Source organism: Streptomyces sp. NPDC056224 (genome assembly GCF_042267665.1).
In the GTDB taxonomy this organism is placed as follows: Bacteria; Actinomycetota; Actinomycetes; order Streptomycetales; family Streptomycetaceae; genus Streptomyces.
The window spans coordinates 55,526-109,970 of record NZ_JBHJTK010000024.1; the positions used below are offsets into that span (position 1 = coordinate 55,526).

General features: G+C 72.7%; 59 protein-coding genes and 1 riboswitch (2 of these 60 cut by a window edge). Of the genes, 21 read left to right on the top strand and 38 right to left on the bottom strand.

What is annotated here, in order from left to right; translation table 11 throughout:
* The 3 genes from ACFCZ1_RS24970 to ACFCZ1_RS24980 form a co-directional block, all read right to left on the bottom strand.
* Positions 1-203 carry the beginning of an AAA family ATPase gene (locus ACFCZ1_RS24970; RefSeq protein ID WP_376680482.1) on the bottom strand. Its footprint begins 2,809 nt before the window's first position, so 203 of the gene's 3,012 nt are visible here — the first part of the coding sequence; it begins with the start codon at positions 201-203; the stop codon falls past the left edge of the window.
* Entirely contained in the window at positions 200-1,369 is a 1,170-nt protein-coding gene (locus ACFCZ1_RS24975) for an exonuclease SbcCD subunit D (RefSeq protein ID WP_376680483.1), read from the bottom strand. The genes ACFCZ1_RS24970 and ACFCZ1_RS24975 overlap by 4 nt, the downstream gene beginning before the upstream one ends.
* A gap of 312 nt (positions 1,370-1,681) precedes the next feature.
* Positions 1,682-2,311, bottom strand: coding sequence for a YigZ family protein (locus tag ACFCZ1_RS24980; RefSeq protein ID WP_376680484.1), 630 nt, complete (start codon positions 2,309-2,311; stop codon positions 1,682-1,684).
* Positions 2,312-2,408: 97 nt separating this feature from the next.
* Here ACFCZ1_RS24980 and ACFCZ1_RS24985 point away from each other — a divergent pair, with 97 nt between their 5' ends.
* Both ACFCZ1_RS24985 and ACFCZ1_RS24990 read left to right on the top strand, forming a co-directional pair.
* Positions 2,409-2,813, top strand: coding sequence for a CoA-binding protein (locus ACFCZ1_RS24985; protein WP_376680485.1), 405 nt, complete (start codon positions 2,409-2,411; stop codon positions 2,811-2,813).
* Between the two features lie 95 nt (positions 2,814-2,908).
* Entirely contained in the window at positions 2,909-3,775 is an 867-nt protein-coding gene (locus tag ACFCZ1_RS24990; RefSeq protein ID WP_376680534.1) for an EamA family transporter, read from the top strand.
* A 13-nt stretch (positions 3,776-3,788) separates the two neighbouring features.
* Here the strand turns inward: ACFCZ1_RS24990 and ACFCZ1_RS24995 are convergent, their stop codons facing one another.
* A complete protein-coding gene (locus tag ACFCZ1_RS24995; RefSeq protein WP_376680486.1) occupies positions 3,789-4,535 on the bottom strand; it encodes an acyltransferase in 747 nt (248 codons plus the stop codon).
* A gap of 130 nt (positions 4,536-4,665) precedes the next feature.
* On the opposite strand from ACFCZ1_RS24995, the gene ACFCZ1_RS25000 reads away from it, so the two are divergent.
* A complete protein-coding gene (locus ACFCZ1_RS25000) occupies positions 4,666-5,217 on the top strand; it encodes a gamma carbonic anhydrase family protein (protein ID WP_376680487.1) in 552 nt (183 codons plus the stop codon).
* Positions 5,218-5,274: 57 nt separating this feature from the next.
* On the opposite strand, the gene ACFCZ1_RS25005 is transcribed toward ACFCZ1_RS25000, so the two are convergent.
* The 4 genes from ACFCZ1_RS25005 to ACFCZ1_RS25020 all read right to left on the bottom strand — a co-directional run bounded on the left by ACFCZ1_RS25005 (position 5,275) and on the right by ACFCZ1_RS25020 (position 9,502).
* Positions 5,275-5,937 carry a DedA family protein gene (locus ACFCZ1_RS25005; RefSeq protein WP_376680488.1) on the bottom strand — a complete coding sequence of 221 codons (663 nt, stop codon included), beginning with the start codon at positions 5,935-5,937 and terminating at the stop codon, positions 5,275-5,277.
* Between the two features lie 58 nt (positions 5,938-5,995).
* Positions 5,996-8,497, bottom strand: a complete 2,502-nt coding sequence (locus ACFCZ1_RS25010; RefSeq protein WP_376680489.1) for a beta-glucosidase — start codon at positions 8,495-8,497, stop codon at positions 5,996-5,998.
* A 127-nt stretch (positions 8,498-8,624) separates the two neighbouring features.
* On the bottom strand, positions 8,625-8,825 hold the full coding sequence (locus tag ACFCZ1_RS25015; protein ID WP_376680490.1) for a type II toxin-antitoxin system VapB family antitoxin: 201 nt from the start codon (positions 8,823-8,825) through the stop codon (positions 8,625-8,627).
* A gap of 224 nt (positions 8,826-9,049) precedes the next feature.
* Positions 9,050-9,502: a DUF4442 domain-containing protein gene (locus ACFCZ1_RS25020; protein WP_376680491.1), complete on the bottom strand. Its 453-nt coding sequence runs from the start codon at positions 9,500-9,502 to the stop codon at positions 9,050-9,052.
* Positions 9,503-9,598: 96 nt separating this feature from the next.
* Between ACFCZ1_RS25020 and ACFCZ1_RS25025 the strand changes: the two genes are divergently transcribed.
* Positions 9,599-10,618, top strand: coding sequence for a hypothetical protein (locus tag ACFCZ1_RS25025; RefSeq protein ID WP_376680492.1), 1,020 nt, complete (start codon positions 9,599-9,601; stop codon positions 10,616-10,618).
* 70 nt (positions 10,619-10,688) lie between these two features.
* Positions 10,689-12,020, top strand: coding sequence for an MFS transporter (locus tag ACFCZ1_RS25030; protein ID WP_376680493.1), 1,332 nt, complete (start codon positions 10,689-10,691; stop codon positions 12,018-12,020).
* Here the strand turns inward: ACFCZ1_RS25030 and ACFCZ1_RS25035 are convergent.
* From ACFCZ1_RS25035 to ACFCZ1_RS25050, 4 genes are all read right to left on the bottom strand, one after another.
* Positions 12,007-12,798 carry a spermidine synthase gene (locus ACFCZ1_RS25035; protein WP_376680535.1) on the bottom strand — a complete coding sequence of 264 codons (792 nt, stop codon included), beginning with the start codon at positions 12,796-12,798 and terminating at the stop codon, positions 12,007-12,009. The genes ACFCZ1_RS25030 and ACFCZ1_RS25035 overlap by 14 nt on opposite strands.
* An 83-nt stretch (positions 12,799-12,881) precedes the next feature.
* Positions 12,882-13,733 (bottom strand): patatin-like phospholipase family protein, encoded by an 852-nt coding sequence (locus ACFCZ1_RS25040; RefSeq protein WP_376680536.1) that lies wholly within the window; start codon positions 13,731-13,733, stop codon positions 12,882-12,884.
* A 134-nt stretch (positions 13,734-13,867) separates the two neighbouring features.
* Positions 13,868-15,049 carry an elongation factor Tu gene (gene tuf / locus ACFCZ1_RS25045; protein WP_376680494.1) on the bottom strand — a complete coding sequence of 394 codons (1,182 nt, stop codon included), beginning with the start codon at positions 15,047-15,049 and terminating at the stop codon, positions 13,868-13,870.
* A 267-nt stretch (positions 15,050-15,316) separates the two neighbouring features.
* Complete coding sequence (locus tag ACFCZ1_RS25050) at positions 15,317-16,033, bottom strand: DNA alkylation repair protein (protein ID WP_376680495.1); 717 nt, start codon at positions 16,031-16,033, stop codon at positions 15,317-15,319.
* A gap of 49 nt (positions 16,034-16,082) precedes the next feature.
* Here ACFCZ1_RS25050 and ACFCZ1_RS25055 point away from each other — a divergent pair, with 49 nt between their 5' ends.
* The 5 genes from ACFCZ1_RS25055 to lnt all read left to right on the top strand — a co-directional run bounded on the left by ACFCZ1_RS25055 (position 16,083) and on the right by lnt (position 20,168).
* Positions 16,083-16,811, top strand: a complete 729-nt coding sequence (locus tag ACFCZ1_RS25055; protein ID WP_376680496.1) for a TVP38/TMEM64 family protein — start codon at positions 16,083-16,085, stop codon at positions 16,809-16,811.
* Positions 16,812-16,859: 48 nt separating this feature from the next.
* Positions 16,860-17,738 (top strand): undecaprenyl-diphosphate phosphatase, encoded by an 879-nt coding sequence (locus ACFCZ1_RS25060; protein ID WP_376680497.1) that lies wholly within the window; start codon positions 16,860-16,862, stop codon positions 17,736-17,738.
* 113 nt (positions 17,739-17,851) lie between these two features.
* The gene (locus ACFCZ1_RS25065; RefSeq protein ID WP_328924545.1) at positions 17,852-18,016 is read left to right on the top strand and encodes a hypothetical protein; all 165 of its coding nucleotides are present in this window, start codon (positions 17,852-17,854) and stop codon (positions 18,014-18,016) included.
* A gap of 82 nt (positions 18,017-18,098) precedes the next feature.
* The gene (locus tag ACFCZ1_RS25070; RefSeq protein ID WP_376680498.1) at positions 18,099-18,575 is read left to right on the top strand and encodes a nuclear transport factor 2 family protein; all 477 of its coding nucleotides are present in this window, start codon (positions 18,099-18,101) and stop codon (positions 18,573-18,575) included.
* A gap of 27 nt (positions 18,576-18,602) precedes the next feature.
* Positions 18,603-20,168, top strand: a complete 1,566-nt coding sequence (gene lnt, locus ACFCZ1_RS25075) for an apolipoprotein N-acyltransferase (protein WP_376680499.1) — start codon at positions 18,603-18,605, stop codon at positions 20,166-20,168.
* On the opposite strand, the gene ACFCZ1_RS25080 is transcribed toward lnt, so the two are convergent.
* On the bottom strand, positions 20,113-21,018 hold the full coding sequence (locus tag ACFCZ1_RS25080; protein ID WP_376680500.1) for a Gfo/Idh/MocA family protein: 906 nt from the start codon (positions 21,016-21,018) through the stop codon (positions 20,113-20,115). The genes lnt and ACFCZ1_RS25080 overlap by 56 nt on opposite strands.
* 107 nt (positions 21,019-21,125) lie before the next feature.
* Between ACFCZ1_RS25080 and ACFCZ1_RS25085 the strand changes: the two genes are divergently transcribed.
* Together ACFCZ1_RS25085 and ACFCZ1_RS25090 are read left to right on the top strand one after the other, a co-directional pair.
* On the top strand, positions 21,126-21,650 hold the full coding sequence (locus tag ACFCZ1_RS25085) for a DinB family protein (protein WP_376680501.1): 525 nt from the start codon (positions 21,126-21,128) through the stop codon (positions 21,648-21,650).
* Positions 21,651-21,892: 242 nt separating this feature from the next.
* Positions 21,893-22,426 (top strand): hypothetical protein, encoded by a 534-nt coding sequence (locus ACFCZ1_RS25090; protein WP_376680502.1) that lies wholly within the window; start codon positions 21,893-21,895, stop codon positions 22,424-22,426.
* A gap of 30 nt (positions 22,427-22,456) precedes the next feature.
* Here ACFCZ1_RS25090 and ACFCZ1_RS25095 read toward each other — a convergent pair whose 3' ends face one another.
* The 8 genes from ACFCZ1_RS25095 to ACFCZ1_RS25130 form a co-directional block, all read right to left on the bottom strand.
* On the bottom strand, positions 22,457-22,933 hold the full coding sequence (locus tag ACFCZ1_RS25095; RefSeq protein ID WP_376680537.1) for a hypothetical protein: 477 nt from the start codon (positions 22,931-22,933) through the stop codon (positions 22,457-22,459).
* Positions 22,934-23,069: 136 nt separating this feature from the next.
* Entirely contained in the window at positions 23,070-23,738 is a 669-nt protein-coding gene (locus ACFCZ1_RS25100; protein ID WP_376680538.1) for a uracil-DNA glycosylase, read from the bottom strand.
* Between the two features lie 98 nt (positions 23,739-23,836).
* Complete coding sequence (locus ACFCZ1_RS25105) at positions 23,837-25,420, bottom strand: ABC transporter substrate-binding protein (protein WP_376680503.1); 1,584 nt, start codon at positions 25,418-25,420, stop codon at positions 23,837-23,839.
* Positions 25,421-25,572: 152 nt separating this feature from the next.
* Positions 25,573-26,343: an SDR family oxidoreductase gene (locus ACFCZ1_RS25110; protein ID WP_376680504.1), complete on the bottom strand. Its 771-nt coding sequence runs from the start codon at positions 26,341-26,343 to the stop codon at positions 25,573-25,575.
* A 29-nt stretch (positions 26,344-26,372) separates the two neighbouring features.
* On the bottom strand, positions 26,373-27,134 hold the full coding sequence (gene fabG, locus ACFCZ1_RS25115) for a 3-oxoacyl-ACP reductase FabG (protein WP_376680505.1): 762 nt from the start codon (positions 27,132-27,134) through the stop codon (positions 26,373-26,375).
* Between the two features lie 151 nt (positions 27,135-27,285).
* Positions 27,286-27,669 carry a DUF3037 domain-containing protein gene (locus ACFCZ1_RS25120; protein WP_376680506.1) on the bottom strand — a complete coding sequence of 128 codons (384 nt, stop codon included), beginning with the start codon at positions 27,667-27,669 and terminating at the stop codon, positions 27,286-27,288.
* Complete coding sequence (locus ACFCZ1_RS25125) at positions 27,666-28,511, bottom strand: HipA family kinase (RefSeq protein ID WP_376680507.1); 846 nt, start codon at positions 28,509-28,511, stop codon at positions 27,666-27,668. Before ACFCZ1_RS25125 ends, ACFCZ1_RS25120 begins: the two co-directional genes overlap by 4 nt.
* A gap of 18 nt (positions 28,512-28,529) precedes the next feature.
* A complete protein-coding gene (locus ACFCZ1_RS25130; RefSeq protein WP_376680508.1) occupies positions 28,530-29,144 on the bottom strand; it encodes a cysteine hydrolase in 615 nt (204 codons plus the stop codon).
* 76 nt (positions 29,145-29,220) lie between these two features.
* Here ACFCZ1_RS25130 and ACFCZ1_RS25135 point away from each other — a divergent pair, with 76 nt between their 5' ends.
* Positions 29,221-29,694 (top strand): pyridoxamine 5'-phosphate oxidase family protein, encoded by a 474-nt coding sequence (locus ACFCZ1_RS25135; RefSeq protein WP_376680509.1) that lies wholly within the window; start codon positions 29,221-29,223, stop codon positions 29,692-29,694.
* Positions 29,695-29,713: 19 nt separating this feature from the next.
* On the opposite strand, the gene ACFCZ1_RS25140 is transcribed toward ACFCZ1_RS25135, so the two are convergent.
* Positions 29,714-30,613 carry a LysR substrate-binding domain-containing protein gene (locus ACFCZ1_RS25140; protein ID WP_376680510.1) on the bottom strand — a complete coding sequence of 300 codons (900 nt, stop codon included), beginning with the start codon at positions 30,611-30,613 and terminating at the stop codon, positions 29,714-29,716.
* Between the two features lie 74 nt (positions 30,614-30,687).
* Between ACFCZ1_RS25140 and ACFCZ1_RS25145 the strand changes: the two genes are divergently transcribed.
* Positions 30,688-31,650, top strand: a complete 963-nt coding sequence (locus ACFCZ1_RS25145; protein WP_376680511.1) for a DMT family transporter — start codon at positions 30,688-30,690, stop codon at positions 31,648-31,650.
* A 47-nt stretch (positions 31,651-31,697) separates the two neighbouring features.
* Complete coding sequence (locus ACFCZ1_RS25150; protein WP_376680512.1) at positions 31,698-31,955, top strand: hypothetical protein; 258 nt, start codon at positions 31,698-31,700, stop codon at positions 31,953-31,955.
* A gap of 43 nt (positions 31,956-31,998) precedes the next feature.
* Here the strand turns inward: ACFCZ1_RS25150 and ACFCZ1_RS25155 are convergent, their stop codons facing one another.
* Positions 31,999-33,333 carry an aminotransferase class I/II-fold pyridoxal phosphate-dependent enzyme gene (locus ACFCZ1_RS25155; protein ID WP_376680513.1) on the bottom strand — a complete coding sequence of 445 codons (1,335 nt, stop codon included), beginning with the start codon at positions 33,331-33,333 and terminating at the stop codon, positions 31,999-32,001.
* Between the two features lie 37 nt (positions 33,334-33,370).
* Here ACFCZ1_RS25155 and ACFCZ1_RS25160 point away from each other — a divergent pair, with 37 nt between their 5' ends.
* Entirely contained in the window at positions 33,371-34,069 is a 699-nt protein-coding gene (locus ACFCZ1_RS25160; protein WP_376680514.1) for a pyridoxamine 5'-phosphate oxidase family protein, read from the top strand.
* Here ACFCZ1_RS25160 and ACFCZ1_RS25165 read toward each other — a convergent pair.
* Both ACFCZ1_RS25165 and ACFCZ1_RS25170 read right to left on the bottom strand, forming a co-directional pair.
* Positions 34,051-35,097: a DMT family transporter gene (locus tag ACFCZ1_RS25165; protein ID WP_376680515.1), complete on the bottom strand. Its 1,047-nt coding sequence runs from the start codon at positions 35,095-35,097 to the stop codon at positions 34,051-34,053. The genes ACFCZ1_RS25160 and ACFCZ1_RS25165 overlap by 19 nt on opposite strands.
* Positions 35,098-35,259: 162 nt before the next feature.
* On the bottom strand, positions 35,260-36,228 hold the full coding sequence (locus tag ACFCZ1_RS25170) for a DMT family transporter (RefSeq protein ID WP_376680516.1): 969 nt from the start codon (positions 36,226-36,228) through the stop codon (positions 35,260-35,262).
* Between the two features lie 172 nt (positions 36,229-36,400).
* Here ACFCZ1_RS25170 and ACFCZ1_RS25175 point away from each other — a divergent pair, with 172 nt between their 5' ends.
* Entirely contained in the window at positions 36,401-36,829 is a 429-nt protein-coding gene (locus ACFCZ1_RS25175) for an SRPBCC family protein (protein ID WP_376680517.1), read from the top strand.
* 141 nt (positions 36,830-36,970) lie between these two features.
* Here the strand turns inward: ACFCZ1_RS25175 and ACFCZ1_RS25180 are convergent, their stop codons facing one another.
* Positions 36,971-37,591, bottom strand: coding sequence for a PadR family transcriptional regulator (locus tag ACFCZ1_RS25180; RefSeq protein ID WP_376680518.1), 621 nt, complete (start codon positions 37,589-37,591; stop codon positions 36,971-36,973).
* A gap of 181 nt (positions 37,592-37,772) precedes the next feature.
* On the opposite strand from ACFCZ1_RS25180, the gene ACFCZ1_RS25185 reads away from it, so the two are divergent.
* Positions 37,773-38,594, top strand: coding sequence for a PhzF family phenazine biosynthesis protein (locus tag ACFCZ1_RS25185; RefSeq protein WP_376680519.1), 822 nt, complete (start codon positions 37,773-37,775; stop codon positions 38,592-38,594).
* Positions 38,595-38,645: 51 nt separating this feature from the next.
* Here ACFCZ1_RS25185 and ACFCZ1_RS25190 read toward each other — a convergent pair whose 3' ends face one another.
* On the bottom strand, positions 38,646-39,446 hold the full coding sequence (locus ACFCZ1_RS25190; RefSeq protein WP_376680520.1) for a CPBP family intramembrane glutamic endopeptidase: 801 nt from the start codon (positions 39,444-39,446) through the stop codon (positions 38,646-38,648).
* A gap of 75 nt (positions 39,447-39,521) precedes the next feature.
* Positions 39,522-41,057: a glutamate-cysteine ligase family protein gene (locus ACFCZ1_RS25195; protein WP_376680521.1), complete on the bottom strand. Its 1,536-nt coding sequence runs from the start codon at positions 41,055-41,057 to the stop codon at positions 39,522-39,524.
* 492 nt (positions 41,058-41,549) lie between these two features.
* On the opposite strand from ACFCZ1_RS25195, the gene ACFCZ1_RS25200 reads away from it, so the two are divergent.
* Both ACFCZ1_RS25200 and ACFCZ1_RS25205 read left to right on the top strand, forming a co-directional pair.
* Positions 41,550-42,170 (top strand): hypothetical protein, encoded by a 621-nt coding sequence (locus ACFCZ1_RS25200; RefSeq protein ID WP_376680522.1) that lies wholly within the window; start codon positions 41,550-41,552, stop codon positions 42,168-42,170.
* Between the two features lie 260 nt (positions 42,171-42,430).
* Positions 42,431-42,628 (top strand): DUF5999 family protein, encoded by a 198-nt coding sequence (locus tag ACFCZ1_RS25205; RefSeq protein WP_328924569.1) that lies wholly within the window; start codon positions 42,431-42,433, stop codon positions 42,626-42,628.
* Between the two features lie 75 nt (positions 42,629-42,703).
* Here ACFCZ1_RS25205 and gcvP read toward each other — a convergent pair whose 3' ends face one another.
* Complete coding sequence (gene gcvP / locus ACFCZ1_RS25210) at positions 42,704-45,589, bottom strand: aminomethyl-transferring glycine dehydrogenase (protein WP_376680523.1); 2,886 nt, start codon at positions 45,587-45,589, stop codon at positions 42,704-42,706.
* A 195-nt stretch (positions 45,590-45,784) separates the two neighbouring features.
* Positions 45,785-45,883: riboswitch (glycine riboswitch) on the bottom strand.
* Between the two features lie 112 nt (positions 45,884-45,995).
* Here gcvP and ACFCZ1_RS25215 point away from each other — a divergent pair.
* The gene (locus tag ACFCZ1_RS25215; RefSeq protein ID WP_362402649.1) at positions 45,996-46,361 is read left to right on the top strand and encodes a PRC-barrel domain-containing protein; all 366 of its coding nucleotides are present in this window, start codon (positions 45,996-45,998) and stop codon (positions 46,359-46,361) included.
* A gap of 73 nt (positions 46,362-46,434) precedes the next feature.
* Here ACFCZ1_RS25215 and ACFCZ1_RS25220 read toward each other — a convergent pair whose 3' ends face one another.
* From ACFCZ1_RS25220 to ACFCZ1_RS25260, 9 genes are all read right to left on the bottom strand, one after another.
* The gene (locus ACFCZ1_RS25220; protein WP_376680524.1) at positions 46,435-47,832 is read right to left on the bottom strand and encodes a DNA polymerase IV; all 1,398 of its coding nucleotides are present in this window, start codon (positions 47,830-47,832) and stop codon (positions 46,435-46,437) included.
* Positions 47,833-47,882: 50 nt separating this feature from the next.
* The gene (locus ACFCZ1_RS25225) at positions 47,883-48,521 is read right to left on the bottom strand and encodes a MerR family transcriptional regulator (RefSeq protein WP_376680525.1); all 639 of its coding nucleotides are present in this window, start codon (positions 48,519-48,521) and stop codon (positions 47,883-47,885) included.
* Positions 48,522-48,701: 180 nt separating this feature from the next.
* Complete coding sequence (locus tag ACFCZ1_RS25230) at positions 48,702-49,175, bottom strand: bifunctional nuclease family protein (protein WP_030009777.1); 474 nt, start codon at positions 49,173-49,175, stop codon at positions 48,702-48,704.
* 52 nt (positions 49,176-49,227) lie between these two features.
* Positions 49,228-50,001, bottom strand: a complete 774-nt coding sequence (locus ACFCZ1_RS25235) for a MerR family transcriptional regulator (protein ID WP_376680526.1) — start codon at positions 49,999-50,001, stop codon at positions 49,228-49,230.
* Positions 50,002-50,068: 67 nt separating this feature from the next.
* Positions 50,069-50,611, bottom strand: coding sequence for an FHA domain-containing protein (locus ACFCZ1_RS25240; protein WP_376680527.1), 543 nt, complete (start codon positions 50,609-50,611; stop codon positions 50,069-50,071).
* Positions 50,612-51,097: 486 nt separating this feature from the next.
* The gene (locus tag ACFCZ1_RS25245; protein ID WP_376680528.1) at positions 51,098-52,036 is read right to left on the bottom strand and encodes a DUF881 domain-containing protein; all 939 of its coding nucleotides are present in this window, start codon (positions 52,034-52,036) and stop codon (positions 51,098-51,100) included.
* A gap of 5 nt (positions 52,037-52,041) precedes the next feature.
* The gene (locus ACFCZ1_RS25250) at positions 52,042-52,374 is read right to left on the bottom strand and encodes a small basic family protein (RefSeq protein WP_007262894.1); all 333 of its coding nucleotides are present in this window, start codon (positions 52,372-52,374) and stop codon (positions 52,042-52,044) included.
* Complete coding sequence (locus ACFCZ1_RS25255; protein ID WP_376680539.1) at positions 52,371-53,276, bottom strand: DUF881 domain-containing protein; 906 nt, start codon at positions 53,274-53,276, stop codon at positions 52,371-52,373. Before ACFCZ1_RS25255 ends, ACFCZ1_RS25250 begins: the two co-directional genes overlap by 4 nt.
* Before the next feature lie 113 nt (positions 53,277-53,389).
* Positions 53,390-54,445: the 3' portion of a sugar phosphate nucleotidyltransferase gene (locus tag ACFCZ1_RS25260; RefSeq protein WP_376680529.1), read on the bottom strand. 1,440 nt of this gene lie beyond the right edge of the window; 1,056 of the gene's 2,496 nt are visible here — the last part of the coding sequence; its start codon lies beyond the right edge, outside the window; it ends in the stop codon at positions 53,390-53,392.

Genomic DNA, 54,445 nt, shown 5'->3' on the forward strand with positions numbered 1-54,445 from the left:
CGCAGGCTGGTGCCGGGGGCCTGGCGCGGCCCGGGCACGGAGCCGTACAGGGCGTAGCAGACGGCGTCGAGGACGGAGGTCTTGCCCGCGCCGGTGGGTCCGTGGAGCAGGAAGATCCCCGCGGCGGACAGCGCGTCGAAGTCGATCTCCTGGGGTTCGGCGAAGGGGCCGAAGGCGGTGACCTGGAGCCGGTGCAGCCTCATCGGTGGGTCTCCTGGCGGCTGTCGTCGGCCCGTACGTCGTCGAAGGCGCTCCGCAGGACGGCGCGCTCGGCCTCGTCCGCGTGGCCGCCGCCGCGTACGTGGGCGACGAAGTCCTCGGCGATCTCCTGGTCGCTGCGGCCCTGGAGCCGCTGGGCGTAGGAGGCGCCGGTCTCCTCCTCGCGGCCCTCGGGGTCGAAGGCGAGGCTGAGGGTGTGCGGGAAGCGGGCGGCGAGCCTGGCCATGGGGTCGTCGGGGCGGACCGGGTCGGTGAGGGTGGCCTCGACCCAGGCGTCCTCGTGCGCGGCATACGCCGGGTCCGCGAGCAGGCCGTCGAGGGTGCCGCGCAGCCGGGCGAGGGACCGCGGCACGGGGGTGTCGACGCGCTCGGCGCCGGTGATCTCCCCGTCGGCGCCCAGCTCGATCAGCCACATGCTCTTGCGGTGGTCGGCCTCGGAGAAGGAGTAGGCGAGCGGGGAACCGGAGTAGCGGACCCGTTCGTTGATCGTCTGGCAGCCGTGGAGGTGGCCGAGGGCGGCGTAGTCCACTCCGTCGAAGACGGAGGCGGGCACGGCCTCGACGCCGCCGACGGTGATGTCGCGTTCGCTGTCGCTGGCCTGCCCGCCGGTGACGAAGGCGTGCGCGAGAACGACGGAGCGGGTGCCGGGCGCGCGGGCGGCGAGGTCGGCCCGGATCCGGTCCATGGCCGCGCCGAGCACTGCCTCGTGGCTCACCTTCTCGACACTGAACTCGTCCTTGACCAGGGCGGGTTCCAGGTAGGGCAGCCCGTACAGCGCCACCTCGCCGTGCGCGTCGGCCAGGACCACCGGGTCGGCGCAGCCGGCCGGGTCGGTCCTGAGGTGGATCCCGGCCCGGCCGATCAGGCCGGCCCCGACCCCGAGCCGGCGGGCGGAGTCGTGGTTGCCGGAGATCATCACGGTGGGTACGCCGAGCTCGGCGAGCCGGTGCAGGGCACGGTCGTACAGCTCGACGGCTGGCAGCGGAGGCACGGCCCGGTCGTAGACGTCCCCGGCGACGAGGACGGCGTCGACCTGGCGCTCGCGGACGGTTTCGACGAGGTGGTCGACGAAGTCGGACTGCGCGCCGAGCAGGTTCACGCGGTGGAAGGACCGGCCGAGGTGCCAGTCGGAGGTGTGCAGGAACTTCACTCGACTGCTCCGACCCGCACGCCTGATCTCCTTCGTGGCTCCGCACCGACCCTCCAGGCTAACCCGTCCCCCGGGGGGTGTACTGCCGTCCCGCGGTTCCCGTCCGGCCCGTCGGGCCCGTGCGTTACGGGTTCGCGGGCGCCGGCGCGGAACCTCCGCGGCCGGATTCCGCCGGCGGCTCGGAGCGCTCGTACGGGTCCCGGCCGCCGGCCGGCTCCGCCCGCATGCCGCCCGCATGCCGCCGGTGACGCGGCCGGGCGCTGCGCGCTGCGCGACGGCGACCGGCTGTTCGGCGCGCTCCGCGCGTCCGGCTCAGGCTTCGCCGTAGGCCTCGCCGCCGAGCTCGAAGCCCGCCGTCCCCGCGCTGATGTCGGCGAGCCAGGCCCGGAAGGCCGGGGTGTCCGCCTCGGGGAGGCCGATCTCGATCGCGACGGCCTCGCCGTAGCGCACGTCCAGTACCACGCGGCCGGTGGAGCGCAGGTCGTTCTGCATCTTGCCGGCGCGCTGGTGGTCGACGGTGACGGTGGCCAGCCGGTACCGGCGCCGGGTGACGGTGCCGAGTTCGTCGAGGGCCTCGCCGACGACTCCCCCGTAGGCCCGGATCAGGCCGCCGGCTCCGAGTTTCACGCCGCCGTAGTAGCGGGTGACGACGGCGACGGCGTACCGGACGTCCCGGCGCATGAGCATCTGCAGCATCGGCACCCCGGCGGTGCCGCCGGGCTCGCCGTCGTCGCTGGCCTTCTGGACGGAGGCGTCGGCGCCGATGACGTACGCGAAGCAGTTGTGCGTGGCGGTGGGGTGCTCCTTGCGGATCCGCGCGACGAACTCCTGCGCCTCCTGTTCGGTCGCCGCGGGCGCGAGCGAGCAGAGGAAGCGCGAGCGGTTGATCTCGGATTCGTGCACACCCTCGCGGGACACCGTCACGTACTGGTCTGCCTTCACCGCTCCACCCTAAGGGGAATCGGACAGGTGTCCTCGTCGTTGATCCGGGAGCGGTACGACGACAAGAGCGGTTCCAGAGCAGCAGGAGGCGGCACACGTGTACGGCGACCCGGCGACCATCCGCAAGATCCTCACCGAACTGGGCGACACCTGGGCCGTGGTGGGCCTCTCGAACAACCAGGACCGGGCGGCCTACGGGGTGGCCCGCGTCCTGCAGCGGTTCGGCAAGCGCGTGATCCCCGTACACCCCAAGGCGGAGACGGTGCACGGCGAGGCCGGGTACCCCTCGCTGGAGGCGATCCCCTTCAAGGTGGACGTGGTGGACGTCTTCGTGAACAGCGCGCTGGCGGGGCCGGTCGCCGACCAGGCGGCGGCCGTCGGCGCCGAGGCCGTCTGGTTCCAGCTCGGCGTGGTCGACGAGGCCGCCTTCCACCGCACCCGCGAGGCCGGGCTGGCCATGGTGATGGACCGCTGCCCGGCGATCGAGATCCCCGCGCTGTAGGACGTCTCCCGCGGCAGCCGGTTTGACCTCGGCGGGGGTGCTGGGGTTCCTTGGTCCGCACCCCCTCCACCGCTCCGTACAGCGAGGTCCTGCCCATGACCGCCCTCTTCGCCCTGGCCACGGCCGTGCTGTGGGGCCTCGCCGATTTCGGGGGCGGACTGGTGACCCGCCGGATACCGGCGCTGACGGTGGTCGTCGTCTCGCAGGTCGTCGCCGTCGTCGTGCTCGGCGCGGTCGTACTCGGCACCGGCGCGTGGCGGGAGGCCGGGCCGCAGCTGTGGTTCGCCGTCGGAGCGGGCCTGGTCGGGCCGGTCGCCATGCTCAGCTTCTACAAGGCGCTGGCCCTCGGCCCGATGGGCGTGGTCTCACCGCTCGGCTCCCTGGGGGTGGTCGTGCCGGTCGCCGCCGGGCTGATCCTGGGCGAGCGGCCCGGGCCCGGCCAGTTCGCGGGCATCGCGGTGGCCGTCGTCGGCATCGTCCTCGCGGGCGGCCCGGAGCTGCGCGGTGCTCCCGTCCAGCGCCGGGCCGTCGTCCTCACCCTGGTCGCCGCCTTCGGGTTCGGCGCGGTGATGGCCCTGATCGCGCAGGCCTCCACCACCGTGACCGGGCTGTTCCTGGCCCTGTTCGTGCAGCGGGTCACCAATGTCGCGGTGGGCGGCGGCGCGCTGTGGGTCCAGACCCGGCGCGGCGCCCCGGCGCTGCCGGCGGGCACCGGCCCGCGGCTCCTGTGGGGGCTGCTTCCCGCGCTGGCCTTCGTCGGCCTCGCGGACGTCGCGGCGAACGGCACCTACTCCGTGGCCGCCCAGAACGGTCCGGTCACCCTGGCCGCCGTCCTGTCCTCGCTGTACCCCGTGATCACCGCGCTCGCGGCCTTCGCCGTACTGAAGGAGCGCCTGCGCCCCGTCCAGGCGGCGGGCGCGGGCCTGGCCCTGGCGGGCACGGTGCTGCTGGCGGCGGGCTGAGGGCCCGGAAGGCTCAGGACTGCTCCGCCCGCGCCAGCTCGGCCAGCCCGCGCAGCTGCTCCGGGGTCATCCCGTCGGGGATCGGTACCGGCGCCGGCGTGCGCAGGGGCGGCTGCCACCCGGTCTCCGGCTCCCAGCGCCGCACGACGCGCGCCGGCGCCCCGGCCACCACGGCGTGGTCCGGCACCTCGCCCCGTACGACGGCGCCCGCGGCCACCACGACGTTGCGGCCCAGCCGCGCGCCCGGCAGGACGACCGCGCCCGTGCCGAGCCAGCAGCCGGGGCCGATCTCGACCGGCGCGCTGCGCGGCCACTGTTTGCCGACGGGCTGGTGCGGGTCGTCGTAACTGTGGTTCGTGGACGTGATGTACACGCCGGGGCCGCAGAAGGTGTCGTCCCCGATGGTGATCCGGGCGTCGGCGATGACGTGGCTGTCCCGGCCGATGACCACCCCGTTGCCGAGGACCAGCATCGGCTCCGTTCCGAGGTCGAGGTCCGGCATCATCCCGGCGGTGAGGGTGACCTGCTCGCCGATGATGCAGTAGTCGCCGAGGCGGATCCAGGGTTCGCCGAAGACCGTGCCCTGCGGGAAGGCGAGCCGGGTGCCGTGGCCGATCGCGCCGAACCGCAGCCGTCCCGGGGTCTGCGCGGTGACCGCACCGGCCCGCTGCATCCAGCGCCAGCCGGCGTGGACCGCGCGGCTCGCCAGCCGGCGGCGCAGGACCGCCAGGGATGAGAACGTGTTCTGGTTCTTCGGCACCCGGCCACGGTAGTGCGCCGGGCGCCGGCAGGCCCGGCCCCGATCCTGTGATCTTCACCCCATCCCGGGGCGGGCCGGGCGCGTGCCCTACGGTGCCGGTAGCGCGGCATCCGGAACAGAGGGAATGATCATGACGCATCAGTCGACGCAGGGGCAGGCACTCATCGCGGGCGTGGGCGGCAGGAAGCCGTCCGTCGATCCGACGGCCTTCGCCGCACCCACCTCCGTCGTGGTCGGCGACGTCACCCTGGCCGCAGGGGCGAGCGTCTGGTATTCGGCGGTGCTGCGCGCCGACTTCGGCCCGATCACGCTCGGCGCCGACAGCAACGTCCAGGACAACTGCACGGTCCACGTGGACCCGGGCTTCCCGGTCTCGATCGGCGAGCGCGTCTCCATCGGCCACAACGCCGTCGTGCACGGCTGCACCGTCGAGGACGACTGCCTGATCGGCATGGGCGCGACCGTCCTGAACGGCGCGGTGATCGGCGCCGGCTCGCTGGTGGCCGCCCAGGCACTGGTCCCGCAGGGCATGGTCGTCCCGCCCGGCTCGCTGGTCGCGGGCGTCCCCGCCAAGGTGCGGCGCGCGCTGACCGACGAGGAGCGCGAGGGCATCAAGCTCAACGCCGCCATGTACCTGGAACTGGCGGAGCAGCACCGCGCCTCGGTGACCCCGCAGGCCTGAGGGCCGTTCCCGGGCGGGCGGCCCACTCGGGGACGGTGACGTTCCCGGGCGGGCGACCTACTCGGGGACGGTGACCGGGGCGGCCGGCTCCGCCGGGGCGGCCGCCCCGCCTGCCGCGGCCGCCTTCTTCATACGGCTGCGCACCACCAGCGTGACCGCGATCCCGAAGAGCACGGCGAGCCCCAGCGCCAGCCAGGAGAACCGCTTCAGCCACGGCTCCGCGACGATCCCGACCGAGTAGATGACGGCCGTGGTGCCGCCGGCCCACAGGATCCCGCCGAGGATGTTCGCGATCAGGAACCGCCAGTACGGCATGTGCAGCACGCCCGCGAGGGGCCCCGCGAAGATCCGCAGCAGGGCCACGAACCGCCCGAAGAAGACGGCCCACATGCCCCAGCGTTCGAAGGAGCGTTCCGCCACCACCACGTGCTCCGGCCCGAAGTGCTTGGGGAAGCGCCGGCCCAGCTTCTCCAGAAGCGGTTTGCCGCCCCTGCGCCCGATCGCGTAGCCGATCGAGTCGCCCACGATCGCCCCGGTGGTCGCGCAGATCCCCAGCACGACGGGGTCGATCTCGCCGTGCTGCGAGGCCAGCAGCGCCGAGCTGACCAGGATGATCTCGCCCGGCAGCGGGATGCCGAGGCTTTCCAGCCCGATGACCAGACCCACCAGGAGATAGATGCTGACCGCCGGAATCGTCTCCAGCCATTCCTGGATGTGCACCGGTACGTCCTCCCGTGTCGTCCCCGGCGCGCCCCCTGTGACACGCCGAACGGGCAGCCTATCGGCTCCTCACGACCGCCTTCGACCTCAGTGGGAGTTCCCGCGAGGAACGGCCCGCGAACACGTCCCGGCGGCCGGAACCCAGCGCCCAGGCGTGCCGCTCGGGGTCCCAGGACGACAGCGCCCGGGCGTCGATGTCGACGGTGACCCGCTGCGCCTCGCCCGGCGCGAGGGTGAGCCGCCGGTAGCCGGCCAGCGCGCGCACCGGCTGGTCGAGCGTGATCTCCGCGGACGGGCCGAGGTACACCTGGGCCACCTCGGTGCCCTTGCGGCGGCCCGTGTTGCGGACGGTGAACTCCACCCGCAGGCCACCGCGCTCCGGCCGGACCGTCAGTCTCTCGTACTGCCAGGTCGTGTACGAGAGCCCGTGCCCGAACGGGAACAGCGGGGCCACGCGCTGCGCGTCGTACCACCGGTGCCCCACGTGGACGCCCTCGGTGTACTCCTGGCGGCCGCCGACGCCCGGGTAGCGCAGCGGGTCCCCGGCCACCGGGGTCGCCCGCTCGTCCGCCGGGAAGGTCTGGGTGAGCCGGCCGCCCGGGTCCACGTCCCCGAAGAGGATGTCGGCGGTGGCCCCCGCACCCTCCTGCCCGGGGTAGTACATCTGCAGGACCGCTCCGGTACGGGGGAGCCAGGGCATGGTCGTGCCGGCGGGGGTGTTCAGCACGACCGTGGTGCGGGGATTGGCGGCGGCGACCGCCTCGATCAGCGCGTCCTGTCCGCCGGGCAGCGCCAGGGTGGTGCGGTCGCCGCCCCCGGTGGCGTCCTCGTAGGCGAACAGCACCACGCTGCGGGCCGCCTTCGCGGTGTTCACCGCCTCGGCGACGTCGGCGGCCCGGCCGGCCGACGTGACGTGCCGCAGCCGGAAGCGCCGGCCCTTGTCTCCGCCCCGAGCGGTCACGGCGAGCCGGTGGGTGCCCGCCTTGAGGGAGAGCGTGCGGCGGCGGACGGTCATCCCGTCGGGTGCGGAGCCGAGCAGTCCGCCCGCATGGTGCTCGGCGGCGCCCTGCCGTACGGGGAACAGCTCCTCCCCGTCCAGGCGCACGCCCGGCCGCTGCCCGGTGTAGTGGACGACCAGGGTCCACTCGTCGTCCGCGGCGAGCCGGAACTCCCCCTCGTGGCTCCAGTCGTGCCCGGCGTCCACGGCCCGGTCGTCCAGGTCGGCGGGGGGCGTCAGCAGGGTCGGCGGCAGGGGACGTCCGTACAGGTCCTCGCCGAGGGCGTAGCGCACGGTGGAGCCGTTCCCGGCGCGCCTGCGGATGGCGGTGAGCGGGGCGGCCGCCCCGTCGGGCACGACATGGGCGCTGCCGCCGCCACCGGTGAAGGGCACCCGGCCGGTGGGGCCGATGACCGCGATCGAGCGCGCCGCGGCGCCGGTCAGCGGCAGCGTGCCGTGCTCGTTGCGCAGCAGCACCGCCCCGGCCGTGGCCACCTTGCGGGCGACCCGGGCCCCGGCGGCGGCATCCCGCGAGGGCCGGGCGGCGGGCCGGACCGCGAGCAGCCCGAAGCGGTCCATCGTGGTCAGGATCCGGCGCACGGCGAGGTCGACCGCGCCCTCGGGGACGGAGCCGCCGCGCACCGCCTCGCGCAGCGGGCCGCCGAAGTGGGTGCCGCCGGGCATCTCCATGTCGAGTCCGGCGCCGATGGCGGCGACGGTGCTGTGGGTGGCGTCCGCGTCGGACATCACCCAGCCGTCGAAGCCCCAGCCCCCGCGCAGCACTTCGTCGAGCAGCGGCCTGCTCTCGCTGGCGTAGACGCCGTTGACCTTGTTGCAGGCGGCCATCACCGCGCCCGCGCCGGCCGCCACGGCGGCCTCAAAGCCCCGTAGCTCGGTCTCGTGCAGGGTCTGCTCGGCGGCGACCACGTCGACGGTGTCGCGGCCGTGCTCCTGGTTGCCGAGGGCGAAGTGCCTGACGGCGGCGATGAGCCCCTCGTCCTGGATGCCACGGACCAGCTCACCGACGAGGTCGGCGGTGAGGCGCGGGTCCTCGGCGAAGGTCTCGAAGTTCCGGCCCCCGTACGGGGTGCGGATGAGGCCGGCCATGGGCGACAGGAGGACGTCCTGGCCGAGCGCGCGGCCCTCGCGGCCGAGGACGCGGCCGTACTCCCGGGCCAGCGCCGGGTCGAAGGCGGAGGCCAGCAGGACCGGCGCGGGCAGCGCGGTGGCGGGCCGCGTGACCCGGACGCCGGCGGGCCCGTCGGCGAGGCGGAGCGCGGGGATGCCGAGGCGCGGGACGCCCGGCACGTAGCCGGACTGGCCGAGGGAGGCCGGGTCGCGGTCGCCGTGGAGCAGGGCGGTCTTCTCGTCGAGGGTGAGCCGTTCGATCAGGCTGTCGATCCGGGCGGCGCTCGCGGGCCCGGCGGGGGCCGCGGGGGCGGGGGAGGCGGGGGAGGCCGCCGCGCGGAGTTCCGCGCCCGGGCGCAGGGTCGGTGCGCAGGCGCCCGCCCCGAGGGCCGTGCCCGCCGCTCCGAGCAGCCGGATCGCGGAACGTCTGGTCACGGCCTCGCTCATGGCGCTCCCCTGCGGCGTGGGTAGGCGGGAGCGGTCCGCGCCGACCGCTCCCCCGCCCACTGTGCGCCCCGCCCCCGGCGGGGCCGCCCCGGACGCGCCACCGCGGCGCCGAGGTTCAGCCCTGCGGCGGCCGGGACACGCCGTCGGCGTCCCGCCCGGGCTGATCCTGGAGCTGCACCCGGGCCTCGGTGCGGTGCCCGCGCGCGATGTAGTCCCGTACGACGGCCTCCACCGCGTCCTGGGGCGATCCGACCCCGGCGAGCGCCATGGCCTCCACCACGAGCTCGGCGTCGAGGCTGATGTCGACCTTTGCCACGGGGACCCCTTCCCTCGTCGTGCGAGGGACTCCAGCGCTGTGACCGCCGGCACGGTTCACCGGGTCACGGACTCCGGGGTTCCCGCCACGCCCGTCACCGGTGGCAGCGGCCCGGGCTCCGGCGGACGCGACCGCGACCGCGGGAAGCAGGACCGACCTGCACGGCGAGAGGCCCCCGCCCCTCCGGCGGTTTCCAGGGGGCGGGGGCCTCGTCGCCGGGACGCCTAGGCGTTGGGGCGCAGGGTCCAGACGACCGTCATCTCGCCCGTCACGGCCTCGTCCTCGCGCTGGATGGTGATGGTGACCGGGAACTCGGGGCGGCCGCCCGCGTCGAGTTCGGCCACGACCTCGGCCGCCGGACGGCCCAGGGTGGCGGTGGCGGTCACGACGCCCTTGGCGAGCTTCTTGTAGCCGATCTCGGCGCTCACCGCGAGGGGCACGGCTCGCGAGAGCTGGTCGCCGAAGGCGGCCAGGACGATCGCTCCGCTCGCGGACTCGGCGAGGGTGAACATGGCGCCGGCGTGCGGGCCGCCGACGTGGTTGTGGTAGTCGGGCTGGTCCGGGAGGCGGACGACCGCGCGCTCCGGGGTGGTCTCCAGGAACTGGAGGTTCAGCGTCCGGGCCATCGGCACCGTCGCGGCGAGCAGTTCGCCCACGTTCATCTGATCTGCGCTCATGGAACTCGATGTTACCCGCGAGTAGAAGCGCTTGACCAGAGCCGTTCCGGGGGCGGCCGTGGCTCCGCCCGTCCGCTCCCACTATCGTTACCGGCCATGTGGCCAGGACAGCAGCAGCAGCCCGGGGGCGAGCAGAACCCCCAGGACGCGCAACAGAATCCGTACCAGCAGCAGCCGGGACAGCCGGGGCAACCGAACCCGTACCAGCAGCAGCCGGGTTACGGGTACCCGCAGCCGGGCTACCAGACGCCCCCCACCCAGCCGTGGGGCCAGCCCCAACAGCCCCAGCAGCTCCCGCAGCCGGGCGGCGGCGGGAGCCCGTACCAGACCAGGACCGTGGCCATCGTCGCGGCGGCCGCGGTCGTCGTGGCGGCCGCCGCGACCGGCGCCTTCGTCCTGACCCGGGACGACAAGAAGACGAACGAGGCCAACGACAAGCCGCCGGCCGCCTCCTCGGCTCCGGCGTCCTCCGCGCCCGCCCCCGCCGGAAGCAGCGCGAACCCGCGGGCCGGCGGCGACGCCAAGCCCGTGATCCCCGGCTGGAAGGTCGTCCTCAACCCCAAGCACGGCACCGCCTTCGACGTCCCGCCGGAATGGAACGTGCTGGGCTCCGGCATGGCCATCGGCTTCGAGGACGAGGTCAAGAACGACGGCTCCGCGGCCGTGATGATGTCGGGGCCCGCCTACCTCAAGGAGGACTGGTGCAAGGTCGACGCCGACAAGAACGGCAGTGAGGAGTCGACCGCGCTGGGCGGCACCGGCACCAAGGGCGGTCAGGGCGCCAAGGACACCGCCGAGGCCGTGCGCAACGAGGCCGGCAACTGGGCGTGGGCCGGATACGCGCAGAAGGCGCCGAAGGGCACCACCAAGGTCTCCGAGCCGAAGGAGTACACCACCTCCTCGGGCCTCAAGGGCCACATGGCGACCGCGAGCGTGACGGGTGTGCCGAAGGAGAACAAGTGCTCCTCCGACGGCAAGTCCATCGCCTTCAGCTTCAAGAACGCCAACGGTGACTTCGCCAGCTGGATCCTCTACAGCGCCGCGGGCGTCCCGGACGAGGTCAGCAAGGAGACGATGGAGAAGATCCTCAGCACGGTCCGCCTGTCCGCCGGCTGATCTCCTCCTCCCTCCGCCCCGGGCCGCCGATCCGTTTGGATTCCCGGCCCGGGGCGGGGATAGTCCGGGGGTGAGCTCTCCACCCGACGTTTCCTCCCGTACGCCCGCACGCCGCCGTCGGCCCGCCTGGGCAGGCCGCAACTACACCCTGCTGACGGGCGCGGCGGTCGTCACCAACCTCGGCAGCCACGGAGCGCTCATCGCAGCCGCGTTCGCGGTACTGGAAGCCGGCGGATCCGGCGCCGACGTCGGTCTGGTCGCGGCCGCCCGTACGCTGCCGCTCGTCCTCTTCCTGCTCATCGGCGGCGCGCTCGCCGACCGGCTGCCGCGCCACCACGTGATGGTCGCGGCCAACGCCCTCAACTGCCTCTCGCAGACCGCCTTCGCCGTGCTCGTCCTCGCCGGTGAGCCCCAGCTGTGGCAGATGATGCTGCTGACCGCGCTGTGCGGCACCGGTACGGCCTTCTTCAACCCGGCGGCCGAGGGCATGCTGCTGTCCACCGTCTCCGGTGAGCACTCCAATCGCGCCTTCGCGCTCTTCCGCATGGCGATGAACGGCGCGGGCATCGGCGGCGCGGCCCTCGGCGGCGCGATGATCGCCGCGATCGGCCCGGGCTGGGTGCTGGCCGTGGACGCGGCGGCGTTCGCGGTCGCGGGAGCCCTACGGGCGTTCCTCGACGTCGGCCACACCACCGAACGGGCTCCCGGCGGCGGCCTCCTGGCCGACCTGCGCGAAGGCTGGGTGGAGGTCAGGACCCGGCCCTGGCTGTGGAGCATCGTGCTCCAGTTCTCCGTCGTGGTCGCCGTCGTCGGAGCCGCGGAGGCGGTCTACGGTCCGCTGGTCGCCCGTGACCGGCTGGGCGGCCCGGCGCCCTGGGGCCTGGCCCTGGCCTGCTTCGGCGCGGGCACCATCGCGGGCGCCGTCCTGATGGTGGTCTGGAAGCCGCGCCGGCTGCTGCTGGTCGGCACCCTGTGCGTGTTCCCGCTGGCGCTGCCGTCCGCAGGCCTGGCCGTACCCCTGCCGGTGTGGGCCCTGTGCACGGTGATGTTCGTGAGCGGCACGGCCATCGAGGTGTTCGGTGTGAACTGGATGACCACGATGCACCAGGAGATCCCCGAGGAGAAGTTCTCCCGGGTCTCCGCCTACGACTGGTTCGGCTCGGTGTCGATGCTCCCCCTGGCCACCGCCCTCGCCGGCCCGGCCGAATCGGTCTTCGGTCGCACCGGGGCCCTGTGGGGCTGCGCGGCCCTGGTCGTCCTGGCCACGGCCCTGGTGCTGCTGATCCCGGACGTCCGCCGCCTGACCCGCAGGCCCCCGGCCGGACCGGTCGCCTCCGCCGCCACCCCGCTGCCCTCCGGCCCCGTGGAGCAGCACGGAAGCCGACCCCTCACCCCAGGCTGAAGGCGCCCTCCGGCGGAGCCGGGGACGGCGCGGCGTCCGCGTCGGCCACCGGCACGGCCCCCCGCATGAACCGTGCCAGCGAATCCCCGAACTCCACCCTCGCGGGAAACGCGTCGGCGGCGCACCGCCGGGCCAGCGCGGCCACCTCCAGCGGAGCGTCGGACGCGAGCAGCACCGCGTTCCCGAACCGCCGCCCCCGCAGCACCGCCGGCTCGGCGATCAGCGCGAGCTCCCCGAACACCGCCGCGAAGTTCGCCAGCTGCGACCGCAGGAAGCCGAACGGCGCCCCGTCGGCGAGGTTCGCCGCGTACAGCCCGCCGGGCCTCAGCACCCGCGCCGCCTCGCGCGCGTACTCCACGGACGTCAGCTGCGCGGGCACCCGGGAACCGCCGAAGACGTCGGCCACCACCACGTCCGCACTCGCCGCGGGCGCGGCCTCCAGCCAGGCCCGGGCGTCGGCGGCGTGCACCGTGACCCCGGCCCCCGCGGGCAGCGGCAGGTGGTCGGCGACCAGTTCCACCAGCGCCGCGTCGAACTCGACGACCGCCTGGCGGGATCCCGCCCGGGTCGCCGCGGCGTAGCGCGGCAGGGTGAGGGCGCCGCCGCCCAGGTGCAGGAGGTCCAGCGCGAGCCCCGGCTGCGCCGCGCAGTCCAGGACGTGCGCGAGGCGGCGTACGTACTCGAACTCCAGGTGCCGCGGATCGTCCAGGTCCACGTACGACTGCGGCGCACCGTCGACGGTCAGCAGCCACGCCCGCTGCCGGTCCACGTCCGGCATCAGCTTGGCGGTGCCCTGGCCCACGTCCCGGATCACCGGGATCTGTTCGTCGCTCACCCGTCCATTGTCGGTCCGGTCCGGGCTCAGCCCGACCAGACGGCCGCCGCCTCGGCGGCGTGCTCCTCGGCCTGCGACAGACCCGCCCGCGCGGCCGGATCCCGCCGCGCCGGATCGAGCACGTTGCGCCCGAAGGCCTTGCGGGCCGCCGCCGACGGGGTGATCAGCAGCACCCGGGCGCCCGCCTCGCGCAGCCGCGCGGCCTGCGCGGCGGGCGAGGGGACGAGACCGGAGCCGAGCGCGATCGGGGCGATGACCACCACGCGCCCGTAGCCGGCGGCGAGGTCGGCGTTGGTGGCGGAACGGACGCCCCCGTCGATGAAGCGGCGCCCGCCGACGGTCACCGGCGGCCACACCCCGGGCACGGCGCAGCTCGCCGAGACCGCGTCGACCAGCCCGGCCCCGCTCTCCCGGTCGAAGTCGGCGGGCTCACCGCTCAGCGCGTCCACCGCGGTGACGACGAGCCGTCGGCCGGCGGGCCACTCGTGCGAGACCAGCCGCGCCGCGAGCACCTCGCGCCGCTCGGCCTCCGCCCCGGTGTCGGCGGCCAGTGCCATGGCACCGACCCGCTGCCGGTAGGCCGTCGCGTCGCGACGCGAGCGCGCCATCGCGACGGCGTGCCGCGCGATCAGCCCGGCCCCCAGCTTCGCCGCGATCTCGCCGGAGGCGTCGCCGAGCTGGCGCTCGTACAGCTCCCGAACGGTGAGCCGCCCGGAGGTGAGCTGGGCGCCGACCACCGAACCGGCCGAGGTGCCGACGACGAGGTCGGCGGCGGTGAGGTCCACTCCCGCCCGGGCGAGCCCGTACAGGATCCCGCACTCCCAGCCGATGCCCGTCAGTCCCCCGCCGCCGAGCACCAGTGCCGTGTCGCCGCCCATCTCCGCCCGCCCTCCGCGCATGCCTGTGGTGACGGCAGTCTGACGCACCCTGCCCGCCGTCACCACAGAGGGGCCGGGCCCGGCCCGCCCGGCGCAGCGCCCGGGCCCGGCCCGCCCGGCTCAGCCCGCCCGGGTCACCCCAGTACGGCCGTCACCGTGCCCGCGCCGACGGTCCTGCCGCCTTCACGGATCGCGAAGCCGAGCCCCGACTCCAGCGGGACGTCCCGCCCGAGCTCGACGGTCATGGTGACCGTCTCGCCCGGCCGCGCCACGCCGGCCTCCCCCAGGTCCACGTCCCCCACCACGTCGGCGGTGCGGATGTAGAACTGCGGCCGGTATCCGGTGGCGACCGGAGTCCTGCGCCCGCCCTCGCTCGTGGAGAGCACGTACACCCGCGCCGTGAAGCGCCGCTTGGGCGCCACCCTGCCGGGAGCGGCAACCACGTCGCCGCGGCGCACCTGGTGCCGCTGGACCCCGCGCAGCAGCAGCGCGACGTTGTCCCCCGCCTCGGCGGACTCCATCGGCTTGCCGAAGGTCTCCAGCCCGGTGACCACGACCGGCTCGGACGCGCCGTCCCCGCCGAGCATGCTCACGCGGTCGCCGAGCCGGATGCCGCCCCGCTCGACGGCGCCGGTCACGACGGTCCCGCGTCCGGTGATGGTCAGCACGTTCTCCACCGGCAGCAGGAACGGCGCGTCGGTGTAGCGCACCGGGGTGGGCACGTACGTGTCCACCGCGTCGAGCAGCGCCTCGATCGCCCCCGTCCACCGCGGGTCGCCCTCCAGTGCCCGGAGCCCGGAGACCCGTACGACGGGCGCGCCGTCACCTCCGTAGCCGTGCGAGGTGAGCAGCTCGCGGACCTCCAGCTCGACCAGGTCGGTCAGCTCGGGGTCCCCCGCGTCCGCCTTGTTGAGGGCCACCACGACGTGGTCGACGCCGACCTGCCGGGCGAGGAGCACGTGCTCGGCGGTCTGGGGCATGACCCCGTCGAGCGCGGAGACGACGAGGATCGCCCCGTCGAGCTGCGCGGCGCCGGTGACCATGTTCTTCACGTAGTCGGCGTGGCCCGGCATGTCCACGTGGGCGTAGTGGCGGGTGTCGGTCTCGTACTCGACGTGCGTGAGGTTGATGGTGATGCCGCGCCGGGCCTCCTCGGGGGCCCGGTCGATGCGGTCGAAGGGCACGAAGGAGGCGCCGCCGCGCTCGGCGAGGACCTTGGTGATGGCGGCGGTGAGGGTGGTCTTGCCGTGGTCGACGTGACCCATGGTGCCGATGTTGAGGTGCGGCTTGGTCCGCACGAAAGCCGTCTTGGCCATGATTTTTTCCCGTGGCTCGAAGCTGGAACGGGACCCCTGAGCCGGGCCGACCCTCCCCCTGCGGGGTCCGCCGGACGATCCGGGAAGGGTCAGCTTCGTGCGCCGTCGAATGCGGCGAAGGGGAATGCCTCCGCGGGAGCGGAGACGGCCCGCGCGGCAGCCTTCGGCGCGTCCGCGACTGCGGACGGTGCGACGGGGAAGGCGTACCGGGACATGCCCCCGATCCTGCCGGACCGCCCCGGGCCCGTCGAATGGATTTCCGCGCGCTCAGAGGTTCTTGAGCGCCTCGCGCACGGACAGCGGGGACAGGGAGCCGCGTTCGGCCTCGACGAAGGCGCGCACGGCGTCGGGGTCCGTCTTCGCGTACTCCCGCAGGCACCAGCCGATGGCCTTGCGGACGAAGAAGTCCGGGTGGTCCGCCCGGCGGCGGCAGTAGCCGAAGAGCCGGCCCGTGTCGGTGGCGGACGTGAAGCGGAGCTGGTGGAGCAGGGCGGTGCGGGCGAGCCAGAGGTCCTCGTCGCCGATCCACTCGTCCATCACCTCCGACAGCGCGGGGTCGGCGGCCACCAGCGGACCCACCGTGTGCACGGCCAGCAGGTCGACCGTGTCCCACCACGCAACGGTGGTGATCAGGTGCCGGGCCACCGGCAGCAGGCCGGAGGAGCACCGGGAGACGTGCCGCCGCAGGTAGTCGACCGCGAAGTAGTGGTACTCGCGCTCCGGAAGCCGCCAGCAGCGCAGCGCGAGCGCCGCACAGTCCGCTTCCGACGGCCGCGGCGTGTCCTTGGTCACGGCCCGGGACAGCTCGCGGCGCAGCGGCGTGGGGATGCCGAGGAAGGGGGCGACGTCCTTCATGTACGCGGTCATGGCCCGGGCCCGCGCGGGATCGGCCGCCGCCGCGTACACCTCGGTCAGCCGCTCCAGGAGGGTGTCGGCGAGGGTGCTGCGCGGCACCTTCGGAGGGCGCCGGTCGTTCGACGGCATGAGGCCCAGATTACGGCGCGGCGCCGCACTGGTCGGCTAGTCTCCCGGGATGTCCCTCCTCCTCGCGCCGTGGACCCGGCTGTCGCTGCTCGTCGTGCTGCTCGTGGCGGCCGGCGTGTGCGTGCTGCTGTACGAGCCCCAGCGCGTCCTGTCGGAGGGCTGGCCCCCCGGGTTCCCGGTGGGCGCGGCGGTCCTGCTGTTCGCCGCCGGGTACGGGGTGTGTGCGGCGGCCTTCGTCCCGCGCCCCCTGCTCAACCTGGCCGCGGGGGCGGTCTTCGGCACCCAGTTCGGCCTCCTCGCGGCGGTCGGCGGCACGGTGCTCGGGGCCGCGATCGCCTTCGGCCTGGGGCGGATCATGGGCCAGGAGGCCCTGCGTCCGTACCTGCGCGGCCGCTGGCTCCGGGCGGCCGACGGGCAGCTCAGCCGGCACGGCTTCCGTTCGATGCTCGCCGTGCGGCTCTTTCCCGGGATGCCCTTCGTGGTGGCCAACTACTGCGCGGCGGTGTCCCGCTGCGGCTGGGCGCCCTTCCTCGGCGCCACGGCGCTCGGGGTCGTCCCGAACACCACGGCGTACGTGATCGCGGGGGCCAGTGCCGCGTCCCCCGGCTCGCCCGCGTTCCTCGTCTCCTCCGGCTTCATCGTGGTCTCGGTGGCGGCCGCCGGGGTGCTCGCCTGGCGCAAGCGGCACCGCCTGGCACCGGCCCGGAAATCCGTGGCCGCGTACGGACCGGGGCCTCAACACCCCCCTGTGGTCACCGGCGCTTCGCACGGGCCCTAGCATCGGACCCGAACTGCCCGACGATCACAAGGACGAGCGCACCCCGACATGAGCTGGTTCGAATCCCTAATCCTCGGTCTCGTCCAGGGGCTTACGGAGTTCCTCCCGATCTCCTCCAGCGCCCACCTGCGGCTGACCGCGGCGTTCGCCGGCTGGCACGACCCGGGAGCGGCCTTCACCGCCATCACGCAGATCGGCACCGAGGCCGCCGTACTGATCTACTTCCGCAAGGACATCGCGCGGATCGTCTCCACCTGGTTCCGCTCGCTGTACACGTCTGCGCTGCGCTCCGAGCAGGACGCCAAGATGGGCTGGCTGGTGATCGTCGGCTCGATCCCGATCGGTGTCCTCGGCCTCACCTTCAAGGACCAGATCGAGGGCCCCTTCCGCGACCTGCGGCTGACGGCCACCACCCTCATCGTCATGGGCATCGTGCTGGGCGTCGCCGACCGACTGGCCGCCCGCGACGAGGAAGGCGGACGCCACCGCGCGGTCCGCGAGCGCAAGACGCTGAAGGAACTGGGCGTCAAGGACGGCCTGATCTTCGGTGTCTGCCAGGCGATGGCCCTGATCCCGGGCGTGTCCCGGTCCGGCGCGACGATCTCCGGCGGTCTGCTGCTGGGCTTCACGCGTGAGGCGGCGGCCCGCTATTCCTTCCTCCTCGCCATTCCGGCCGTGCTGGCCTCGGGCGTGTTCGAGATCAAGGACGTGATCGAGAGCCCGGGCCACATCTCCTGGGGGCCGACCGTCTTCGCGACGGTCATCGCCTTCTTCGTCGGCTACGTGGTCATCGCGTGGTTCATGAAGTTCATCTCCACCAAGAGCTTCATGCCCTTCGTGATCTACCGGATCGTGCTGGGCGTCGCCCTGTTCATCCTGGTCGGGACGGACGTGCTGAGTCCGCACGCGGGTGAGTCCGGCTCCTAGCAGGACCCCGCTTCACCGCTTCGCGTGAACCGCAGGCCGTTCGGGAACGTTCCCGGGCGGCCTGTGCGTCGTTGTCCCCGGAGAGACCTGAAGGCAGAAGCAGGGGGTGTCCCATGGGTCGCGTGGTTCTGGAGCGTTTTCCGGCCGGAAGTCCGAGGGGTAGCTGGCCCGCCGAGGAGTACGCCGCGCAGCGGATGCGCGAGGGCGTGCCGGCCGAGGTGGTGATGGATCTGGACAGCGACGCGTTCCTCGTCGTGGTCCGGCAGCGGGAGGCGTAATCCGGTCACCGAGGGCCCGCGCGGAGGTCCGGCGGGCGCACGCCCCCTTGGCCTCCGGACCCGCCAGCCCCACACTGACCCGATGACGCAGCGTGTGGACCTCGCCACGGTCATGGACCGGCTGGCGATCGACGAGGTGGTGACGGGGTACGCGGTGGCCGTCGACGACGGCGACTGGGCGGCGTACCGCGCCCTGTTCACCCCCTCCGGGCGGGCCGACTACAGCTCGGCGGGCGGGATCGAGGGCCCGGCCGGGGAGGTCGCCGACTGGCTCGCGCAGACCATGAAGCTGTTCCCCGTCCGTCAGCACCTGATCGTGAACCGGCTGGTCCGGCTGGAGGACGTGGGCGGTTCACCCGGAGACAGCGCCGAGGTGCGGGCCGACTTCCTCAATCCGATGCGCCTTGAAGGAACGGACGGCGCCGCAGCGGACGGCACCGTGACGGCGCCCAACTTCGTCGCCGCCGGGCGCTACTCCTTCGCGCTGGCCCGCACCCACGACGGCTGGCGCCTCACCCGCGTCACCGTGCACGAGAAGTGGCGGCACGTCTCCGCCTGACTGCCACACTGGAAGCGGAGGCGCGCCATGGTCCCGATCCGTGCCCGTTGGTCCCCGCGGTGGCGTGCACCGGCCGCCGTCGCCGCCGGGGCGCTGCCCGCGCTCGCCTTCCCCGCACCCGCGCTCTGGTGGTTCGCCTACGCCGCCCTCGTGCCCTGGATGCTGTTGCTCCGGTCGGCTCCCACCGGGCGGCGGGCCGCGCTGGAGGGCTGGCTCGGCGGTGCGGGCTTCATCGTCGCCGTCCACCACTGGCTGCTGCCCAGCCTGCACGTGTTCCTGGTGCCGGTGGCCGCTCTGCTGGGCCTGCTCTGGATCCCCTGGGCCCTGCTGGTGCGCGCGCTGCTCGGCGGCGTCCCGTCGGCGGGCCGTGCGTGCGCCGCGCTGGTCCTCGTACCGGCCGGGTGGCTGCTGTCGGAGCTGGTGCGGTCCTGGCAGGGACTGGGCGGGCCGTGGGGGCTGCTGGGAGCGAGCCAGTGGCAGGTGCCGCCCGCGCTGCGACTGGCCTCGGCGGGCGGGGTGTGGCTGGTGAGCCTGCTGGTGGTGGCGGTGAACTGTGCGCTGGTGCTGCTCGTCGCGGTGCCCGGGGCTCGGATCCCGGCGGTGGCCGGGGTGACGGGCTGTGCGGTACTGACGGGAGTGGTGTGGCTGTGGGTACCGCGCCCCGAGGTGTCGGGCGGGCTGCGCGTGGCCGTCGTGCAGCCGGGTCTGGTGGCCGACGGTCCGGACAGCGCGGAGCGGCGGTTCGCCGCCGGGGAGCGGCTCACCCGGGACCTGTCCGGGCAGCCGGTCGACCTGGTGGTGTGGGGCGAGAGCAGCGTCGGCGGGGACCTGGCGGCCCGGCCGGACCTGGCCGGGCGGCTGGCTTCGCTGTCCGCGCAGGTCGGGGCTCCGCTGCTGGTCAACGTGGACGCGCGGGGGGCCGACAGCCCCGGGATCCGCAAGAGCGCGGTACTCATGGGCCCCGAGGGACCCACCGGCGACCGGTACGACAAGATGCGGCTGGTCCCCTTCGGTGAGTACGTACCGGCCCGGGCCCTGCTCGGCTGGGCCACGTCGGTCGGCAAGGCGGCCGGCGAGGACCGGGTGGCGGGTGACACGCCGGTGGTGATGAACCTGCCCGGCCGGCCGGACGGCCGGCCCGGCGTCCGCGTCGGCCCGCTGGTCTGCTTCGAGTCGGCTTTCCCGGACATGAGCCGCCACCTGGCGCGCGACGGGGCCGCGCTGCTCGTCGCCCAGTCGGCGACCTCCAGCTTCCAGGGCAGTTGGGCCCCGGCCCAGCACGCCTCACTGGCCGCGCTGCGGGCGGCCGAGACCGGCCGCCCCGTGGTGCACGCCACCCTCACCGGCGTCAGCGCGGTGCACGGCCCCTCCGGGGAGCGGATCGGCCCCGCCCTGCCCACTTCCGCGAGCACGGCGCAGGTGTACGAGGTCCCGCTGGCCCGGGGCGTGACCCCCTACGTCCGCTTCGGGGACTGGCCGGTGGCCGCGGCCCTGGCCTCGCTGGCGGCCTATTGCGCGGTGGAAGGCGCCCGTACGCTCAGGAGGCCTGCGCCAGAGCCGAGCCCACCACGCGCTCGCACAGCTCGTGGGTGAGCAGCGCGTCCCGCGCGCTGAGCGTCCTACCCGCCTCGACGGCCACCAGGAAGGCGTCCACGACCTGCTCGATGCCGCGCTGGCGGGCGACCGGCACCCAGTCCCCGCGGCGCCGCACGGTCGGCTGGCCCTTGTGGTCGATGACCTCCGCGAGGTTGACGACCTGCCGCTTGGTGTCCTGTCCGGACACCTCCAGGATCTCCTCGGTGGAACCGGACATCCGGTTCATGATGCCGAGCGCGGTGAAGCCGTGACCGGACAGCTGGAGCACCACCTGGTACATCAGGCCCTCGCGCACCACGGCCCGTACGTCGACGTGGTCGGCCTCGCCGGGCAGCAGGAAACGCAGGGTGTCGACGACGTGGATGAAGTCGTCCAGCACGAGCGTGCGCGGGTCCTCGGGCAGCCCGACGCGGTTCTTCTGCATGACGATCAGTTCGCGCGGGTGGTCGGCGCACTGCGCGTAGCCGGGCGCGTAGCGGCGGTTGAAGCCGACGGCGAGCGAGACGCCGCGCTCCTCGGCCAGTTCCACGAGCCGTGCCGAGTCCGCGAGTTCGTACGCGAGCGGCTTGTCCACGTACGTCGGCACGCCGGCCTCCAGCAGCCGTCCGACGATCTCGGGGTGCGCGGCGGTCGAGGCGTGCACGAAGGCCGCGTCGAGCCCTTCGGCGAGCAGCGCGTCGAGATCGGTGTGCAGGCGCCCGGCCGGAACGTGGTGGACCGCTCCGACCCGTTCCAGCGTGGCGGGGGTACGGGTCTGCAGGTGCAGCTCGACGCCCGGGCGGGTGGTCAGGACGGGCAGGTACGCCTTCTGCGCGATGTCGCCGAGTCCGATGCAGCCGACCTTCACCGGGAGCCTCCAGTTTCGTTCCTTGTGGGACTCAGGCAGCTTAGGTCCTGCGGGCGATCCGGGCTTAATCCCTGGTGGCGGGGGCCGTGTTCACCGAGGATGTCCCCATGACCACCAGTTCTGGATCACATCGCATCGAGCCCTCCCCCACCGCCGACGAGCGCGGGATGCTGGACGGCTGGCTCGACTACCACCGCGCCACCCTCGCCTGGAAGTGCGAGGGGCTCCAGGACGAGCAGCTGCGCCACAGCGCGCTCCCGCCCTCGGAACTGAGCCTGCTGGGCCTCGTACGGCACATGGCCGAGGTGGAGCGGTACTGGTTCCGGGAGATCATGCTCGGCGAGGACCTTCCCGAGCTGTACTGCACGAACGAGGACCCGGACGGAGACTTCCACTTCACCGACAAGGACACCTGGGCCGAGGTGGAGCAGGTGTGGCAGACCGAGGTCGAGCTGGCGCGCCAGGCCGCCGCCGGCCGGTCGCTGGACCAACTGTCGGACGCCGAGAGCCACCACCGGGGCGAGGTGTTCAGCCTGCGCTGGGTGTACACCCACATGATCGAGGAGTACGCGCGCCACAACGGCCACGCGGACCTGTTGCGCGAGCAGATAGACGGAGCCACCGGCGACTGAAGGCGCCCCGCGATCCCGGGCGGGCGCACGGCGCCGGCCACGGCACGCGTCGCGTCGCCGGAGCGCCCGGTCGCGCGCGGTACGGGGGCGCCCCTCCGCCGTGCGACGCACCGCGTCCGGCTCCGTGCGCCGACCCGCCGGGGATGACGGGACCGCCCTTGGCGGGTGTTCCGTCACCCGTGCGGGGTGAATTTGGGCCGCGGGTTTTCGCAACGTGGTCCTGGCAGAGCAGAGTTGCGCGGGTGCATCGAACCCGAACCACGACGAAGCTGCTGCTCGGAGTCGCCTGTGCCGTCTCGGCGGTCTCCGGCTGTGTGCATGTGAGCCCCGCCCCCGGGCAGCCGGGGGCGGCGGCTCCCTCGGCGGGGCTGCCGCCACGCCACCAACCGCGCGGTGGTCCGGGAGCCGCGCCGGTGATCGTCCGGGCACCTGCCCTGGAGGCACTGGAGGCGGCCCCGGAGGAGCCGGCGCGGCCCGCGGGCCCCGCCCCCGCCGCACGGTCCGCCGAGCGCACCGCCCAGGGCGCCCCCGGTGGGCCCCTGGAGGCCGCGCCGCCGGTGCCGGACATCCCGGAGCCGCACAGGCCCGCCGAACCCGCCGCCGGCCGTCAGGGCGGCCGCCCGCACGGCGCGCGGCCCGGCGCCGCGGTGGAACGTGAGCTGGTGCGGGAGTTGCCGGTACGGCCCGCCGACGTGTGCGCGCTGGGCCGCCGGCACGGGCGCTGGCACCCGGACAGCCCCGAGGCCCGCATCTGCGCGGGCCTCCACGGGGACTGATCCGCTCAAGGGGGAACGGGCCTTCCCCGATCAGGGGGACTGTTCCGGGAACGGCCTGGGGTCCCCGCCCGGTTCCGCCGCGAGCCGCCGCTCCAGCCGGGCGATGGCGTCCCGTACGCCGTTCCCGTAGCCGTCGTCGGGCAGCGCGCCCGTGGCGGCGCGGGCCCGCGTCAGGTGGACCCGGGCCGCCTCCGGCCGCTGGAGCTTCACGTAGTCGGCGGCCAGACTGAGGTGCAGGGACGGGTAGAACACGCGCATCGCCTGATGCGGCTCCCGGTGGGCGGGCGGCACCGCCCGGAGCTCCTCGGCCGCGCCGAGGGCCCTCAGGTCCCAGGCCAGTTCGTCGGCGGGGTCGTCCTGGGCGTCGGCCATGTAGTGGGCGAGCGTGCACCGGTGGAGGGAGTGGCCCTCCTCGCCGATCTCGGACCAGATCGCGCCGAGCCGGTTGCGGGCCTCCTCGCGGTCCCCGGCGTGCAGCAGGATGACCGCCTGGCCGATCCTGGTCATGACGGCGTCCTCCGACGCCTCCTGCTGCTGCTCCGTCACCGCGGCCTCCGGCTTGTTCTGCGCCAGACCTGCTCCGGTCTGATCGTCAAGAAGCTAGCCGGAGGCACCGGCATTGGGGCCGAGGCGCGGTGGGCCGTCAGCCCAGGTCCGGGATCCGCCAGTCGATCGGCTCATGGCCCTGGGCGGCGATGGCCTCGTTGATCTGCGTGAAGGGCCGGGAGCCGAAGAACTTCTTGGCCGACAGGGGGGAGGGGTGCGCGCCCTTGACGATCACGTGCCGCTCCTCGTCGATCAGCGGGATCTTCTTCTGCGCGTAGGCCCCCCACAGCACGAAGACGGCCGGGTCGGGGCGCTCGGACACGGAGCGGATCACCGCGTCGGTGAACTTCTCCCACCCCTGGCCCTTGTGCGAGTTGGGCTCGGCCTCACGGACGGTGAGCACCGCGTTGAGCAGCAGGACGCCCTGGCGCGCCCACGGCATCAGGTACCCGTTGTCCGGGACGGGCAGGCCCAGCTCCTCCTTCATCTCCTTGTAGATGTTGCGGAGCGAGGGCGGGGTCTTGACCCCGGGCTGGACGGAGAAGCACAGGCCGTGGCCCTGCCCGGCGCCGTGGTACGGGTCCTGGCCGAGGACCAGCACCTTGACCTGCTCGAAGGGAGTGGCCTCCAGGGCCGCGAAGACCTGCTCGCGGGGCGGGTAGACCGGCCCGTTCGCCCGCTCCTTCTCGACGAACTCCGCGAGTTCCCTGAAGTAGGGCTGGTCCAGCTCCCCGCCGAGGACGGGGAGCCAGGACTCGGGCAGCATCTGGGTCACGGCGACAACCTCCGGTACAAGTTCGGTTCAACTGCTCAGAACCTACCGGGGACCACTGACAACGCCTCAGCCGCCCGAGTCGGGGGCGGCTACCAGCTGGTCTTGCGGTAGAACTCCCACATCTGCATGACGGTCTGCGGGTCCAGCGCCCGCTCGGCGCCCGCGATGTCGTCGCGCGAGACGACGTACAGCTTGCCCTGCCACAGGGGCAGCAGCCTGACGTCCTCGGCGAAGATCTGCTGCGCCCGCTCGAACTCGTGGACGCCGGCCGAGCGGTCGCCCTCGCGGCGGGTCTTCGGCAGCAGGTCGGTCAGGATCTCGGTGGGCTCGTACGGGGTGCCGACCGCGTTCTCCTTGCCGATGAACGGCGCGATGAAGTTGTCCGGGTCCGGGAAGTCGGGGAACCAGCCGCGGCCGAAGATCGGGTACTCCTGGCCCTTGTAGCCCTCCTGGAAGGCCTTCCAGGGCTGGCTGCGCAGGGTGACCTTGAAGAGCAGGCTCTCGTCCAGCTGGCGCTTGAGCTCGGTGAACTCGTCGGCGGTGGAGGAGCCGTACCGGTCCGTGGTGTACCAGAGGGTCAGCTCGACCGGCTGGGTGATGCCGGCGTCCTTGAGGATCTTCTTGGCCTTGGCGACGTCCGCGTGGCCGTACTTGTCGTAGAACGGCGTCTTGTGGCCGACGACCCCCTTGGGAACCATCGAGTACAGGGGCTCGGCGGTGCCCTGGTAGACCTTGGAGACGAGCACCCCGCGGTCGACGATCTGGGCGATGGCCTGGCGGACCGGGAGCTTGGCGACCACCGGGTCCTTCGGGTTGAAGACGAGGTAGCGGATCTCGGCGCCGACGTTCTCGACGACCTGGACGCCCGCCGCGTGCGACTCGGGGGTCTGCAGGTCCCGGATCTCCGCGGCCGACAGGCCTCGGTAGGTGGCGTCGATCTCCTTGGCCTTGAGGGAGGCGAGCATCGTCGTGGAGTCCGCGAAGTAGCGGATGGTCACGCCGTTGTTGCGGCGGTTGGCGAAGCCCGCGTAGCTCGCGTTGTTGCCGAGGACGGCCTCGGAGCCCTCCTTGTACGAGTCGAGCACGTACGGGCCGGAACCGGTGACCTTGCCGTCCTCGCGGACCTTGTCGGCCGGGTACTCCTTGGGCGCGACCAGCGAGGCGGCCGGCGAGCCGAGGACGAGGGGGAAGGTGGCGTCCGGGGTGTTCAGGTGGAAGACGACGGTCAGGGCGTCCGGGGTCTCGATCTTGTCGAGGCTGCCGAAGAGGTCCTTGGGGCCGACCTTGGAGCCGATGGTCCGGATCCGGTCCAGGGAGTGCTTGACCGCCTTGGCGTCGAGCGGCTCCCCGTTGGAGAATTTCAGGCCCTTGCGCAGGGTGCACCGGTACGACTCGTTCGCGGCATCCGTGAACTCGCAGCTCTGGGCGGCGTCCGGCTGGGGCTTGGTGGCGCCCGTGGGGAAGGCCAGCAGAGTCTGGTAGACGTTCCGGTACAGCTCCCAGGAGCCGTCCCACGCCGCTGCGGGATCGAGGGTGCTCGGTGCGCTCGTCGTACCGACGACGATCCGCTTCGCTTCGTCGGCGCCCTCATCCGAGAGCAGGCCGCAACCGGCGAGCAGGGATATGGACGCAAGGGCCGCAGTGATCTGCAGGCATCTGGTCCGGTTGAACACGTGCACGCTCCTCGATCAGCCAGGGGTGCGGCAGACCCTACCGCAGTGCCCCACAAATCCAATGGGTTGGTTTCGTGGGGCACTTGACCGGTTCCGTGCCTATTCGGTACACATTTGCCTCCCCTTCAGGGGCAAATTCGTCCGATTATCGGTCAGTGCACACCGGCATTGAGGAACATTCCCCCGTCGACGACGAGAGTTTGCCCCGTGATCCATTCCGCTTGTGCAGATGTAAGAAACGCGGCGGCCCCTCCGATGTCCTCCGGGGCCCCGAGCCGGCCGAGCGGATAGGCGGCCGAGGCCTCCTGCTCCCGGCCCTCGTAGAGCGCCTGCGCGAACTTCGTCTTGACCACCGCGGGGGCGATCGCGTTGACCCGGACCCCGGGCGCCATCTCGTGGGCGAGCTGGAGCGTGAGGTTGATCATGGCCGCCTTGCTCATCCCGTAGGCGCCGATGAAGGGCGAGGCGGAGACGCCCGCGATGGAGGCGATGTTCACGATCGCCCCGCCGTTGTCCTTCTGCCAGGCGTGCCAGGTCTGCTGGGCGAAGCCGAGCGCCGAGATCACATTGGTCTCGAAGACCTTGCGCGCGACCCCGAGGTCCAGGTCCGCGATCGGACCGAAGACCGGATTGGTGCCCGCGTTGTTCACCAGGAAGTCCACGCGGCCGAAGGCCTCCATGGTGCGCTCGACGGCGACGGCCTGGTGGGCCTCGTCGTGCGCCTTTCCGGCCACCCCGATCACCCGGTCGGCCCCGAGCCGCTCGACGGCCTCCTTGAGGGCGTCCTCGTTGCGCCCGGTGATGCAGAGCCGGTCGCCGCGCGCGAGCAGCGCCTCGGCGACGCCGTAGCCGATGCCCCGGCTCGCCCCAGTGATCAGTGCGACCTTGCCGCTGTCGATGCCGTGTTCCTTGCTGTCCGTCATGGCCGTACGCCCTGCCTCTCGTGGACTCGTCAGTTGAGCGGGCCGCCGGCCACGTACATGACCTGGCCGGAAACGAAGCCGGCGGCCTCGCCCGTGAAGAAGGCGATGGCGTTGGCGATGTCGTCCGGGCGCCCGACGCGCTGGACGGGGATCTGGGTGGCGGCGGCCGCCTGGAAGTCCTCGAAGCCCATGCCGACGCGGGCGGCCGTCTGGGCGGTCATCTCGGTGACGATGAAGCCGGGGGCGACGGCGTTGGCGGTGACGCCGAACTTGCCGAGCTCGATGGCCAGGGTCTTGGTGAAGCCCTGCAGACCCGCCTTGGCGGCGGAGTAGTTGACCTGGCCGCGGTTGCCGAGCGCCGAGCTGCTGGACAGGTTCACGATGCGGCCGAACTTGGCCTCCACCATGTACTTCTGACAGGCCTTCGACATCAGGAACGCACCGCGCAGGTGGACGTTCATGACCGTGTCCCAGTCGGTCTCACTCATCTTGAAGAGCAGGTTGTCGCGCAGCACTCCCGCGTTGTTGACCAGGATGGTGGGGGCGCCGAGCTCGTCGGCGACGCGTGCGACGGCCGCTTCCACCTGCGCGCCGTCGGAAACGTCGCAGCCGACCGCCACGGCCTTGCCGCCGGCCGCCGTGATCGCCTCCACGGTGTCCTTGCAGGCCGCCTCGTCGAGGTCGAGTACGGCGACGGCCCGGCCCTCGGCGGCCAGCCGTAGGGCGGTGGCCGCGCCGATGCCCCGGGCCGCCCCGGTCACGATCGCTACGCGCTGCTCGGTGGTGGACATGCTGGATCTCCTCGCCCTTGAGAGGCGGTCGCCCAGAGGTGAGCAACCGCTTAGTAGCTTCAGCTGAGGAGACGCTAGGAGCCATGACACTCCGTGTCAACGGTGGCGGATCCGGGCCCGTCGGCGCCACGGACGCCGACGGGGAACCCGGTCAGCGGACCAGCAGGTCCAGCAGCCGCTCCACCTCGGCGGCGGGATCGGCCGTCAGGCCGGTGTGCACCGGCCCCGGCTGCACCACCGTGCTGCGCGGCGCGATCAGCCACCGGAACCGCCGCCCCGCGTCGTCACCCGCCGCCTGACCGGCGGACTCGCCGCCCGTACACACGCCCTGCACCCCGTGCAGCGCGGCCCGCACCCCGGCCACGTCGGCCCCGGGATCCAGCGCCAGCAGCTTCGCCTCGTCCAGATGGGTGCGCGCCGCCACGTACGACCGCGCCCGGCAGTAGACGATCACGCCGGCGTTGAAGCACTCGCCGCGCTCCATCCGGGGCACCACGCGCACCAGCGCGTACTCGAACACGTCCCGCTTGGTCACTCGCCGTCGCTCTTCTTCTTGGTCTTGTGGGGCCATTCCGTCAGGTGCTCGGTGAGCCAGCCCGGCGGCTTCTGCGGAGCCTTCACCTCCGCCTCCATCGAGATCCTCTCGTGGATCGTGGCCGCGCGCGGCAGCAGTGCCTCCACATAGGCGCGGCGCAGCGCGTCGGTGGAGTCGAAGCCGGGCTCGTCGACCAGCCATTCGTCCGGGACGTCCGCGGCGACCTCGGTGAGCAGTTCCTCGGTGACCAGCGGCGCGAGGGCGGCGGCGGCCGCCGCGATGTCCGGCCCGACGGGGGCCAGTACGTGGTCGGAGGCGTTGTACGGCTTCGCGGCGGCGTCCTCGGCGGTGGGCCAGTTGTGGTGCCAGATCATGGTGGCGCCGTGGTCGATGAGCCACAGGTCCCCGTGCCAGACGAGCATGTTGGGGTTGCGCCAGGACCGGTCGACGTTGTTGATCAGGGCGTCGAACCAGACCACGCGTCCCGCCTCGGCCGGGTCCACCTGGTAGGCGAGCGGATCGAAGCCGATCGACCCGGGCAGGTAGTCCATACCGAGGTTGAGCCCGCCGCTGGCCTTGAGCAGTTCCTGGACCTCCTGGTCGGGCTCGCCGAGCCCGATCACGGGGTCGAGCTGCATCTGCACCAGCCGCGGGACCCGCAGGCCCAGCCGCTGGGCGAGGCGCCCGCAGATGACTTCGGCGACCAGGGTCTTGCGGCCCTGGCCGGCTCCGGTGAATTTCATGACGTAGGTACCGAGGTCGTCGGCCTCGACGATCCCCGGGAGCGAGCCGCCCTCACGCAGCGGCGTGACGTAACGGGTCGCGATCACTTCGGACAGCATCCGCCCAGGTTACGGCGGTCAGGGCGCGGGAGCCCACTGCATGAGCAGCGCTTCGGTGGTGGTGATGGCGGCCACCAGCGAGAGGGAGTTGCGGATCACCTCGCCGGTGCAGGAGGCGGGCACCCCGGCGATGGCGTCGGCCGGGACCACGACCCGGTAGCCGTGGTTCACGGCGTCGAAGACGGTGTTCGGAATGGCGATGTTGGAGGACACCCCGGTGACGACGAGGGTGCGGATGCCGAGGTTGCGCAGCAGGGCGTCGAGGTCGGTGCCGGCCATCGGGGAGAGCCCGTGCAGCCGCCGGACCACCAGGTCCTGTTCGGCCACGACGATGGGGGCCGCGACCTCCACCGCCGGGCTTCCGGAGAGCTGGCGCACGGGCAGCTTCCCGGCGGCGCGGAACAGGCGTGCGTTGGTGTTCGCCCCGCGGCCGTCCGGCCGCCGCTCCGCGACCGCGTGCAGCACTTGCACCCCGGCCCCCCGCGCGGCGTCGGCGAGCGCCGCCACCCGCCCGAGCATCCCGGAGTCACGGGCCTCCTTCGCGAGCTCGGGCAGGGCGCTCTCCCCGCCGACGACGCCGTTCTGGCATTCGACGGTGAGCAGCGCCGTGGTGGCGTTGTCGAGATCCGGCATGACTCCCCCTGGCGTGACGGCCATCGACCCCGCATGATTCCTGACACACAGTCAGATGTGAAGGGGCGCGGGACGGATGGACGGGACACGCGGGGACAGGGCCCAGCGGCGGGGCCGCCGCATCATGATGAGCGACGAGGAGGTGGACGCCTTCCTGCGCGAGCAGCGCACCTGCCGGGTGGCCACGGTCTCCCCGGACGGGCGCCCGCACGTGGGCGCCCTGTGGTTCGCCTGGGACGGCACCTCGCTGTGGCTGTACTCGATCACGCGCAGCCGGCGCTGGTCCGACCTGCACGGGGATCCTCGGATCTCGGTGGTCGTGGACTCCGGCGAGTCCTACGACGAGCTGCGCGGGGTCGAGCTGTCCGGCAGCGCCGTCTTCGTCGGCGAGGCCCCGCGCACCGGCGAACCGTGCCCGGAGCTGGCCGAGGCCGAACGGATCTTCCCGGCCAAGAACTTCGGCGTCGAGCAGATGCCGCACGACGGACGGCACGCCTGGATCCGCCTGACCCCCGAGTCGGTCGTCTCGTGGGACTTCCGCAAGCTTTAGGCAGGGCCCGGGGGTGGGCTCAGAGCGCGGCGGCGGCCTGCCGCAGCGCGTCGACGGCGGCGCGGATGGAGGGCCGGCGGTCGGCGTCCGCACGCCAGACCGCGTACACGTGACGGCGTACCGAGTCGCAGACGGGCAGCAGCCGGACCCCGGGCGGCACCGGGCCGCGGCCCAGCTTCGGCGCCACGCACACCCCGAGCCCGGCCTCCACGAAAGCCAGCTGGGTGTGGTGCTCCTCGGCGATGTGGGTGATGCGCGGCTCGATTCCCGTACCGCGGAGGGTGAAGACCAGCCACTCGTGGCAGAACTGTCCCTCGTTCCAGGAGATCCAGTCGTCGTCGGCGAACTCGGCGAGGGAGATCCCGGTCCGGTCGGCCAGCCGGTGGCCGGCCGGGACCGCGATGTCGACGGAGTCGTCCAGCAGGTGCGTCCGGGTGAGTTCGGCGGGCACCGGCATGCGCTTGTTGTACCAGTCGATGGCCAGCGCCAGGTCGAGGTCCCCGCGCACCACCGCGGCCATGCTCTCCTCGGGCTCCTGCTCGCGCACCAGCGCCCGCAGGTCCGGATGACCGTCGCGCAGGGCGGACAGGGCCTGCGGCAGCAGTCCGCGCATCGCCGTCGGGAATGCCCCGATGCGGAGCTCTCCGACGGCGCAGCCCCGCTGGGCCTCGACATCTGCCTGGGCGAGCTCCACCTGGGAGATGATCCGGGCCGCGTGATCGGCGAGCAGCCGCCCGGCGTCGGTGAGCCGGACCCCGCGCCCGTTCTTGGCCAGCAGGGGCTGGCCGACCTCGCGCTCCAGCTTGGCCATCTGCTGGGACACGGCGGAGGTGGTGACGTGGAGACCGTCGGCAGCGCCGCTGACCGAGCCGTGGCGGGCGAGGGCGTCGAGGGTACGCAGCCGCTCCAGGTTCAACATGTAAGTGATGCTACGTCGTCACTCTGAGAAAGTCTCGCTTGTCCTACGAGATCGGCGGGAGCAGAGTAAGGGCCATGAGCGCACCCACGGCCCCCCGACCCACCCTCACGGCCCCTTCGCCGACCCCCACCACGACCACCCGGCGGGGCGTCCTCCTGGACTGGCGCCTCCGCTTCGCGATCCTCTCGGTCGTCTGGGGCTTCAGCTTCCTGCTGATCAAGGTGGGCACGGAGGCGTACGCGCCCTTCCAGGTGGCGATGGGCCGGGTCATGTTCGGCGCGCTCGCCCTCCTCGCCGTGCTCCTCGTCCGGCGCGAGCCGCTGCCGCGGGGGCTGCGCACCTGGGGCCACCTGAGCGTGGCGGCGCTGCTGCTCAACACCGCCCCGTTCTCCCTCTTCGCCTACGCGGAGCTGAGCATCCCCTCCAGCCTGGCCGGCATCTGCAACGCCACCTCCCCGCTGTGGGGGATGGCGCTGTCCCTGGTCGCCCTGTCCGAGGACCGCCCGACGCGGCGCCGCTTCGCCGGCCTGGGCCTGGGCTTCCTCGGGGTCCTCACCGTCCTCGGCGCCTGGCAGGGGTTCTCCGGGGTCGACGCGAAGGGCACCGCCTTCGCCCTGCTGGCCTCGCTCTGCTACCCCATCGGCTGGATCTACGTCCGCCGTACGCTGGCCGGGACCCCGGGCTCCCCGGTCGCCCTGACCGGCGGCCAGCTCATGGTCTCCACGCTCCAGCTCGGGCTCATCAGCGCCCTGTTCACCTCGGCCCCGGCCTCGTTCCCGCTGTGGCCGACCCTGTCGGTGATCGCCCTGGGCGCCCTCGGCACGGGCATGGCCCTCCAGATGCAGTACGGCCTGGTCTCGGAGGTCGGCCCGACCACCGCCCAGATGGTCACGTACTTCATCCCGGTCATCGCCACCACGGCGGGCGTCCTGGTCCTCGGCGAACAGCTCCACTGGAACACCCCGGTCGGCGCCGCGATCGTCCTGGCGGGCGCCGCCCTCACCCAGACCCGCCCCGCCCCCGGCAAGCCCGCCTGACGCCTGCTACCGTCCGGGCGATCACCACACGTCCCGGGGGAAACCACATGAGCACCGCTGCCGTCCTGCTGACGTTCGGCCTGGCCTGCGCCGTCCCCGGCGGCTGGATCGCCTTCAACGTACGGGGTTCGGCCGCCTCACTGGAGCGCTGGGGCGACAGCAACGCCGAACTGCGCATGCACGCCCGGGGCGACTTCAGCCCGGTGCAGCGCCGGATGTCAGCCCGCCTCCACCGTCTCCTCGGCACGGTGATCGCCCTGTGCGGATGCGTCCTCATCCTCGGCGGGCTGCTCGAACTCGCCTGACCCACCCCCGGCCGGCCGGTGCTGCGACCGGCCGGAACCGCGGTCAGACGTACCGGACCCCCGTCGTCCCCGGCCGGACCGCCGCGGCCACGGCGTCGGCCAGGCCGGGCACCTCCGGCAGCGACAGCTGTGACACCGTCAGCCGCACGCCCGGTCCCGCCTCGACGCGGAACCGGGCGCCGGCGGTCACCGCCCAGCCCGCCGCCAGCAGCCTCGTCACCACACCCGTCTCGTCGGCCACCGGCACCCACACGTTCATCCCGCTCCGCCCGTGCGCCGCCACACCCCGCTCCCGCAGCGCACCGACCAGCGCGTCCCGTCGTTCCCCGTACGAGCGGGCCACCGCGGCCCGGTCCACCACGCCCGAGGTCCACAGCTCGACCACCGCGTACTGCAGCAGCCGGCTCACCCATCCCGGGCCCAGCCGCTGCCGTCCCCGCACCCGGTCCAGCGTCACCGCGTCGCCCGTCAGCACCGCCAGCCGCAGGTCCGGCCCGTACGCCTTCGCCGTGGACCGCACCAGCGCCCAGTGCCGGGTGACCCCGCCCAGCGGATGCAGCGGCAGATCCACGATCCCGTGCCCGTGGTCGTCGTCGATCACCAGTACCCCGGGGTGGCGCGCCAGCAGCTCCCGCAGTTCCCCGGCCCGCGCCCCGCTCACCGCGGCCCCGGTCGGGTTCTGCGCCCGCGAGGTCACCACCAGCGCCCGCGCACCGGCCTCCAGGGCCCGCTCCACCGCGTCCGCACGGGGCCCTTCGTCGTCCACCGCCACCGGCAGCACCCTCAGGCCGAGCGCCGGCACCAGGTCCAGCACGCTCCCCCAGCCCGGATCCTCGACCGCGACCGCGTCCCCCGGCCGCAGATGGGCGGCCAGCACCCGTTCGATGCCGTCCAGGGCGCCCGAGGTCACCGCCACCGGCCCGGCCGGAACCCCGTCCGCGTCGAGATCGGCCCGGGCAAGCCGCGCCAGCTCCGGTACGACCGGGTCCTGCCCGTAGAGGGTCGGCGCCTGCGCGTACCGCCGGGCGGCCGCCGCCAGCGCCCCGTCCAGCGCGGGGAGCAGCGACACGTCCGGATTGCCCTCCGTGATGTCCCGTACGCCCGCCGGCACCGCCATCCGCAGGGCGTCCCGGGGCGCGCTCGACGGCCGGGCCCGGACCCGGCTGCCGCGCCGCCCGTCGGTCTCGATGACCCCGCGCTCGCGCAGCGTCCGGTACGCGGCCGCCACGGTGTTGGGGTTCACCCCCAGCTCCGCGGCCAGCTCGCGCATCGGCGGCAGCAGCGCTCCCGGCGCGAGCGCGCCCGCCCCCACGCCCGCTTCGACGCTCGCCGCGATATCCGATGCGCGACGCCCTGTGATTCGATAGTCTCCTAGCACAAACCAGAGTATGCACTAGTACAACGGAGTCCGCATCATGACCGCCTCGCCCGCTTCGCCCGCCACGACCGAGCCGGCCACCTCGACCGCCTACGAGCCCACGGACCGCACGGTGCCGACCCGCTCCCGCGAGCGCGCCCGCTACGACCGCGAGACGGTGCACTCGATACTCGACCAGGCCTACATCTGCCACCTCGGCTTCGTCCGCGACGGGGCGCCGGTGGTCCTGCCCACGCTCTTCGGCCGGGTCGGCGAGGCGCTCTACATCCACGGCTCCACCGGCTCCCGCCCGCTGCTCGCGGCCGGCCGGGCCGACCCGGGCCTGCCGGTCTGCGTGACCGTGACCCATGTGGACGGCCTGGTGCTGGCCCGCTCGGCGTTCCACCACTCGCTCAACTACCGCTCGGTGGTCGTGCACGGCACCGCGTACCAGGTCACGGACGAGGAGGAGTGCCGGATCGCCCTGGACGCCCTCGTCGACCACGTGGTCCCGGGCCGCTCCGCCGACTCCCGGCCGGCCAGCGCCAAGGAGCTCGCCGCCACCGCGGTGATCCGGCTGGACCTGACCGAGGTGTCCGCGAAGCTCCGCACGGGCGGGCCGAACGACGACGCCGAGGACCTGGGGCTGCCCTACTGGGCGGGCGTGGTCCCGGTCGCCCCCGTGTACGGGACGCCGGTCCCGGCGGCCGACCTGGCCCCCGGGACCGCCACCCCGGACTACCTCGCGGCGCTCTGACCCGACAGGACGGGCCCGGGGGCGGGCCGCGTCCCCGGCCCCTCGGCCGGGCCGTCGGCCAACCCGTCGGCCGGCCCGTTCCCGGGCCCGTCACCGGCCACGTCCGCCGGGCGTCGCCGCTCCGCCGCGATCAGGGCCCCCACGGCCGTGAGCAGCAGTGCGGTGCCCAGCACCACGGCGCCGGTCAGCCGCTCCCCGAGCAGCAGGACGGCGATCACGGCCGCGCTGACCGGTTCGATCAGCATGATCACGGACACGGTGGCGGCCCGCACGGCGGCGGCTCCGGTGAAGTAGAGCGCGTACGCCAGCGCCGTCGGCACGGTCGCGACGTACAGCAGCAGCCACAGCACCCGCCCGAGCTCGGCGGTGTGCGGCAGCAGCCCTTCGACGGCGGCCAGCGGCAGCAGGCACACCGCTCCCACCGCGACCGACCAGGTGGTGGTGACCAGGGGGTCGCCGCCCGCTCCGCGCCGCCCGAGCGACCGCGCCCGCAGGGTCATCGCCGCGTATCCGGCGGCCGACAGCAGCGCCCAGAGGACGCCGAGCGGGCGCACCTCACCGCCACCGCTGCCCAGCACCAGCACGGCCAGCCCGGCCAGCGCCCCCACGACGGCGGCCGCGCCGCCCCGGCCGAGCCGCTCGCCCATCCAGTACCGCGCCCCGAGCGCGATCAGCACGGGCCCGGCACCGAGGGTGACCACCGTCCCGACGGCGAGGCCGGTCTCGCGCACGGCGGCGAAGTACGCGGCCTGGAAGAGGGTGAACAGCAGCCCGGTCGTGATCAGGGAGCCGGCCGACGGCCACGTCCGCCCGCGGCCGGAGCGGGAACCGGGCCGGGACCGGCGGACGGCCAGGACCCCCAGCAGTACCACGAGCCCGCCCGCGCACCGCCAGAACGACAGGGCGAGCGGACCGAGGTCACTGGCGAGGAAGAGGAGCGAGGCGGCCGCGCCGGCGGTGCCCCAGGCGGCTCCGGCGATGACGAGGTACAGCAGACTGCGCCCGGCAGCGGGCGAATGGTTCGACACGTGTGTCTCCGCGCATGCGTGAAGGATGAAAAGAGCAGGTCATCGCTTCGCGGGCAGCGCGCACCCGCCCGGGAACTCCCCGGGCAGGGGTCTCGTTCGAGGAGGTGCCGCCCGCGCTAGGCGGCGGGCGGCGAAAGCACGGTCGAAAGCATGACCAGCACCTTATGCCGTCGTGGGCTCGCGGTCCAGCACGGCCGGGTCCGCCGCGGCCGCCGGGGCGATCGCCGGGGCCTGCCTGGAGGACTGCGCGATGAAGGCACCGCCCAGCACCAGGCCACCGCCGACGATCTGCCACGTCGAGAGGTGTTCGCCGAGCAGGATCCAGGCCAGCACGGTGGCCACCACCGCCTCCAGGCAGGCCACCACGCCCGCGACCTGCGGCGAGAGCTTGCGCACCGAGACCACGCCGGTCAGGTAGGCGAAGACGGTCGCCACCAGCACCACCCAGCCGAGCAGCACCGGTGCGGGCACCGTCGACCCGCCCACGGCCGCCTGCCCGCCGAGCACCTGCCAGTCCATCTCCCAGGGCCGGGCGACCACCGTCATGACCAGCGTGCCGACGATCATCCCGTACGCAATCACCCCGAGCGGGTCGGGCACGTCGTCGCCGTCGGCCCCCTGGTCCGCGAAAACGAAGTAGAAGGCCTGGCAGCAGGCCGCGCAGAGGCCGAACAGCACGCCGAGCAGGTCCAGCCGCAGGCCCGCCCAGATCTCGACCACGCAGGCCAGGCCCACGACCGCCACGGCGGCACCGGCGGCGGCGCCGCGCGTCACGGGCTTGCGCTGGACGAATCGGATCCAGCCGAGCAGCAGCGCCGGGCCCAGGTACTCCAGCAGCAGGGCCACGCCCACCGGGATCCTGGACAGGGAGGCGAAGTAGAAGGCCTGCACGCCCGCGACGGCTATCAGCCCGAAGCCCGCGATCAGCGCCGGTTTGCGCAGGACGAGGCCACGGTGACGCCAAGCCAGCGGTGACAGCACGAGCGCCGCCCCGGCCACCCTGAGCCAGACCATGTGGAGGGGGTCCAGACCCGCTTCGATCAGCGGTTTCGCCGCCACTCCGGAACCACCGAACGCAACCGCCGAGACGAGGGCGAGGCCCAGTCCGGCATTCTTCCCTGACGCTTGCATCGGGCCATCATGGCAGGGCCGGTCAGGACCGTCACGAGCGTGACACCTGTTGAGACGCGACCGAGATCGCGGGTCGCCGGACCCGCCAAATCTGACAGGTCGTCAGTATTGAATGTTCCGCCGGCCGGGGTTACGTTCCGCCGCACGTAGCCCGACGAGAAGGGGTGGTCGCATGGCCGAAGTCACCGCGGAATCACGCATCGAGGCGTCCGCCGCGAAGCTCTGGTCCCAGCTGACGGACTGGGACGCGTACGGACGGTGGAGCATGACCCACACCGATTTCCCGAAGGGCGGACCGGAGACCCTCGCGATCGGCTCCACCTTCGCCGAGAACATGAAGATGATGGGCTTCCCCGCCGAGGTCGTCTGGACCGTCTCGGAACTGGAGGACGAGCGCCTCTTCGCCATCACCGGCAAGGGCCCGATGGGCGTGGCAGTCCTGACCCGGTACACCCTGATCCCGGACGGCGCGGCCACCACCGTCCGCATCGACGGCGAGTTCACCGGGGCCGCCGTCTCGCTGATGGCGGGCAAACTCAAGGACTCGGCCACCGCCGCCCTGAACGAGTCGCTGCGCAAGCTGGCCGACCTGGTCGCCTGACCCGTACGGCCCCGCCCCACGACCCGCCCCGCCCCACGACCCGCCCGGCCCCGCCCGGCACCTCGTCGCACACGACACGGCGTGCCCCGCGAGAGTCTCGCGGGGCACGCCGTGTCGATCGTCCGGTCCGGGGGCCTGTCGTCAGTGCTCGTCGGCCAGGATCAGGTAGAGCTTCTTGCGGGCGTCGTTGATGACCGCGACGGCCTTGTCCCGCTGCTCGGGGGTGCCGGTCTTCCAGACCTGGCCGAAGGCCTCCATCAGGCCGAAGCCGGCCGTCCGGATCTCGCTCATCGCCTCGAAGTCGAAGCCGCGGCCGGCATCCGCCCACGGGGCGTCCGGTCCCGACTCGGCCTCGGCGCTGCCCGCGTCGGTGAGCGTGAACAGCTTCTTGCCGCCCTCGCTCTCGCTGGTGATGAGCCCCTCGTCCTCGAGCAGCTGCAGGGTCGGGTAGACCGAGCCCGGGCTGGGCTTCCAGGCCCCGCCGCTGCGCTCGCCGATCTCCTGGATCATCTCGTAGCCGTGCATCGGCCGGTCGGCGAGCAGCGCCAGGATCGAGGCGCGCACATCACCGCGCCGGGCCCGGCCCCGCGGTCCCCCCCGGCCGCCGCGCCCACCGAAGGGGCCTGCGCCGAAGGGCGGTCCGAACGGGCCGAAGGCGGCACGCCGCCCCTTGAAACCCTCCCGACGATCGGGCCCGCAGTGGTCGTGGCCCCGTCCGTGCTCATGCCCGTGGCCGTGTCCGTGCTGTCCGTGTGAACGCATGACTGCGCTCCTTTCGTCACTTCGTGGTGTCGTATCGGTTGTCCGATGTCTTTACTATCGGTGATCCATCGCGATGCGTCAACGATATATCGGAAACCTTCTGAGCGAACAGCTTCGAACAAGGCCGGTCATCTCCGATTGGCCTTTGTCTGCGATCAAGGAATCGCCCTACCGTCGGAGGATGCGCATCCGAATCGTCGACGCCTTCACCGACCGCCCCTTCCACGGGAACCCCGCCGGGGTCCTGCTCCTCGACACCGGGTTCCCCCCGGACTCCTGGCTCCAGCAGGTCGCGTCCGAGGTGAACCTCTCCGAGACCGCCTTCGCCCATCCCCTGCCGCCCGGCGGGGACGCCGACTGGGCGCTGCGCTGGTTCACCCCGGCGGCCGAGGTGGACATGTGCGGCCACGCCACGCTCGCCACCGCTCACGTGCTGGCGACGGAAGGACTCGCCACGGGCCGGATCCGCTTCACCGCGCGCTGCGGCGTCCTCACGGCCGAGACGGCCGGGGACGGGACGATCACCATGGACTTCCCGACGTCCTCGCTCACCCCGATCCAGGCTCCGGCGGCGGTGGGCCACGCCCTCGGGGGCGCGCCGATCCTCTCCGTGCACGACACCGCCGCCCACATCGGGGACCTGCTGATCGAGCTCGCCGACGAGAAGACCGTCCGCGAACTGGAGCCGGACCACGCAGCCCTGCGCGCCTTCGCCAAGCGCGGGGTGATCGTCACCGCGCCGGCCGACGATCCCTCGCTCGGGTACGACTTCGTGTCCCGTGGCTTCTTCCCGGCCTTCGGGATCGACGAGGACCCGGTCACCGGCAGCGCCCACACCGCGCTCGCCCCGTTCTGGGCCGAGCGTCTGGGCCGCACCGAGCTCACCGGCCTCCAGGGCGGCGCCCGCAAGGGGCTGGTGCGGGTGACCCTGGCCGGCGAGCGCACCCTGCTGACCGGCCACGCGGTCACCGTCCTCGACGGGGAGCTGCTCACCGCCCCGTGACCGCCCCGCCGCCGCGGGGGCCGCGGCGGGCCGGCTCCGGCCCGCCGCCGGTCACGGCGTCGGCAGCCAGCCCACCTTGCCCGCGAGCAGCGCGTACCCGCCGAAGGCCACGATGTCGAGCAGCGCGTGCGCGACCACGAGCGGCGCGACCCGGCCCCAGCGGCGGTAGGCCAGCACGAAGACGACGCCCATCACCACGTTGCCGATGAAGCCGCCGATGCCCTGGTAGAGGTGGTAGGAGCCGCGCAGCACCGAGCTGGCCAGCAGCGCGGCCATCGGCGACCAGCCCAGCTGGCCGAGTCGGCGCAGCAGGTAGGCCAGCACGATGATCTCCTCCACCAGGGCGTTCTGCACCGCCGAGAGGATCAGCACGGGGAACTTCCACCACACGTCGGGCAGCGCCTCGGGCACCACCGTGAGGTTGAATCCGCCCGCCCGGGCCCCCAGGTAGAAGAGCAGCCCGGCGCTCCCGATCCCGGCCGCCACGAGAGCGCCCCGCCCCAGGTCCCAAGCGGGCCGGGTCCGGTCGAAACCGAGCGTCCGCAGCCCCGGCACGCCCTCGCGGGTCAGCAGGTGCGCCACCAGCAGTACGGGGACCAGTGCGGTAGCGATGCCGAACAGCTGCCAGGCCAGGTCGAGCCAGGGCCGGCCGGGCGCGTAGGAGCCGTTGAGGGTGGCGGCCTGGTCCCGCAGGCCGCCCGGCTTGGTGAGCGAGCCGATGAAGCTGATCAGCGCCGAGACCGCGCTCGCCCCCAGCGAAAGCGCCAGTACCAGCAGGGTTTCCGTGCGCAGGACACCCCGCCGCCCGTCCTCGCGCAGCTCCACGACCACCGGCTCCGGCTCCACCCGCACGCCCGACTCCCGTCCCGCGATCCCGTTCCGACCACCCCATACTGCCCCTTCGGCGGCGGAACGGGATCACCGGACTCAGCGCACGGCCGGCACCGGGGTGCTCACCTCCGCATCCCCCAGCCCCACGGGCCAGGTGTGCACGGGGTCGCCCTTGTGCATCAGCTCGCTGTAGCGCCGGGTGGTGGCGGCCAGCGCCTCGTCCCGCGCCAGCCCGGAAGCCAGCGCCCGGTGGTAGGTGTCCACCTGCCAGGTGGCCCCGTTCACCCGCCGTCGGCAGCGTTCCTCGATGATGCCGAGGTAGCGGTCCCGGTCCGCCGGCTCGATGCCCCAGGCGTCCAGTCCGGCCGCCGCCATCGGCAGCAGCTCGTCCAGGACCAGCCGGACGGCGGGCACGCTCGCCAGCCCCCCGGCCCGGCCCCGGCGCGGCCAGCGCAGCCGCGCGTCGATCCCGTACCGGCAGGCCGCGTCGAAGTTGGCCTCCGCCTCGGCGAAGGGCAGCCGGGTCCACACCGGGCGCGGCTCGTCGGCGAGCGTGCGTACGAGCCCGTAGTAGAAGGCGGCGTTGGCGACGACGTCGGCGACCGTGGGCCCGGCTGGCAGCACCCGGTTCTCCACCCGCAGGTGCGGCGCCCCGTCGGCGACCCCGTACACGGGCCGGTTCCACCGGTAGACGGTGCCGTTGTGCAGGACCAGCTCCTGCAGCCGCGGTATCCCGCCCTCGCCGAGCACGCGCAGGGGCTCCTCCTCGTCACAGATCGGCAGCAGCGCCGGGAAGTAGCGGACGTTCTCCGCGAAGAGCTCGTACGCCGAGTCCACCCAGCGCTCCCCGAACCAGGTCCGCGGCCGCACCCCCTGCGCCTGGAGCTCGGGCGGCCGGGTGTCCGTGGCCTGCGTGAACAGCGGCGGCCGGGATTCCCGCCACAGCTCGCGCCCGAACAGGAACGGCGAGTTGGCGCCGACGGCTATCTGCGCGGCCGCCACCGCCTGCGCCGCGTTCCACACGTCCGAGAACCGCGCCGGGGTCACCTGAAGGTGCAGTTGTACGGAGGTGCAGGCGGCCTCGGGCACGATCGACCCGGAGTTCCAGACCAGCCGCTCGACGCCGTCGATGTCGAGCGTGAAGTCCTCGCCCCGCATCATCAGGATCTGCTCGTTGAGCAGCGAGTACCGGTCGACCGCCGAGAGGTTGGCGGTGACCAGGTCCTCGCGGGAGATCGTGGGCAGAATGCCGATCATCACGACACCGGCGTCGATCTCCGCAGCCTGCCGGTGGGCATAGCCCAGACCCGCGCTGAGTTCCTCGGCGAGCTGGTCGAATACCCGGCCGCCGAGCCGGTGCGGCAGTACGTTGACCTCCAGGTTGAACATTCCGAGTTCGGTCTGGAAATCAGGGCTCGCAATCCGCTCCAGCACCTGCGCATTCACCATTCTCGGCATGCCGTCGGCACCCGCGAGATTCAGCTCGATCTCCAGCCCCATCATGTTCTTCGGGCGATCGAACCTCTTCTCCGCCAGAAGCTGCTCCAGCCCCTCCAGGCACTCGTGAAGCTTCCTTCGATACCGCTGCCGATCGGACAGGTCGAATCCGCCTGCCACGACCTTCTCCCCCATCGAAGCGTCCCTCCTCGAGTGGGCCTGGCCCGTTGCACCCAGGCGCGCGTTACGGTCGATGATGCCCCGGCAGAGCGATCCATAACGCGGAGGGGCGTGCGTGGCGGGGAGCGCGCGCCGGTTTGGCCGACGGGCACTCCGGCACATTCACCTGGCAAGTCGCTTTGCGCAAATTCCGCATCGACTTTGCCTCTTTCGGAAAACCGGCGCTTTCCAGCCGAGCGCCTGTCCGGTAACCTCCGAGGTCAGCGCGGCATGTCCGCGTGCATCCGGCATGAATGCCACGTGAGCGGGGCCGGTAAGCGCCTTGCCGGCAATAGGCGGGACAGCTAGCCGAAACACTGCGTGAACACATGTCGTATAAACTCCGCAAACGAGGCAGAGAGTTGGCGCGCGGCCATTGCCCCTCAGCCCCCCTCTGGCCCCAGAATGCGACAGCGCCGTCCGCACCTCCCCCCTTCCACAGGTCTCCCAAGTGAGAGGCGACCCACCATGCCGCTGCATGTCCCTCCGGCTCCCGCGCCCGCCCTCCGCTGCGTCCTCGCGGCCCTCGGCTCCCCCACGGCCGTGCACGAGGCGCACACTCCCGCCCTGCGCGCGATCCAGGGGCCCCTGACCGCCGAACTCCCGCTCCCGGTCCACGTCCTCGACCGGCTGGACGTCTCGAACCTGGCGGTCGGCGGCAGGCCGACCCGCACGCGCCTGACCGGCTGGCGGTTCCTCGTCCGCAGCGGGGACCGGTACGTCGCGGCGGCCGACACCCGGCTGACACCGGACGGCTGGGCCTTCTCGCATTTCTTCGAGGGCCCCTACGTGACCGCCACCGAACGCGCGCTGCGCCAGGCCGAGTCGCTCGGCGATGCGTACCAGCCCCGGCTGCTGTCCGTACCGGAGCTGTACATGCTGACCCTGTGGCTGCACGGCGCCGTGGGTGCCGACGCGTCGGCCGGCCTGCTCGCCGCCGAGGACCTGCTGGTGCCCCTGGCACCGGCGCCGCCCGGCATCGCCCCGTACCGGCCGCATCCGGTCTCCGAGTTGCTGCCGGTGCTGACCCACCGGCTGACCCCGGCGACGGCGCCGGTCCCGCCGTCGCTGGCCGCTCCCGCCGCCTGACCCGAGTGACCATTCGGCCTAGTCCTCTCGGGCCACGTGCGAACCATCCGAAATGACAGGGGAGTTGGCCTGAACCGCCCGCACGAGTGATGCGTCATCAATCAGTGAGGACAGCCGGCGGGAAATGCCTGCGAAGTGGCTGTCGTGGGGGAAGACTGATGACAAGCTCCCCGCGGGTGCGGGGATGACCCAGGGGGACGGCCATGAACCACGCATCGAGCCGTAGCACACAGACCACACCGCAGCGAAAGAACGCATCCATGTGCCAGCACCAGCCAGCCTGCCCGTCAGCCGAATCCGCCGACCGGGAGGCAGCGCTCCCGGTGGCCAACCACCCGGAGCAGGGCTGGAGCCTGCTGTGCAATGGCGTCCTGCTCTTCGAGGACACCGGCGAGCTGCTGCCGGACGGCCAGATCATCGCCCCGCACCGCCCGCTCGCGGGGGCACAGGCGGCCTAGCCGGCAGCGCGACCGAGGAACGGCGAAGGGGCCGGTCCGGGAGAAGATCTCCCGGACCGGCCCCTTCTGTCATGCTCAGTTGTCGTACTCGTCCAGCGGCGGGCAGGAGCAGACCAGGTTCCGGTCGCCGAAGGCGCCGTCGATCCGGCGCACCGGCGGCCAGTACTTCTCGGCGGCCGTGACGCCACCCGGGAAGACCGCCTCGTCACGGGTGTACGGGTGGTTCCACTCGCCGCCCAGCGCCGCTGCGGTGTGCGGGGAGTTGGCCAGCGGGTTGTCGTCCACCGGCCACTCGCCGGCCGCGACCCGCTCGATCTCGCCGCGGATGGCGATCATCGCGTCGCAGAAGCGGTCGATCTCGGCGAGGTCCTCGGACTCCGTCGGCTCGATCATCAGCGTGCCGGCGACCGGGAAGGACATCGTCGGGGCGTGGAAGCCGTAGTCGATCAGACGCTTGGCGATGTCGTCCACGCTCACGCCCGTCGCCTTCGACAGCGGGCGCAGGTCGATGATGCACTCGTGCGCGACCAGGTTGCCCGGGCCGGTGTAGAGCACCGGGTAGTGCGGCTCCAGGCGCTTGGCGATGTAGTTGGCGCCCAGCACCGCCACCTGGGTGGCGCGCTTGAGGCCTTCGCCGCCCATGAGGCGCACGTACGACCAGGAAATCGGCAGGATGCCCGCGGAGCCCCACGGGGCGGCCGAGATCGGGCCGACGCCCGTCTCGGGACCGGCCGTCGGCTGCAGCGGGTGGTTCGGCAGGTACGGGGCCAGGTGGGCCCGGACACCGACCGGGCCGACGCCGGGACCGCCGCCGCCGTGCGGGATGCAGAAGGTCTTGTGCAGGTTCAGGTGCGAGACGTCGCCGCCGAAGTGACCCGGCTTCGCCAGGCCCACCAGGGCGTTGAGGTTGGCACCGTCCACGTAGACCTGGCCGCCGGCCTCGTGCACCTGGGCGCAGATGTCGGCGACGTGCTCCTCGAACACACCGTGCGTGGAGGGGTACGTGATCATCAGCACGGAGAGCTCGTCACGGTACTGCTCGATCTTGGCGCGCAGGTCGGCCGCGTCCACCTCGCCGTCGTCGGCGGTCTTGACGACGACGACCTTCATGCCGGCCATCACGGCGCTGGCCGCGTTGGTGCCGTGCGCGGAGGACGGGATGAGGCAGACGGTGCGCTGCTCGTCGCCGTTGGCGCGGTGGTAGGCGCGGACGGCCAGCAGGCCGGCGAGCTCACCCTGGGAGCCGGCGTTCGGCTGGATGGAGACCTTGTCGTAGCCGGTGACCTCGGAGAGACGTTCCTCCAGCTCGGTGATGAGCGTGAGGTACCCCTCCGCCTGCTCCACCGGGGCGAACGGGTGCAGCTGGCCGAACTCGGGCCAGGTGACCGGCTCCATCTCGGTGGTCGCGTTGAGCTTCATGGTGCAGGAGCCCAGCGGGATCATGCCGCGGTCCAGCGCGTAGTCCTTGTCCGAGAGCTTGCGCAGGTAGCGCAGCATCGCGGTCTCGGAGCGGTGCTGGTGGAAGACCGGGTGCGTCAGGTAGTCGTCCGAGCGCAGCAGGCCCTCGGGCAGGGTGTCCGCCGTGGTCTCGTCCAGCGCCTCGATGTCCGCGCTGACACCGAAGGCCGCCCAGACGGCGTCGATGTCGGCGCGCAGGGTGGTCTCGTCGCAGGCGACGGAGACGTGGTCCGCGTCGGCCTGGTAGAGGTTGACACCGCCCTGGCGGGCCGCGGCGACGACCTCGGCCGCGCGGCCCGGGACGCGGGCCGTGATGGTGTCGAAGTAGGCGCCGTGCACGATCTCGACGCCGCCCGCCTGCAGGCCCGCGGCGAGCAGGGCCGCGTAGCGGTGGGTCCGGCGGGCGATCGTCCGCAGGCCGTCCGGGCCGTGGTAGACGGCGTACATGGCGGCCATGACGGCCAGCAGCACCTGAGCGGTACAGATGTTGCTGGTGGCCTTCTCGCGGCGGATGTGCTGCTCACGGGTCTGCAGCGCCAGCCGGTACGCCTTGTTGCCGTCCGCGTCGACGGAGACGCCGACGAGGCGCCCGGGCAGCGAGCGGGCGTGCTTGGCCTGGACTGCCATGTAACCGGCGTGCGGTCCGCCGAAGCCCATCGGGACGCCGAAGCGCTGGGTGGTGCCGACGGCGATGTCCGCGCCGAGCTCGCCCGGCGAGGTCAGCAGGGTCAGGGCGAGCAGGTCGGCCGAGACGGTGACGATGGCACCGAGCTCGTGCGCCTGGTCGATGAGCGGCTTGATCTCCCGTACGGCACCGGAGGCGCCCGGGTACTGCAGGAGCACGCCGAAGACGCCGCGCTCGGCGATCTCGGCCGGGATGCCGTCCGACAGGTCCGCGACGACGACCTCGACGCCCGTGGGCTCGGCGCGGGTCTCGATCACGGCGATGGTCTGCGGCAGCGCGTCGGCGTCGATCAGGAAGACGCCGTCCTTGACCTTGCCCACCCGGCGCGCGAGGGACATGGCCTCGGCGGCCGCGGTGCCCTCGTCGAGCAGCGAGGCGCCCGAGGTCGGCAGCCCGGTGAGGTCGGCGACGACGGTCTGGAAGTTCAGCAGCGCTTCGAGGCGGCCCTGGGAGATCTCGGGCTGGTAAGGCGTGTACGCCGTGTACCAGGCCGGGTTCTCCATGACGTTGCGCAGGATCACCGGCGGCGTGAAGGTCCCGTAGTAGCCGAGACCGATCATCGACGAGAGGACCTGGTTGCGGTCGGCGAGGGAGCGCAGCTCGGCCAGCACCTCCGCCTCGGTCCGCGCCTCGGGCAGGTTCAGCGCTTCGGCGGTCTTGATGACATCCGGCACCGCGGCGGCGGTCAGTTCGTCCAGGGAGCCGTAGCCCACCTGGGCGAGCATCTTCGCCTGCGCCTCGGCATCCGGACCGATGTGGCGCTGCTCGAAGGGGATGCCTCGCTCCAGCTGGGAGAGCGGAATGCGGTTGGCGGTCATGTACGGAGGCCTCCTGGTCGTATGACCTGCGAGGGGCACCACGGCGCGGGCACCCGGACGGCCTCCCCCTCTGTCATCTCAACCTGAGAGTTTCACCGGCCGCTCGAGGGTCGCTCGAAAAGAACCGGTTTTCACCGTCGGTGAGGAGAGGAACCGGCACTGCGTCCGGTACCTGCCCCTGCTTTCCAGAGTGGCCTCGTCCGTGCGGTACGTATGCCTGAGAGATTCCGGGGAGGATTTGCTCCTTCGGCGCCTCCGTCAAGATCACTCGGAGGACTCTCCCGCACAGGGTCGACAGCCATCACCCAGCCTACCAGCGAGGATCTGGACACTCCCCGAGTGGCCTCAGCTAACGAAATGCACTTCTGTAGTCATTACGGAGGAGTTGCGACCATTTGGAGGGACCGTGCAGACCGACATCGATCCGCGCAGCCTGATCGGCCGCAAGGCGTTCGACCGCAACGGCACCAAGATCGGCACCATTGACGAGGTCTACCTCGACGACGCCACGGGCGTCCCGGAATGGGCCGCCGTGCGCACCGGTCTGTTCAGCCGGGACGCCTTCGTCCCGCTGGAGCCCAGTGAGCTGGTGGGCGACACCCTGCGGGTGCCCTTCGACCGCTCCCTGATCAAGGACGCCCCCGATTTCGGTGTCGGCCGCCACCTCTCCCCGGAGCAGGAGCTCCAGCTCTACCACCACTACGGCCTGGACGTGACCCTGCCCACGGACTTCCAGCGCGACTTCGGCCACCTGGCGGGCGACGAGGGCTGAGTGCCCGCCCGGTCCCCGCCCCGCTGCTCCCCCGGGGGCTTGCGGGGAATCACGGTGTCGCCTCCCCCAAGCCTCAGCCCTCCGCTGCCGCCGGCCCCTCCCCCACCAGCGGCAGCGGATCGGACGGCTCCAGCTCGGGGTCGTCCACCCGGAAGGTCCGCACCCGGCCGGGCTGCGATCCCGGCTGCTCGAACCGCACGGTCACCCGCCCGACCCCGCTGCCCTGCACCCACCCGGGCCCGTACACCGCGTGCCGTACGTCGCTCCCGGCCGCCCAGCGCCGCTCCGGGGCGGGCTCCGGCTCCCCGGATGGCTCCACGTGCTCCGGGGCCGTGACAGCGGCCGCACCGGCCTCGGCGGTCACGTCGGGCTCGGTGGGCCCGCCCTGCGGCCGTTCGCCCAGCGACTGGGCGAACAGATCCTCCTGCGTGTAGTCCGCCAGCCCGGTCACGCCCACCCCCAGCAGCCGCACCCCGCCCGTGGTGTCCACGCCCTCCAGCAGCCGCGCGGCCGCCTCACGCACCACCGCGGGGTCGTCCGTGGGCCCCCGCAGCGTCTCGGAGCGCGTCAGCGTCGAGAAGTCGTAGCGCCGGACCTTGAGCACGATCGTGCGCCCCGAGTGCCCGGACGCCCGCAACCGCTGCACGCACCGGTCGGCGAGCCGCTGCACCTCGGTCCGGATCCGCACCCGGTCGTGCAGGTCCACGTCGAAGGTGTCCTCCACCGACACCGATTTCGCGTCCCGCTCCGCGACCACCGGCCGGTCGTCCAGGCCCAGGGCCATCCGGTGCAGGCCCACGCCGTGCGCGCGCCCGACCATCCGGACCAGCTCGTCCTCCCCGGCCTCCACCAGGTCTCCCACGGTGGTGATCCCGGCGCGGCGCAGGTGCTCGCCGGTGGCCGGCCCCACCCCGGGCAGGGTCCGTACCGACATCGGCGCGAGGAGCTCCCGCTCCGTCCCCGGCTCGATCAGCAGCAGACCCGCCGGCTTGGCCTCCTCCGACGCCACCTTGGCCAGCATCTTCGAGCCGGCCAGCCCCACCGACCCGCTGAGCCCCGTCACGGCCCGGATGTCCGCCCGCAGCCGCTCCCCCGCGGCCCGGGCGCCCGGCCCGTCGAAAGCGACGCCGCCCGCCTCCAGATCCACGAAGGCCTCGTCCAGGCTGAGCGGCTCCACGAGTGGCGACAGCTCCCGCAGCAGGGCCATCACCACGTCGCTGACCTCGCGGTAGAGACTGAAGCGCGGGATCAGGCAGGCTCCGTTCGGGCAGAGCCGCCGCGCCTGCGCCATCGGCATCGCCGAGTGCACCCCGAACCGCCTGGCCTCGTACGAGGCGGTGGCGACGACCCCGCGCGGCCCGAGGCCGCCCACGATGACGGCCTTGCCCCGCAGGCTCGGCTTCGACGCCTGCTCGACGGAGGCGTAGAAGGCATCCATGTCCAGATGCAGGATGGTCGGCGCGGCTCTCACAGCACCGATGCTGCCCTACGCCTCTGACAACGGGACCGGTCCGGCCGGGTTCACACGGCCCGGTTGCGACGGGCGGCCAGTTCGTCCGCCGGATTGTGCCCGACCAGGGTCTCGCCGGTGTCCACCCGCTCCCCGTGCAGCTGGGACAGCGCGTTCTCCACGTCGCGCCACACCACGCCCACGGCGATCCCGAAGATGCCCTGACCGCCCTGGAGCAGGCTCACGACCTGGTCCGGCGAGGTGCACTCGTACACGGTGGCGCCGTCGCTCATCAGCGTCATCCGCTCCAGGTCGCAGAACCCGCGGTCACGCAGGTGCTGCACGGCCGCACGGATGTTCTGCAGCCCCACCCCGGTGTCCAGGAAACGCTTGACGATCTTGAGGACGACCACGTCCCGGAAGCTGTACAGCCGCTGCGTGCCCGACCCGTACGCGGGCCGCACGCTCGGCTCCACCAGCCCGGTCCGCGCCCAGTAGTCGAGCTGCCGGTAGGTGATGCCGGCCGCGGCACACGCCGTCGGCCCGCGGTATCCGATCTGCTCGGGCGCCGGCTCGCCATCCACCGGTCCGACCGGCGTCGACTCCGGCTGACGGCGCGCGGCACCGGCCGCACCACCGTGCAGCGGGTACGAGCCACCGTCACTCCGTGCGGGGGTGCCCCCGGTCGTACCGTCGCCCGTGATCCTCACGCCGACCCTCCGTCCTTGACCTGCCACCTTGAAGGTAGGCAGTCACCAGGGGTGCGTCAACGATCGCCACACTCGGCACGCCGAGTGATAATCACCCTGAGAGTGGTTTCCCGTATCCGATTGCGGGGAAAGGCTACTCGAATGGGCTGGTACTTCCCCGTGGACGACGCGGCCTGCGCGTCACTGCGGGCCGGTGCCGAAGTCCTCGGGCGAGATCTGGTCGAGGAACTCGCGGAACTTCTCCACCTCGTCCTCCTGCTCGTCCGGGATCGCGATCCCGGCGTCGTCGAGCACACCGTCACTGCCGTAGATCGGCGTCCCCGTGCGCAGGGCCAGCGCTATCGCGTCCGAGGGCCGCGCGCTCACCTCGACCCCGCTGGCGAAGACAAGCTCCGCGTAGAAGACGCCCTCCCGCAGATCCGTGATCCGGACCTCGGTGAGCTCCTCGCCGATCGCCTCCAGCACGTCCTTGAACAGGTCGTGCGTCAGCGGTCGGGCAGGGGCCATTCCCTGTTGCGCGAAGGCAATGGCGGTCGCCTCCCCAGGGCCGATCCAGATGGGGAGGTACCGGTCGCCTCCCACTTCACGCAGGAGCACGATCGGTTGGTTGGAGGGCATTTCCACCCGGACACCCACAACGTCGAGCTCGTTCACACAGCAACCCTAGGACCTGCTCGGCCGGTTTGGGTAGTCGGGGGCCCCTGGGTCACGGCAGCCGGACCCCGAGGGCGGTCTGCACGAGGGCCTCGTGCAGCCTGACGGAGAGCCCGGCGAGCTCCTTCGTCGTGGCTTCCGCATGCGCCCTGGTCTGGGGGTTGCGGTGCCGTCGCAACGGCGACACGACCTGCTCGATCAGGCCCGCCTCTCGGTCCGCGGCGGCCTTCATCGCGCGCAGGTGCCGCGGCTCCAGCCCGAACCGCCCCAGATCGGCCACCAGCCGGGCCACGGTGACCGCCTCGGCGTCGAATCCGCCGCCGGGCAACTCGGCGAGCAGCCCGTACGACTCCCACTCGACCAGCTGGACCTCGTCCACGTCGGCGGCCGCGATCAGCTCGGCCCGGCCCACCCGGGCCGCGGTGGGCCGCTCCCGGCCCACCTCGCCGTACACGGCCACGGGGCTGGCGGGATCGACGGATTCGCCGTGCGGCGTGGGCGCCGGGATGCGGACCTGCTCACCGCGCGCGAGCGCGTCGAGTTGCTCCCGGATGACTTTCAGCGGCAGGTAGTGATCGCGCTGCAGGCGCAGGATGCGGGCCAGCCGCTCCACGTCCTCGGTGCTGAACTTGCGATATCCCGAAGGTGTGCGCCGGGGCTCGACGAGCCCTTCCGCCTCCAGGAAGCGGATCTTCGAGATCGTGACCTCGGGGAACTCGTCACGCAGCGTGGTGAGCACCGTGCCGATGCTCACCAGCCGCCCGGCCGGGCCGGAGGTGCCGGCGGTGCCGTTCTTCGCGGCACCGCCGGTCGGGGTACGCAGCATGGAACCTTCCCTCTGGGCCCCTGGACACCTCCCGGCGACGGCCGGGGGAAGGAGTCCGGGGGGCGGGTCAGATGCCTCGCAGGCTCGCGTAGAAGACCAGCCGGTACTTGCCGATCTGCACCTCGTCGCCGTTGTGCAGCGCGACGGAGTCGATCGGCTCCCGGTTCACGTACGTGCCGTTGAGGCTGCCGACGTCGGCGACGGTGAAGCCGCCGTCCTGGCTCCGGCGGAACTCGACATGACGCCGGGAGACGGTGACGTCATCCAGGAAGATGTCGCTCTGCGGGTGCCGTCCGGCCGTGGTCAGCTCGCCGTCCAGCAGGAAGCGGCTACCGGAGTTGGGGCCGCGCCGCACGATGAGCAGGGCGGAACCGGGGGGCAGCGCTTCCACCGCGGCCTGGGCCTCGGGGGACAGCGAGGACGACACGTGCGGTTGTCCCGACACCTCGGCCTCGTAGGCCTCAAGACCCGAGATCGAGATGGTGGACGTGGTCTCCGAGGCACGCTCCGGCGTCAGACCCGCCCGCAGCGGCGCGCCGCAGTTGGAGCAGAACCGGCTGGCCGCATCGCTGCGGTGTCCGCACCTGCTGCAAATCTGCTCGGCCGACATGGACGGCTCCTCGCGCCGCGGCTGCCCCGCGGAGGCATTGGTGGCATACGGGTCGGGGGCAAACCCTCCACCCGCACTTGAGGTTGACGGATCACCGAAACCTATGCGTCCGGTACCGGCAGGGTCAACAGCCGACGCGCCGTGGGCGCCCGAAATGTCACCCCCGCCCGCGACCTCGTCGCGGAAGAGCGGCCGGTCGCCCTGCCCTTCGGCCTCACCCTGGCCGGCGCGGTGACGTGCCGCGCCGCTTTCCTCACGGCTCTTCTTGCCGAACAACTTCTCAAACAACTTCACGGGCGATTCCCCTTGACCGAAACAGACCCGCCCGTGGGGCAGGACGAACTCCGAATGCAACACCTGCCGACCCGGACATTCTCACAACGTCCGTAACCACCAGACAGTTTCCACCACACACCGCGACTTCTGTGCGCCGACCCCCCGCAGGCCTGCGCCCGCGTGAACCGGTCCACTCTCCGCCCCGCATCATCACGATGACGACCGAGCGTAGTCAGGCTGCTTCGCAGCCCGCAAGGCATCCACAACGATCTTCGCCGACCGTGTGACGGCGACGGTCGCCTGTTCCTTCTCCAGCGTCTGCACGACACCGCCGGGGATGTTGAGGGCGGGCTCCAGATCCTGCGGCTTGCCGATCACCCTGAATTCGTAGGGTTGTGTGATCTTCTTACCGTCGATCCCGACCCCGCCGTTCTCGTCCGAGAAGTACGAGCCCGCCACCACGCGCACACCGTTGATCTGGATCGCCTCGGCGCCGGCCGCCCGCAGCTCCTGAAGCGTGTCCAGCAACTGGTCGGACCGCACCTGACCCTTGGGATCGGCGATCTTCAGCGTGATGCCGGGCCCCTGAGCTGCCACCGTACCGGCCAGGATGCCGAGTTGGCGTTCTTTCTCCACCGTCTGCTTCCGGGCCTCCTCGGCCTGGTTGGAACTGCTCTCCAGCTCCTTGCGCTGATCTTCCAGCCGCTGCTTCTCGTCCTCCAGGCGCTTGGTCCGCCCGTCGAGCTCGTCGAGGATCCGCACGAGGTCCTCCTGGCGGGCCCCGCGCAGCGCGCTGGAGTCGCTGTTCGACCGCACCTGGATGGCCAGCCCCAGGCCCAGCACGAACAGCAGCAGCGCGACGATCAGTTGTGCCCTGCTCACCCGCGGCGGCCACAGCCCGGCCGCGAGACGCTCCCGTCCCGTCTCCTGGGGCGCCGGCGTCTCGGTCGGGGCCTGCGGCTCGGTCGGGGCCTGCGGCTCGGTCTGCTCGGTCTGCTCGGGCGGGACCGGGTGCGCGGGCGGAACCGGCTGCGCGGGAGCCCCGGACCCCTTGGAACCGTTGGTCTGGTCGGGCCCGACGGGCCCCTTCGACCCGCCCGGCCCTTCGGACCCCTCGGAGCGCTCCGGCGGAGTGCCGTTCGTACTCATCGGCCTCACGCCCGGAACACGTGCCGGCGGATGGCCGCGGCGTTGGAGAAGATGCGGATGCCGAGGACCACGACCACGCCCGTGGACAGCTGCGAGCCGACACCCAGCTTGTCGCCGAGGAAGACGATCAGCGCCGCCACGACCACGTTCGACAGGAACGACACCACGAAGACCTTGTCCACGAAGATGCCGTCCAGCATTGCGCGCAAGCCCCCGAACACCGCGTCCAGCGCCGCCACCACGGCGATCGGCAGATAAGGCTCCACCACGGCCGGCACTTCGGGGCGGACCAGAAGTCCGACCACCACTCCGGCCAAGAGGCCCAGTACCGCGATCACGATGCACCCTTCTGCTGCTCTGCTGTAGCTGTACGTACGGTCAGGCTCGACGCGGCCGGCAGCCGCACCTCATCCGCGGCGGACAGCGTGTAGCGGATCCCGTAGCTCTCCTGCAGCACGTGCAGGTACTGACCGTCCGCCGAGTCCTGGAACGCGGGGCCGAGCCGCTTCTTGTCCCCCACCGCCAGCACCTCGTACGGCGGCACGAGCGGCCTGTTGTCGACCAGTATCGCGTCACCCGCGGCCCTGATCGCAGACAGCGCCGTCAGCCGCTGTCCGTTGATGGAGATCGCCTCCGCCCCGGACTGCCACAGCCCGTTGACGATCTTCTGCATGTCGCGGTCGCGGACCCGCCCCGTGTCCGAGAAGCCCGAGCTCTCGCGCGGTCCCCCGCCTTCACCCGGCGAGGCGCCCTTCGCGTCGTCCACGACCAGCTTGACCCCGGGACCGCGCACCTCCGTGGCACCGGACAGCAGCGCGACGAGCTCCTCCCGGCCCCCGCCGGGCTGCTTGAGCGCGGCACGCTGGCGGTCGGCGACATCGGTCCGCAGGCGCTCGATGTCCCCCTCCAGGCCCTTCGCGCGATCGTCGGCCCGCTGCACGCGGTCGATCAGTTCCTGACGCTCCTTGGCCAGCACCGGCGCGGCTATCCGCGCCTCGGCGGCACCGAGCGTGACGACCATGGCGGCCAGCACGAGCCCGGCGGCGAGCGCCAGCTTGGCCTTGAGGGTGCGCGGGAGCCCCGCCGTACCGTCCGCCTCGCGCCGGGCCGAAGCCTCCGCATATCCCTCGTCGAGGCCGTGGTCCATCACGTGCGTCAGCAGCGACATGGAGGCGTCCGGGCGCCCGGGCCCGGGAGAGGCCGAACTCCGGCTGAGGGGCGGCTGCGACATGCCGCACATCGTCGCATGTCGGCGCCGCACACACCCAATGCACCCGTCCCGCGGGCCGGGCGGGGAACTCTCCCCCGCCCGGCCCGCGGGACGTCGGTCATGTGCGGATCACCGCACGGCACTCAGTGCCCGGCACCGTCCACGACGCCCGCCCACTCGTCGAGCAGGGCCTGCGCCGAGGCGTCGTCGGGGCCTTCGGCCCACAGATGGGTGACGGCCTCCGCCGGATCCGGCAGGACCAGCGCCCACCGTCCGTCGGCCTCCACGACCCGCACCCCGTCGGTGGTGTCCACTTGCCGCTCGCCCGCGGCTTCCACGACCCTGCGCATCACGAGCCCCTTGACCGCCCACGGCGTCGGCACGTCCCGCTTGAGCACGTGGGCCCGCGGAATGCGCGCGTCGATCTGGCTCAGGGTGAGCTGGGTGCGCGCCACCAGCCCGAGCAGCTGCACGAAGGCCGCCGAACCGTCGATGACGCTGCCGAATTCGGGAACGATGAATCCGCCACGCCCGTCACCGCCGAAGATGGTGTTCTCCGCCCGGCCCACCCGGGTCAGGTCGTCGGGCGAGGTCGTCGTCCACTCCACCTGCGTGCCGTGGTACGCCGCCACCTGCTCGGCGACACGCGTCGTGGTCACCGGCAGGGCGACCTTGCCGCTGCGCTTCTCCGCGGCCACCAGGTCGAGCATCACCAGCAGCGCCCGGTCGTCCTCGATGATCCGGCCGCGCTCGTCCACCAGGGAGATGCGCTCGCCGACCGGGTCGAAGCGCACGCCGAAGGCGGCCCGCGCCGAGGCCACGATCTCGCCGAGGCGCACCAGCCCGGCCCGCCGGGACTCGCTGGTCTCCGTCGGCCTGGTCTCGTCGAGCCCGGGATTGATCGTCAGCGCGTCCACTCCGAGCCGGCCGAGCAGGCTGGGCAGGACGAGTCCGGCGCTGCCGTTGGAGGCGTCCACGACGACCTTGAGCCCTGCGTCGCCGATCCCGGTGGTGTCGACCCGGCGCAGCAGCGAACCCGTGTAGGCGTCGAAGACGCTGCCCGGGAACTGCAGGTCACCGATCTCTCCGGGGAAGGCACGCCGGTACTCCTGGCGCGAGTACACCCGGTCGAGCTTGCGCTGTCCCTGGAGCGAGAGGTCCGCTCCGCGCTCGTCGAGGAACATGATGTCCACGGAGTC

Bases quoted from the DNA above. Each gene is read 5' to 3' on its own strand.
- ACFCZ1_RS24990 (WP_376680534.1), top strand. From the start codon at position 2,909: ATGACCGCCCTCTTCGCCCTGGCCACGGCCGTGCTGTGGGGCCTCGCC.
- ACFCZ1_RS25000 (WP_376680487.1), top strand. From the start codon at position 4,666: ATGACGCATCAGTCGACGCAGGGGCAGGCACTCATCGCGGGCGTGGGC.
- ACFCZ1_RS25020 (WP_376680491.1), bottom strand. From the start codon at position 9,502: ATGAGCGCAGATCAGATGAACGTGGGCGAACTGCTCGCCGCGACGGTG.
- ACFCZ1_RS25025 (WP_376680492.1), top strand. From the start codon at position 9,599: ATGTGGCCAGGACAGCAGCAGCAGCCCGGGGGCGAGCAGAACCCCCAG.
- ACFCZ1_RS25035 (WP_376680535.1), bottom strand. From the start codon at position 12,798: ATGCCGGACGTGGACCGGCAGCGGGCGTGGCTGCTGACCGTCGACGGT.
- ACFCZ1_RS25040 (WP_376680536.1), bottom strand. From the start codon at position 13,733: ATGGGCGGCGACACGGCACTGGTGCTCGGCGGCGGGGGACTGACGGGC.
- tuf (WP_376680494.1), bottom strand. From the start codon at position 15,049: ATGGCCAAGACGGCTTTCGTGCGGACCAAGCCGCACCTCAACATCGGC.
- ACFCZ1_RS25050 (WP_376680495.1), bottom strand. From the start codon at position 16,033: ATGCCGTCGAACGACCGGCGCCCTCCGAAGGTGCCGCGCAGCACCCTC.
- ACFCZ1_RS25055 (WP_376680496.1), top strand. From the start codon at position 16,083: ATGTCCCTCCTCCTCGCGCCGTGGACCCGGCTGTCGCTGCTCGTCGTG.
- ACFCZ1_RS25060 (WP_376680497.1), top strand. From the start codon at position 16,860: ATGAGCTGGTTCGAATCCCTAATCCTCGGTCTCGTCCAGGGGCTTACG.
- ACFCZ1_RS25065 (WP_328924545.1), top strand. From the start codon at position 17,852: ATGGGTCGCGTGGTTCTGGAGCGTTTTCCGGCCGGAAGTCCGAGGGGT.
- ACFCZ1_RS25070 (WP_376680498.1), top strand. From the start codon at position 18,099: ATGACGCAGCGTGTGGACCTCGCCACGGTCATGGACCGGCTGGCGATC.
- lnt (WP_376680499.1), top strand. From the start codon at position 18,603: ATGGTCCCGATCCGTGCCCGTTGGTCCCCGCGGTGGCGTGCACCGGCC.
- ACFCZ1_RS25085 (WP_376680501.1), top strand. From the start codon at position 21,126: ATGACCACCAGTTCTGGATCACATCGCATCGAGCCCTCCCCCACCGCC.
- ACFCZ1_RS25095 (WP_376680537.1), bottom strand. From the start codon at position 22,933: ATGACCAGGATCGGCCAGGCGGTCATCCTGCTGCACGCCGGGGACCGC.
- ACFCZ1_RS25100 (WP_376680538.1), bottom strand. From the start codon at position 23,738: ATGCTGCCCGAGTCCTGGCTCCCCGTCCTCGGCGGGGAGCTGGACCAG.
- ACFCZ1_RS25110 (WP_376680504.1), bottom strand. From the start codon at position 26,343: ATGACGGACAGCAAGGAACACGGCATCGACAGCGGCAAGGTCGCACTG.
- fabG (WP_376680505.1), bottom strand. From the start codon at position 27,134: ATGTCCACCACCGAGCAGCGCGTAGCGATCGTGACCGGGGCGGCCCGG.
- ACFCZ1_RS25125 (WP_376680507.1), bottom strand. From the start codon at position 28,511: ATGCTGTCCGAAGTGATCGCGACCCGTTACGTCACGCCGCTGCGTGAG.
- ACFCZ1_RS25130 (WP_376680508.1), bottom strand. From the start codon at position 29,144: ATGCCGGATCTCGACAACGCCACCACGGCGCTGCTCACCGTCGAATGC.
- ACFCZ1_RS25135 (WP_376680509.1), top strand. From the start codon at position 29,221: ATGGACGGGACACGCGGGGACAGGGCCCAGCGGCGGGGCCGCCGCATC.
- ACFCZ1_RS25140 (WP_376680510.1), bottom strand. From the start codon at position 30,613: ATGTTGAACCTGGAGCGGCTGCGTACCCTCGACGCCCTCGCCCGCCAC.
- ACFCZ1_RS25145 (WP_376680511.1), top strand. From the start codon at position 30,688: ATGAGCGCACCCACGGCCCCCCGACCCACCCTCACGGCCCCTTCGCCG.
- ACFCZ1_RS25150 (WP_376680512.1), top strand. From the start codon at position 31,698: ATGAGCACCGCTGCCGTCCTGCTGACGTTCGGCCTGGCCTGCGCCGTC.
- ACFCZ1_RS25160 (WP_376680514.1), top strand. From the start codon at position 33,371: ATGACCGCCTCGCCCGCTTCGCCCGCCACGACCGAGCCGGCCACCTCG.
- ACFCZ1_RS25170 (WP_376680516.1), bottom strand. From the start codon at position 36,228: ATGCAAGCGTCAGGGAAGAATGCCGGACTGGGCCTCGCCCTCGTCTCG.
- ACFCZ1_RS25175 (WP_376680517.1), top strand. From the start codon at position 36,401: ATGGCCGAAGTCACCGCGGAATCACGCATCGAGGCGTCCGCCGCGAAG.
- ACFCZ1_RS25180 (WP_376680518.1), bottom strand. From the start codon at position 37,591: ATGCGTTCACACGGACAGCACGGACACGGCCACGGGCATGAGCACGGA.
- ACFCZ1_RS25185 (WP_376680519.1), top strand. From the start codon at position 37,773: ATGCGCATCCGAATCGTCGACGCCTTCACCGACCGCCCCTTCCACGGG.
- ACFCZ1_RS25195 (WP_376680521.1), bottom strand. From the start codon at position 41,057: ATGGGGGAGAAGGTCGTGGCAGGCGGATTCGACCTGTCCGATCGGCAG.
- ACFCZ1_RS25200 (WP_376680522.1), top strand. From the start codon at position 41,550: ATGCCGCTGCATGTCCCTCCGGCTCCCGCGCCCGCCCTCCGCTGCGTC.
- ACFCZ1_RS25205 (WP_328924569.1), top strand. From the start codon at position 42,431: ATGTGCCAGCACCAGCCAGCCTGCCCGTCAGCCGAATCCGCCGACCGG.
- gcvP (WP_376680523.1), bottom strand. From the start codon at position 45,589: ATGACCGCCAACCGCATTCCGCTCTCCCAGCTGGAGCGAGGCATCCCC.
- ACFCZ1_RS25235 (WP_376680526.1), bottom strand. From the start codon at position 50,001: ATGCTGCGTACCCCGACCGGCGGTGCCGCGAAGAACGGCACCGCCGGC.
- ACFCZ1_RS25240 (WP_376680527.1), bottom strand. From the start codon at position 50,611: ATGTCGGCCGAGCAGATTTGCAGCAGGTGCGGACACCGCAGCGATGCG.
- ACFCZ1_RS25245 (WP_376680528.1), bottom strand. From the start codon at position 52,036: ATGAGTACGAACGGCACTCCGCCGGAGCGCTCCGAGGGGTCCGAAGGG.
- ACFCZ1_RS25255 (WP_376680539.1), bottom strand. From the start codon at position 53,276: ATGTGCGGCATGTCGCAGCCGCCCCTCAGCCGGAGTTCGGCCTCTCCC.